Origin of the sequence: Clostridium sp. YIM B02569, from assembly GCF_022320765.1 — a bacterium.
Classification (GTDB): Bacteria; Bacillota; Clostridia; order Clostridiales; family Clostridiaceae; genus Clostridium; species Clostridium beijerinckii.
The window spans coordinates 57,672-115,342 of record NZ_JAKJJX010000016.1 but is presented as its reverse complement, the minus strand read 5'-3'; the positions used below and the strand labels follow the sequence as shown (position 1 = coordinate 115,342).

The 57,671-nt window shown below is 29.6% G+C and carries 50 protein-coding genes (2 of these 50 cut by a window edge); 8 read left to right on the top strand and 42 right to left on the bottom strand.

The features are described 5' to 3' along the window. A protein-coding gene (locus L3B96_RS15725; protein ID WP_017209626.1) for a D-alanyl-D-alanine carboxypeptidase family protein crosses the window boundary here: on the bottom strand, nt 1-568 show its 5' portion. 287 nt of this gene lie to the left of the window's left edge; only the first 568 of its 855 coding nucleotides appear in the window; its start codon is at nt 566-568; its stop codon lies off the left edge, out of view. A 141-nt stretch (nt 569-709) separates the two neighbouring features. Between L3B96_RS15725 and L3B96_RS15720 the strand changes: the two genes are divergently transcribed. Together L3B96_RS15720 and ytfJ are read left to right on the top strand one after the other, a co-directional pair. Next, on the top strand, nt 710-1,252 hold the full coding sequence (locus L3B96_RS15720; RefSeq protein WP_023975058.1) for a DUF2953 domain-containing protein: 543 nt from the start codon (nt 710-712) through the stop codon (nt 1,250-1,252). A gap of 23 nt (nt 1,253-1,275) precedes the next feature. Continuing rightward, entirely contained in the window at nt 1,276-1,746 is a 471-nt protein-coding gene (gene ytfJ / locus L3B96_RS15715) for a GerW family sporulation protein (protein ID WP_011969200.1), read from the top strand. A 166-nt stretch (nt 1,747-1,912) separates the two neighbouring features. Here ytfJ and scpB read toward each other — a convergent pair whose 3' ends face one another. The 4 genes from scpB to L3B96_RS15695 all read right to left on the bottom strand — a co-directional run bounded on the left by scpB (nt 1,913) and on the right by L3B96_RS15695 (nt 7,214). Beyond that, nucleotides 1,913-2,503 carry an SMC-Scp complex subunit ScpB gene (gene scpB / locus L3B96_RS15710; RefSeq protein WP_026015690.1) on the bottom strand — a complete coding sequence of 197 codons (591 nt, stop codon included), beginning with the start codon at nt 2,501-2,503 and terminating at the stop codon, nt 1,913-1,915. Continuing rightward, nucleotides 2,496-3,242 carry a segregation/condensation protein A gene (locus tag L3B96_RS15705; protein ID WP_038457416.1) on the bottom strand — a complete coding sequence of 249 codons (747 nt, stop codon included), beginning with the start codon at nt 3,240-3,242 and terminating at the stop codon, nt 2,496-2,498. The genes scpB and L3B96_RS15705 overlap by 8 nt, the downstream gene beginning before the upstream one ends. A gap of 415 nt (nt 3,243-3,657) precedes the next feature. Beyond that, nucleotides 3,658-4,848: a D-alanyl-D-alanine carboxypeptidase family protein gene (locus L3B96_RS15700; RefSeq protein ID WP_017209630.1), complete on the bottom strand. Its 1,191-nt coding sequence runs from the start codon at nt 4,846-4,848 to the stop codon at nt 3,658-3,660. Nucleotides 4,849-5,024: 176 nt separating this feature from the next. Continuing rightward, the gene (locus L3B96_RS15695) at nt 5,025-7,214 is read right to left on the bottom strand and encodes a DNA topoisomerase III (protein WP_023975063.1); all 2,190 of its coding nucleotides are present in this window, start codon (nt 7,212-7,214) and stop codon (nt 5,025-5,027) included. A gap of 582 nt (nt 7,215-7,796) precedes the next feature. Between L3B96_RS15695 and L3B96_RS15690 the strand changes: the two genes are divergently transcribed. Next, nucleotides 7,797-8,288 carry a hypothetical protein gene (locus L3B96_RS15690; RefSeq protein ID WP_238948034.1) on the top strand — a complete coding sequence of 164 codons (492 nt, stop codon included), beginning with the start codon at nt 7,797-7,799 and terminating at the stop codon, nt 8,286-8,288. Between the two features lie 126 nt (nt 8,289-8,414). Then, nucleotides 8,415-8,570, top strand: a complete 156-nt coding sequence (locus L3B96_RS15685) for a hypothetical protein (RefSeq protein ID WP_011969194.1) — start codon at nt 8,415-8,417, stop codon at nt 8,568-8,570. A gap of 159 nt (nt 8,571-8,729) precedes the next feature. Here the strand turns inward: L3B96_RS15685 and L3B96_RS15680 are convergent, their stop codons facing one another. The 3 genes from L3B96_RS15680 to glyA form a co-directional block, all read right to left on the bottom strand. Further along, nucleotides 8,730-8,978, bottom strand: coding sequence for a hypothetical protein (locus L3B96_RS15680; protein ID WP_065417994.1), 249 nt, complete (start codon nt 8,976-8,978; stop codon nt 8,730-8,732). Between the two features lie 126 nt (nt 8,979-9,104). Beyond that, the gene (locus L3B96_RS15675) at nt 9,105-9,620 is read right to left on the bottom strand and encodes an isochorismatase family cysteine hydrolase (protein WP_011969192.1); all 516 of its coding nucleotides are present in this window, start codon (nt 9,618-9,620) and stop codon (nt 9,105-9,107) included. A gap of 220 nt (nt 9,621-9,840) precedes the next feature. After that, entirely contained in the window at nt 9,841-11,076 is a 1,236-nt protein-coding gene (glyA, locus tag L3B96_RS15670; RefSeq protein ID WP_238948033.1) for a serine hydroxymethyltransferase, read from the bottom strand. A 347-nt stretch (nt 11,077-11,423) separates the two neighbouring features. On the opposite strand from glyA, the gene L3B96_RS15665 reads away from it, so the two are divergent. Together L3B96_RS15665 and L3B96_RS15660 are read left to right on the top strand one after the other, a co-directional pair. Then, nucleotides 11,424-12,182, top strand: a complete 759-nt coding sequence (locus tag L3B96_RS15665; protein ID WP_238948032.1) for a threonine/serine exporter family protein — start codon at nt 11,424-11,426, stop codon at nt 12,180-12,182. Nucleotides 12,183-12,246: 64 nt separating this feature from the next. Next, nucleotides 12,247-12,696, top strand: a complete 450-nt coding sequence (locus L3B96_RS15660; protein ID WP_011969189.1) for a threonine/serine exporter family protein — start codon at nt 12,247-12,249, stop codon at nt 12,694-12,696. A 10-nt stretch (nt 12,697-12,706) separates the two neighbouring features. Here L3B96_RS15660 and L3B96_RS15655 read toward each other — a convergent pair whose 3' ends face one another. Both L3B96_RS15655 and L3B96_RS15650 read right to left on the bottom strand, forming a co-directional pair. Continuing rightward, complete coding sequence (locus tag L3B96_RS15655; RefSeq protein WP_017209637.1) at nt 12,707-13,264, bottom strand: hypothetical protein; 558 nt, start codon at nt 13,262-13,264, stop codon at nt 12,707-12,709. Nucleotides 13,265-13,340: 76 nt separating this feature from the next. After that, nucleotides 13,341-14,000 (bottom strand): DUF6483 family protein, encoded by a 660-nt coding sequence (locus L3B96_RS15650; protein WP_238948031.1) that lies wholly within the window; start codon nt 13,998-14,000, stop codon nt 13,341-13,343. Between the two features lie 225 nt (nt 14,001-14,225). Here L3B96_RS15650 and L3B96_RS15645 point away from each other — a divergent pair, with 225 nt between their 5' ends. Continuing rightward, complete coding sequence (locus L3B96_RS15645; protein WP_017209639.1) at nt 14,226-14,768, top strand: DUF4489 domain-containing protein; 543 nt, start codon at nt 14,226-14,228, stop codon at nt 14,766-14,768. Between the two features lie 56 nt (nt 14,769-14,824). On the opposite strand, the gene gshAB is transcribed toward L3B96_RS15645, so the two are convergent. The 15 genes from gshAB to sufC form a co-directional block, all read right to left on the bottom strand. Then, nucleotides 14,825-17,173 (bottom strand): bifunctional glutamate--cysteine ligase GshA/glutathione synthetase GshB, encoded by a 2,349-nt coding sequence (gshAB, locus tag L3B96_RS15640; protein ID WP_238948030.1) that lies wholly within the window; start codon nt 17,171-17,173, stop codon nt 14,825-14,827. A gap of 45 nt (nt 17,174-17,218) precedes the next feature. After that, nucleotides 17,219-18,532 carry an MATE family efflux transporter gene (locus L3B96_RS15635; RefSeq protein WP_238948029.1) on the bottom strand — a complete coding sequence of 438 codons (1,314 nt, stop codon included), beginning with the start codon at nt 18,530-18,532 and terminating at the stop codon, nt 17,219-17,221. 96 nt (nt 18,533-18,628) lie between these two features. Beyond that, a complete protein-coding gene (locus L3B96_RS15630) occupies nt 18,629-18,952 on the bottom strand; it encodes a metalloregulator ArsR/SmtB family transcription factor (RefSeq protein ID WP_011969183.1) in 324 nt (107 codons plus the stop codon). A 476-nt stretch (nt 18,953-19,428) separates the two neighbouring features. After that, on the bottom strand, nt 19,429-20,295 hold the full coding sequence (locus tag L3B96_RS15625) for an SDR family oxidoreductase (protein ID WP_238948028.1): 867 nt from the start codon (nt 20,293-20,295) through the stop codon (nt 19,429-19,431). Between the two features lie 143 nt (nt 20,296-20,438). After that, nucleotides 20,439-21,290 carry a DegV family protein gene (locus tag L3B96_RS15620; RefSeq protein WP_011969181.1) on the bottom strand — a complete coding sequence of 284 codons (852 nt, stop codon included), beginning with the start codon at nt 21,288-21,290 and terminating at the stop codon, nt 20,439-20,441. Between the two features lie 171 nt (nt 21,291-21,461). Next, complete coding sequence (locus tag L3B96_RS15615; RefSeq protein ID WP_238948027.1) at nt 21,462-22,106, bottom strand: pentapeptide repeat-containing protein; 645 nt, start codon at nt 22,104-22,106, stop codon at nt 21,462-21,464. A gap of 168 nt (nt 22,107-22,274) precedes the next feature. Further along, nucleotides 22,275-22,895, bottom strand: a complete 621-nt coding sequence (locus L3B96_RS15610) for a superoxide dismutase (protein WP_017209643.1) — start codon at nt 22,893-22,895, stop codon at nt 22,275-22,277. 133 nt (nt 22,896-23,028) lie between these two features. After that, nucleotides 23,029-25,035, bottom strand: coding sequence for a FapA family protein (locus L3B96_RS15605; RefSeq protein WP_238948026.1), 2,007 nt, complete (start codon nt 25,033-25,035; stop codon nt 23,029-23,031). A gap of 219 nt (nt 25,036-25,254) precedes the next feature. Further along, a complete protein-coding gene (locus L3B96_RS15600) occupies nt 25,255-26,991 on the bottom strand; it encodes a S8 family peptidase (protein WP_017209645.1) in 1,737 nt (578 codons plus the stop codon). 266 nt (nt 26,992-27,257) lie between these two features. Further along, complete coding sequence (nifJ, locus tag L3B96_RS15595; RefSeq protein WP_238948025.1) at nt 27,258-30,773, bottom strand: pyruvate:ferredoxin (flavodoxin) oxidoreductase; 3,516 nt, start codon at nt 30,771-30,773, stop codon at nt 27,258-27,260. A 393-nt stretch (nt 30,774-31,166) separates the two neighbouring features. Next, nucleotides 31,167-31,592 (bottom strand): Fe-S cluster assembly sulfur transfer protein SufU, encoded by a 426-nt coding sequence (gene sufU, locus L3B96_RS15590; protein ID WP_011969175.1) that lies wholly within the window; start codon nt 31,590-31,592, stop codon nt 31,167-31,169. A 5-nt stretch (nt 31,593-31,597) separates the two neighbouring features. Beyond that, entirely contained in the window at nt 31,598-32,827 is a 1,230-nt protein-coding gene (locus tag L3B96_RS15585; protein ID WP_238900339.1) for a cysteine desulfurase, read from the bottom strand. Continuing rightward, nucleotides 32,820-33,917, bottom strand: coding sequence for a Fe-S cluster assembly protein SufD (gene sufD, locus L3B96_RS15580; protein WP_238948024.1), 1,098 nt, complete (start codon nt 33,915-33,917; stop codon nt 32,820-32,822). The genes L3B96_RS15585 and sufD overlap by 8 nt, the downstream gene beginning before the upstream one ends. A gap of 9 nt (nt 33,918-33,926) precedes the next feature. After that, nucleotides 33,927-35,336 (bottom strand): Fe-S cluster assembly protein SufB, encoded by a 1,410-nt coding sequence (gene sufB / locus L3B96_RS15575; protein ID WP_065416574.1) that lies wholly within the window; start codon nt 35,334-35,336, stop codon nt 33,927-33,929. 15 nt (nt 35,337-35,351) lie between these two features. After that, nucleotides 35,352-36,104 (bottom strand): Fe-S cluster assembly ATPase SufC, encoded by a 753-nt coding sequence (gene sufC, locus L3B96_RS15570; protein WP_238948023.1) that lies wholly within the window; start codon nt 36,102-36,104, stop codon nt 35,352-35,354. 245 nt (nt 36,105-36,349) lie between these two features. Between sufC and L3B96_RS15565 the strand changes: the two genes are divergently transcribed. Continuing rightward, complete coding sequence (locus L3B96_RS15565) at nt 36,350-36,742, top strand: Rrf2 family transcriptional regulator (RefSeq protein WP_065416573.1); 393 nt, start codon at nt 36,350-36,352, stop codon at nt 36,740-36,742. Nucleotides 36,743-36,984: 242 nt separating this feature from the next. Here the strand turns inward: L3B96_RS15565 and L3B96_RS15560 are convergent, their stop codons facing one another. From L3B96_RS15560 to L3B96_RS15480, 17 genes are all read right to left on the bottom strand, one after another. Continuing rightward, on the bottom strand, nt 36,985-37,536 hold the full coding sequence (locus tag L3B96_RS15560) for a hemerythrin domain-containing protein (protein ID WP_238900341.1): 552 nt from the start codon (nt 37,534-37,536) through the stop codon (nt 36,985-36,987). 133 nt (nt 37,537-37,669) lie between these two features. Then, on the bottom strand, nt 37,670-38,308 hold the full coding sequence (locus tag L3B96_RS15555) for a hypothetical protein (RefSeq protein ID WP_238948022.1): 639 nt from the start codon (nt 38,306-38,308) through the stop codon (nt 37,670-37,672). Nucleotides 38,309-38,648: 340 nt separating this feature from the next. Next, nucleotides 38,649-40,571, bottom strand: coding sequence for a fructose-specific PTS transporter subunit EIIC (locus L3B96_RS15550; protein ID WP_077829514.1), 1,923 nt, complete (start codon nt 40,569-40,571; stop codon nt 38,649-38,651). A gap of 124 nt (nt 40,572-40,695) precedes the next feature. Further along, nucleotides 40,696-41,598 (bottom strand): 1-phosphofructokinase, encoded by a 903-nt coding sequence (pfkB, locus tag L3B96_RS15545; protein WP_017209655.1) that lies wholly within the window; start codon nt 41,596-41,598, stop codon nt 40,696-40,698. Continuing rightward, complete coding sequence (locus L3B96_RS15540) at nt 41,591-42,343, bottom strand: DeoR/GlpR family DNA-binding transcription regulator (protein ID WP_017209656.1); 753 nt, start codon at nt 42,341-42,343, stop codon at nt 41,591-41,593. The genes pfkB and L3B96_RS15540 overlap by 8 nt, the downstream gene beginning before the upstream one ends. 118 nt (nt 42,344-42,461) lie before the next feature. Beyond that, nucleotides 42,462-43,328, bottom strand: coding sequence for a pyridoxamine kinase (locus tag L3B96_RS15535; protein WP_041895876.1), 867 nt, complete (start codon nt 43,326-43,328; stop codon nt 42,462-42,464). Nucleotides 43,329-43,579: 251 nt separating this feature from the next. Next, the gene (locus L3B96_RS15530) at nt 43,580-44,071 is read right to left on the bottom strand and encodes a mannose/fructose/sorbose PTS transporter subunit IIB (protein WP_011969163.1); all 492 of its coding nucleotides are present in this window, start codon (nt 44,069-44,071) and stop codon (nt 43,580-43,582) included. A gap of 501 nt (nt 44,072-44,572) precedes the next feature. Next, nucleotides 44,573-46,060 carry an altronate dehydratase family protein gene (locus L3B96_RS15525; RefSeq protein WP_238948021.1) on the bottom strand — a complete coding sequence of 496 codons (1,488 nt, stop codon included), beginning with the start codon at nt 46,058-46,060 and terminating at the stop codon, nt 44,573-44,575. A gap of 92 nt (nt 46,061-46,152) precedes the next feature. Further along, a complete protein-coding gene (locus L3B96_RS15520; protein WP_238948020.1) occupies nt 46,153-47,601 on the bottom strand; it encodes a tagaturonate reductase in 1,449 nt (482 codons plus the stop codon). 332 nt (nt 47,602-47,933) lie between these two features. Then, on the bottom strand, nt 47,934-48,884 hold the full coding sequence (locus L3B96_RS15515; RefSeq protein ID WP_011969160.1) for a sugar kinase: 951 nt from the start codon (nt 48,882-48,884) through the stop codon (nt 47,934-47,936). 1 nt (nt 48,885) lies between these two features. Continuing rightward, nucleotides 48,886-49,533, bottom strand: coding sequence for a bifunctional 4-hydroxy-2-oxoglutarate aldolase/2-dehydro-3-deoxy-phosphogluconate aldolase (locus L3B96_RS15510; RefSeq protein WP_011969159.1), 648 nt, complete (start codon nt 49,531-49,533; stop codon nt 48,886-48,888). A 668-nt stretch (nt 49,534-50,201) separates the two neighbouring features. Beyond that, complete coding sequence (locus L3B96_RS15505; protein ID WP_238948019.1) at nt 50,202-51,608, bottom strand: glycoside-pentoside-hexuronide (GPH):cation symporter; 1,407 nt, start codon at nt 51,606-51,608, stop codon at nt 50,202-50,204. A gap of 52 nt (nt 51,609-51,660) precedes the next feature. Further along, complete coding sequence (locus tag L3B96_RS15500) at nt 51,661-52,083, bottom strand: HIT family protein (RefSeq protein WP_077856904.1); 423 nt, start codon at nt 52,081-52,083, stop codon at nt 51,661-51,663. 85 nt (nt 52,084-52,168) lie between these two features. After that, nucleotides 52,169-53,617 (bottom strand): tagaturonate reductase, encoded by a 1,449-nt coding sequence (locus L3B96_RS15495; protein WP_238948018.1) that lies wholly within the window; start codon nt 53,615-53,617, stop codon nt 52,169-52,171. A gap of 88 nt (nt 53,618-53,705) precedes the next feature. After that, entirely contained in the window at nt 53,706-55,106 is a 1,401-nt protein-coding gene (gene uxaC / locus L3B96_RS15490; RefSeq protein WP_017210040.1) for a glucuronate isomerase, read from the bottom strand. Between the two features lie 195 nt (nt 55,107-55,301). Then, on the bottom strand, nt 55,302-56,300 hold the full coding sequence (locus L3B96_RS15485) for a LacI family DNA-binding transcriptional regulator (RefSeq protein WP_238948017.1): 999 nt from the start codon (nt 56,298-56,300) through the stop codon (nt 55,302-55,304). A 176-nt stretch (nt 56,301-56,476) separates the two neighbouring features. Further along, nucleotides 56,477-57,671: the 3' portion of an NAD(P)-dependent oxidoreductase gene (locus L3B96_RS15480; protein ID WP_238948016.1), read on the bottom strand. The gene runs 47 nt beyond the window's last position; 1,195 of the gene's 1,242 nt are visible here — the last part of the coding sequence; the start codon falls outside the window, past its right edge — the gene reads right to left on this strand; its stop codon occupies nt 56,477-56,479.

Sequence of the window (57,671 nt, the reverse complement as noted above, 5' to 3'; positions counted from 1 at the left end):
TAAATAGATCATAATCCATGCCCTTAGCAGTAAGTATCGCTAAATCATATGCTGAAGAATAGTGTTTACTACTATCCAATCCATGAGGAGACTCAAAATGTGAATCTAATATTCCTATGCCCCTAGCATAATGATTCATTATTTCCGCAAATCCTTCTATTGATCCCCCTAATTCCTCGGCAATAGCTATTGCCGCATCATTTCCCGACTTAAACATTAATCCAAAAACTAACTCCCTCAAAGTAATTTCTTCGTTTTCTTTATATCCAACTGTAGACCCTCTTATACTAGCTGCTTTTTTACTTATTACTACTTTTTTATCTAGATTACCTTGTTCAATAGCTATTAAAGAAGTAAGTATCTTTGTTGTACTTGCCATTGGAACTATTTCATAAGCATTTTGTTCAAATAAAACTGCATGACTTTCCTTATCCAATGCAATCGCAGATCTAGCATTTACCCTTAAATTATTACCTTTACCTTTGGCATTTGCATCTATACATATTATTTGAGTACATATAAGAATTAGTGCTATCAATGAAGTGCATTTACTAGTACCTTTTCGCATAATTAATCACCTTCTAAACTTACTATTTGGTTCTAGTTTACCTTTAAAATTAATTTTTAAACCTAATTTTGATAATTTTCTAGGTTTATTTTTTTATTATTAGTCAATAATTATGGAGTAGATGTAGTTTGGAGGAATTTTATGAAATTATTTTATGTCTTTTTAGTGGTCTTATTAATATTTTTTATTCCTATTCCCATTAAATTTAGTATTTACTATTCTACCGTAGATTATTATATAAAATTATATGGATTTAATCTTATCTCTAAAAATAAGAAAAGAATAACACGTATAAAAAAACTCAAAAATTCACCTTTAATTAAAAGTAAGCATAAATTTTTTTCAAAAATTAATAGTAAAATAAATTTCAAGCATCTGATTTCTACTTTAAATAATTTAAAATATAAGCCACTGTTAAAAATAAATTTATCTATGGAATACTCACTAAACGATGCTGCGAGAACTGCAATTTTCTATGGAGTCATATATAATACAACATCATTAACTTACATTCTCCTTAATTACCTTTTTAATATAAAGAAATTTAATTTTAAAATAACTCCTGTATTTGATGATAATTTTTTACTAAAAATTGAAACTTCAAGTATAATTTTCTTATCACTTGCAAACATTATATATATAATAATTAATTTATTAAAAAATAACGATAAACAAGGGAGGTGACCCCTTAATAAAGGGGATTTATTATGTCAAGTGAACAACATGTAGAAAACTTAATGAAAAGTACCATGGAAAATCTTAAGGATATGATTGATGTAAACACAGTAATAGGGAAAGCCATAGAAACAAAAGATGGAGCTTATATCGTTCCTGTTTCAAGATTAAGCTTTGGATTTGCTTCTGGTGGAAGTGAATGTCTAAATTTAAAGCAAAATATCACAAGCACAACATTTCCTTTTGGAGGCGGCTCCGGAGCAGGGGTTTCTGTTAAACCTGTAGCATTCCTAGTTGTTAAACAAGATGGTGTTAGAATGCTACCTGTAGATCAAGATACTACATATGATAGAATTGTGGATACAGTTCCTCAAATCTTAGATATTGCAAAAAGTTTAGTAAAAGATATATGTGGAAAGAATAAAAAATCTGCTACTGTCAATACTACTACTGTTGATAATAATTCCGAAGAATGTTATTGCAGTGATAGCGATAATATTTAAATTGCTCCTAATTTTTAATTCAAGAGAGAAATAGTTATTTAATAATACACTATTTCTCTCTTAAATTTAATAAAATAAATATAAAATATCTAAAAATAGATCTTATTGTTTTTCAAAATTTCAAGTATTAATATATTTATAAATTCCGATGATATATCCTTAAATTTTATTCCTGTCCATGATCTTCCTGAACATCTTCTTGCCCAAATAAATCTAGAGAAGGAAGTTCTTTTAAATCTTTCAATTCAAATTGTCTTAAAAATTCATCTGTTGTTCCATATAAGATTGGTCTACCAGGCACTTCTAGTCTGCCAACCTCTTTTATAAGATCTTTTTCTAAAAGCCTTTGGAGAGCACTCTCTGATTTAACTCCTCTAATTTCATCAATATCAATTCTTGTTATAGGCTGCTTATAAGCAATTATGGCTAAACTCTCTATAGATGCTTGTGATAAAGATTGTCTTTTGTTTTTCTTCAAAAGCTTCTGTATATAATCAGAGTTTTCAGCTTTCGTAACTAACTGGTAACTTCCTTTAATACATATTATTTTTATTCCTCTATTATCATTTTCATATTCTTCCATCATTTCATGTATGATAATTTCAATAAGTTTATTTTTTTCTTCAAGATGGTTAACCAAATCCTGCAAACTTAATGGTTCACCACTAGCAAATAGTAAAGATTCTATTGCTGATTTTAAAGAATTTTTTTTCTTGTCATCTATAAATGGAATTTGAATCCCTTTATCATTACTCATCATCTGTTCTCCTTTCAATCAATATATTGCTAAAATTTTCGCTTTGATATACTTTGATCATCCTCTGTTTAATCATCTCTAGCAATGCCAAAAATGTCACAACACACTCTAATTTGCATTCACAATTTTCGATAATCTTGTGAAAGCTGCTTACCTTCTCTGTTTTTAACTTGTCCATAATATATTCTAACTTATCTTCTATTTTATATTTATCCACATATATTTTTTTCTGAATTATGTTATTTCTATTTTGCTTATTATTATATATCTCAAGTAAATTATTATATATATTAAACAATTCTATAAGACTTATATTTTTTAATAAATCTTTTTTATCAGTATCATCTCTTTTTTCTTCTATTACCTCTGGTTTCTTTCCATATATCTCGCCAGCACTAGTATATCTGTCTTTTAAAAATACTGAAACCCCTTTTATTTTCTTATAAAGAATAAGTTTTTCTAAAAGCTTTTTCTCATCATCTTCTTCATCATCTTCTTGTTTTTTAAGCTTCGGCAACAAATTCTTAGATTTAATTTCTATTAAGGTAGCCGCTACTACAATAAACTCAGAAGTTATTTCTAAATCCATCTTTTTCATTTCATTAATATAATTCAGATACTGATTAGTTATTTCATATATTTTTACATTATATATACTCATTTGATTCTTTCTTATTAAATGCAATAGAAGATCAAACGGGCCTTCAAAATCATTAATTTTAATCTTTGGAAGTTCCATATATATCTTTTTTACCTCCATTATGAATTATACTTAAATTATAACTTTAAATCTAAATAATAAGTACTATAATATATAATAACAAGTTATAACATCTAAAACAAGAATCATTAATATATATGTTGCAATTCACAATTACGGCTAAAATTCTTGCAATATTTTTAGAATTATAATGAAGAATTATTTTTGCAATATATATATTTTGAATAACAAATTTACATTTGAAATTTTCTTAAGTTAAATGTTTCACTTAAGAACAATATATAAGAGCTAATTAAAAATATGTATATTATAAAAATATAAAACAAGCATAGCTAAATAAATTTAATTAAATTTATTGTTTAGCTATGCTTGAATTATTTCTTATTTATAGTTTTACAAGAAAAATATAAAATTCATAATGTTTTTTATCGGGCTATACACCTTTTTCGAATAAGTTTTTAATATTATATTTTATATTGTCAATTATATTGCCTTTCTTGACATCTCTATCGCAATATATATCTACCTCTCCTACTTTTTCGCTACCCAAATAAACTTCACATTTTCCAACTATATCTCCTGCTTTGTATTCTTTTCTTAGCTCATCTATAACAATTTTTTTCTCTAAATCCTTATTGTCTCCCTTAGGAATTATAACATTTAAGTCATCTTTAGCCATTGCCATAAAGAACTTATCTGTTTGTTCATCCATATATACTTTATCTATTTCTTCATCTTTAGATACAAGCTTTTTCCCTTCATACTTTGAAAATCCATAATTAAGTAAAACACCCGCATCACGATTTCTTATTTTATAAGTTGGGGCTCCCATTATTACAGATAGCATTCTTACTCCATTTCTTGTTGCTGTAGCGCTAATGCAGTATTTAGCTTCATCCGTAAATCCAGTTTTTAATCCATCACAACCTTCAAAAAATCTAACTAATTTATTGTGGTTTACTAGTTCTATTGGAGATTTTCTTCCTTCTGATATATTATCCATATAAGTTCCTGTGTATTTTAAAACCTTTGGATGTTTCAATAACTCTTTTGACATTATTGCTATATCTTTTGCAGTAGACATATGTCCATCTGCTGGCAATCCATTACAATTTTTGAATGTCGTATTAACCATTCCAAGTTCTTGCGCTCTTTTGTTCATCATATTAACAAATTCTTGCTCTGTACCTCCAAGATATTCTGCAAGTGCAACGGCTGCATCATTTCCAGAAGCTATCGCTACACCTTTCAAAAGTTCTTCAACAGTTCTTATTTCTCCAGTGTCTAAAAGCATTGTACTTCCGCCCATTTTCTTAGCATTTTCACTACAAGTTACTTTATCATCTAATTTAATTTTTCCGCTATCTACGCCCTCCATTGTTATCAACATAGTCATAATTTTTGTTACAGATGCTGGTGCAAATTTTTCATCTGCATTCTTTTCATAAAGTATTTTACCGCTCATTGGTTCCATTAATAAAGCTGATCTTGCTTCAATATTAGTTCCATCTGATTTTACTTTTTCATCCGTATCTACAGCTTTGGCTAAGTTAATTGGTAAAAGTAATAAAGTAAAAATAAATATCAAAGTAAAAGATATAATTCTTTTTGCATTATTTTTCATAGTTACTGCCTCCTTTCAAAATTAGTGTTACCATAAGAAGAAATAATATAACAAGTAATTCTATTTTTCTTAACAATATGACAATATTTTTAACTTATGCATAACTACCGAAATAAAGGGTATAAATATATTTAATAAAAAACTTCTAGTAACTTTAAGCTACTAGAAGTTTTTTACTATTTATCAAATTTTATATCACCTAATAATGCAGCAAAAGGATTATCGTTAAATTCTTCTGCTTCTTTCTTCATTTTCTTCATATAATTATTCACTTCTCTTTTATCAATCTTTCCATTTTTCTCAAATCTCTTCTTAAATTGAGAGGCTTTTTCTCTAAAATTGCAGTTACTGCCAGGGCATACGTATATTGCTCCCTCACCATTTCCTCTTAGTTCCAATTTCTTCTTGCACTCTGGACATCTAGCATTTGTCACTCTAGCTACACTTTCCCTATATCCACATTCTCTATCTTGGCAGACATTCATTACTCCATTTTTACCTTTAACCTCTAATAGATACTTGCCACAATTAGGACACTTCTTTCCAGTTTTATTATCATGAACAAACTTATTATTTGTACCTTTAACATCTTCCACTAAAGCAACTGAATAGTTTTTCATTTCTTTTATAAATGAATGATCATCTCTTTTTCCTTTTGATATTTCATCTAATTGGCTTTCCCATTTAGCCGTTAAAAGTGGTGATTTTAAATCCTTTGGCACAAGTTCCATTAGTTGCTTTCCTTTTGACGTAGGAATTATTTCCTTGCCCTTTTTTTCTATAACAAATGAATTAAATAATTTTTCAATAATATCTGCTCTTGTAGCAACTGTACCAAGCCCACCTGTTTCACCTAAAGTTTTAGCAGCTTCCTTGGAAACATTAATATATTTATGAGGACTTTCCATTGCTGATAAAAGGGTAGCTTCTGTAAACCTAGCTGGTGGTTTTGTTTCACCTTTCTTTATATTAACACTCTCTACTCTAATACTGTCCCCAATAGACACTGTAGGAAGAACTTGCTCTTTTATTTCTTCTTCATCACTATCTTCTTCTAATCTATCATAAAGCTTTTTCCATCCTTTAGCTTTAATAACTTTTCCTTTAGCTACAAGCTTTTCCCCCTGAACCTCTGCCTCTATTGTAGTTTGAATATATTCAAAGGGTGGAAGCATAACGCTTAAAAATCTTTTAACCACTAAATCATAAATTTTTCTTTCTTCAGATGATAAAAGTGCTAAATTAGGCTTTTGTTCTGTTGGAATAATAGCATGGTGATCACTTACTTTTGAATTATCTACGAAACTCTTATTGCCAATTATTTTTCCTTTAAGTAGTTCTTCTGCTACAATTCTATATTCTCCAATAGAAATTGCTTTTAATCTATCAGGAATAGTAGCCACAATATCAGTAGTAATATATCTTGAATCTGTTCTTGGATAAGTTAATATTTTATAATTTTCATAAAGCCTCTGCATTATGTTTAATGTCTGTTTTGCAGAATATCCCCATATTTTATTTGCATCTCTTTGAAGTTCTGTTAAATCATAAAGAGCTGGAGAAAACTTTTTCTTATTGGCTTCATTTATATTTACTATTTTCCCCTCTGAATTTTTTAGTTTTGAAGCTACCTTATTAGCAAATTCTTCATCAAATATTCTCGAATTATTGTCCTTATTTACCCATGCTAAGTTAAATCCCCTAGTTTTTCCTTCCAAAGTATAATAAGTTTTTGGTTTAAAATTTCTTATTTCATCTTCTCTTAACACAATCATAGATAATGTTGGAGATTGAACTCTTCCTGCTGATAATTGTGCATTATATTTACATGTCAAAGCTCTTGTCACATTAAGTCCTACAAGCCAATCAGCTTCTGCTCTACATACTGCTGCTTTATAAAGATTTTCATAAGCTGCACCTGGTTTTAAATTTCTAAATCCATCTAAGATTGCTTTTTCTGTTTGAGATGAGATCCATAATCTTTTAAGCGGCTTTTTCACCCCTGATTTCTCCAAAATCCACCTAGCAACTAATTCACCTTCTCTTCCAGCATCTGTAGCAATTACAATATCGCTAACATCATTTCTCAATAATTGTTTTTTTACCTCATTATATTGTCTACCTGTTTTTTTTAACACCGTAAGTTTCATATGTTTAGGAAGCATTGGGAGTGTTTCCATTTTCCACTCTTTATATTTATTATCATATCCTTCAGGATCCATAAGCCCAACTAAATGCCCCATTGCCCAAGTCACTATATATTTACTACCTTCTATATATGAACCTTTATTTTGGTTACACTTAAGAACTTTTGCCAAATCTCTCCCCACTGATGGTTTTTCTGCTAATACTAATGTTTTACTCATTTTTTCTCCTTGTCGATAAAAAATTCAATAATAAAAATTTATTTCTTATAATTGTTTATTTTCTATACTTAATTTTATTTTAGTAAAATATATATTTCTCAAATTAATCATATTTATTTTACAAATTTTAAGACGTCTTATCGTTTATTTAATTATTCTAGTATATGATTATCAGTATGATTTTTAATTACTTTACCATTATACAACGTTTTTCTTGATAATCCTATTATTTTGAATCAACTATTCTCAGCTTAATCATTTTTAAAATCACTAATTCTTTACACCCACCATTATTTTTTAATAATTAACTTGAATTTATAATTACCCCTACTATTATATATGCTTAATGACCATTTTTCACTGTACTATTATCATATAAATATAAATCATATCTAGCAAGTCTACTAATACTACCATAACCTTTATTAAATAATTAGTTAATTATTTAACTAATTATTTGTTTTAAAATAAAAACTCAATTCTATTCACACATATTTATGTATATATTTAAATATACTAACTTAATTTTATTATAAATTTATATAATAATAACTTTAATGTTCATTAATAAAGGAGGTTTTTATGGGAACTCAAAGATGGATTGCCAATGTAGATAATATAAATTATACTATAGAATATTCTAAAAATTTTTTAAGAAAGACTCTACTAGTAAATAACATTCCTGTAAAACTTCAAAGCTCTAAAACTTTTGGAGTTACACGCGAGACTACATTTAAACTAGGAAGTAAAACCGCTATTCTGGTAAGTATAGATAATAACTGCGATATTGCTATTAATGGTACATACTTAGATTCAGGAGAAAAATATGTCCAAGTAAAATACATGCCTGGCTGGAATTTTATATTTTTAGGCTTAATTTTACTTATCTTTATACTCTCTTACAATAGTATATGCTCTGCACTTTTTACTTTAGCAGGTTTTTATTTTCTTATAAGAGTAAGTATAGAGGCATCTTTAAATACAAGGCAGAGACTTCTAATTTGCTCATTTATAACATTCTCCATGCATTTGTTTTTTTGGGGTGTTTTATTTGTATTAATTTCTATTTTGTAATATTTTCTTGCAAAAGGATTATAAAATAAAATATTATTTTTTATAATATCTATACTAAATTTACCACAATTAATTTTTCTTAATGTAGACATACTATATATATAATAAATTAAAGGAGATGATTTTGTGGACAATAATAATAATAAAGATTATTCAGAAAGTAATTTTTTAAGAAATGGTAACAAAACTCAAAATCAATATGCGAAAAGTAGTTACAATACAACAATAAAAAAACCTGGAAGAAATGAAAGTGGTATTGAAGCTGAAAAAAGAGGATTTTAATTTCCGAGCCAAATTAACATATTAATAATAAATTTCCCCTAAAAATCTATTATGCTTTTTAATCTAAAATAGAAGAAGTTTCATATAGTTAAATCCTTACAACTATAAGAAACTTCTTTTATTCAATAAGTACTTGAAAATATATAATTCTAATTTAAATCATTTATAAACATTATACTCATCTAATAATCCTAAGATTCTTTTTACCGCATGCTTTGCATCTTTAGGTAATCTTTCCATAGCTTGTTCCCTTTGACTTTCATCACTAATTTGAGCTATTTGAATAACTCTTTGCTGAAGTCCTGGCACCTTGTTTAATTCAGATACAGCTTTATTAAATTTATTAGCAAAGTCAGGATCTTGTTGCATTCTTTGTTGAACATTCATGATTAATTGATAAGGATTCATTAATTTTTCCTCCCATAAAACCTTCTTTCTTCATAATATATATTATTCTGAAATACTTTAAATGTTCATGAGAAATTTTTAAATAAAATATTTATAAAAACTTAATCTTAATTTTATTAGTTTTTTTCATATATAAGCTACTCCAATTGACTTTAATTTGTTCGTTATTCTACGATATTTTTCATTATTAATAATTCCTATGCTATTGCTGGGGATGATAACATTAAGTCCAATCTTAACCGCACTTCTTGCAGTCTTAAAAATACATTCATTATTATCAACTCCAACCAACTCTATTTTACTCACTTCATTCTTTTTCATGAATTTCACTAAATTACTATTTCTAAAAGCACTTGCAAATTGTTTTTCAAAATAATTTTGCGATACTATCTTAATCCTCTTATCCAATTTGGCCCCTTTAGTTCCTACAAGACCGTATCCAAAAAACTTCTTATAAAAAAAATTATTAGGAAGTACACTAGCAATATAAATTACTATATCTTTATTTCTCTGATAAAATATAATTTTCTTATTTATATTATTAATAAGATTATCTACATCTTCAAAATTAAATCTCTCTTTATTACGCTGTTCACCAATAAAATCTTCTTGAGCATCAATAATTAAAAGTGCTTTTTTCATCTATCTCCTCATCTTCCACATAAATCATATTATATTTTCAAAATCTCTTATGTAAATTCTAAACCTCACTTTATTTTATTATTATCTTAAGTATTTAATTACTTATTTAAGTATAAATAATAGCGACAATAAAAATAATAATTTCTATTTACTCTTTAGAATTCTAGATAAATATAACAAGAGGCTTCATATAAATGAAGCCTCACTATGTCCTTATTACTTAATTGTATAGTGGATGTTTATCGCATAAAGTTTCTATTCTAGTTTTAAGAGCTGATAAATCTCCATCTCTATTCTCTATTGCCTCTGATATAACCGCTGCAATTTCAGCCATATCATCCTTTACAAAACCTCTAGTTGTTATCGCTGCTGTACCAATTCTGATTCCTGAAGTTACAAATGGACTTCTTGTTTCATTAGGTACTGTGTTTTTATTAACAGTTATTCCAACGGAATCTAATAAAGCCTCCGCTTCTTTTCCTGTTATGTCTTTGTTATTTAAATCAACTAAGAATACATGGTTATCTGTTCCACCTGATACAATTTTAAAACCTCTAGCTATTAATTGTTCTGCAAGTTCTTTACAGTTTTCAACTACATTTTCTCCATATGTTTTAAAACTTGGATCTAATGCTTCTTTAAAACACACAGCCTTAGCAGCTATAATATGCTCTAAAGGACCTCCTTGTATTCCTGGAAATATGTTTTTATTTAATACTTGAGCATATTTCTCTTTACAAAGTATTAACCCACCTCTTGGACCTCTTAAAGTCTTATGAGTTGTTGTTGTTACAAAATCAGAATATGGCACTGGTGATGGATGAACACCTGCAGCAACAAGTCCTGCGATATGAGCCATATCTACCATTAGTAATGCACCAACTTCATCAGCTATTTCTCTAAACTTTGGAAAGTCTAAAATTCTTGCATATGCGCTTGCACCAGCAACTATAAGCTTTGGTTTATGTTCAATAGCAAGCTTTCTTACATTTTCATAGTCAATCATCTCAGTTTCTTTATCAACTCCATAAGATACAAAGTTAAACAATTTTCCTGAAAAGTTAACTGGAGAACCATGAGTTAAATGCCCACCATGGCTTAAATCCATACCCAATACAGTATCTCCTGGTTCTAATACTGCAAAATATACAGCCATATTAGCTTGTGAACCTGAATGAGGTTGAACATTAGCATGCTCTGCTCCAAATAATTCCTTAGCTCTATCAATTGCAATTTGTTCTATTTCATCTACAACGTGACATCCTCCATAATATCTCTTATTCGGATATCCCTCAGCATATTTATTAGTTAAATAAGAGCCCATAGTTTCCATAACAGCCGGACTTACAATATTTTCTGAAGCTATTAATTCTATTCCTTTTTGTTGTCTAACTAGCTCTTTCTCAATTAAATCATAAATTTCTTTATCTTCTCTTTGTATATTTTCAAAATTCATCTTAATAAATCACCCCAATATATTTTTGTTCCCTAACGGGCACGAGAAACCACTTTAACATAGTATAAAATATGTACAAGAGTTTCACTTATATTCAAATTATATGTTTTCTTACTAAAATTATCAACTATTTTTTATATTTTTATATTGCCTTTAGTAGAATTTGTTATATTTTATATTATCTTATAGATTCAGTCTACTATATTAATATGCTTAACTTCCAATGATTTTATCCTCTGATAACATATAATCTTTCATTATTAAATATTATATAACTTACTCCTATAAGAATTATTTATTATGTGCTATAATTCATTTGTTATAAAAAATATATTGGAGAAAAAATTATGGACTTAAATAAATTACTCAAAGTATCTACATTGGCTGGAAAAATAATGCTAGAAAGTGGTGCCGAAACTTATAGAGTCGAAGAAACCATTAGTAGAATATGTACTGCCTTTGGTGCTCATACAGTTGATAGTTTTGTAATACCGACAGGGATAATTGTAACAGTCACTTATTATGATGAGGTTGCTACCCTTGTTCAAAGAATTATTTCTAGGGGTGTTGATTTACATAAAGTAGATTTAGTCAATGATCTTTCTAGAAAAATACAAACAGAAACTATTGATATAAATGAATTTAATAAAGAACTTACAAACATATCGAATAGCCATAGGTACTCTAACTTAACCACTTTATTGTGGTCTGCTCTTAGCGCAGGATGCTTTAGTATTATGTTTGGTGGAAATCTTAAAGACTTTATTTCTGCAAGCATAATTGGTGCAGTAATAAAAATCATTGTTGTTATATGCCAAAAATTAAATATAAACGAATTTTTCACTAATTCCTTAAGTGGAGGATTGTGTGCATTTTTAGCTATAGCATTCATGAAATTAAATTTATCTAATAATTTAGATAAAACTATTATAGGTTCTATTATGCTTCTTGTTCCTGGGCTGACAATTACTAATGCAATTAGAGATACTATAGCTGGTGACTTTTTATCTGGTATAACAAAAGCCTCTGAAGCATTTTTAGTTGCGGTTTCTATAGCTGTTGGCACTGGTGCAGTTTTAAGCCTATTTATAAATAACTTAGGTTAATTCTAATCCAAATAATAAGCTAATAGAATATATTTCATTTTTATTATAATATTTAGGAGGTTTTATGCTAACACAAATTGCAGTCTCATTTTTAGCATCCTTAGGCTTTGGAATAATTTTTAATATAAAAGGAAAGAATTTAATATTTGCATCTATAGGTGGTGCTATAAGTTGGTTTTCTTATCTTTATTTAAAAGAAAATTATATAGGTGATATCTTATCATTGTTTATATCCTCAATACTATTTAGCATATATTCAGAAATTTGTGCAAGGCTTTTAAAAACACCTGTAACAACTTTGGTAATTTGTGCACTTATTCCACTAGTTCCTGGTTCTGGAATGTACTATACAATGTACGAAACAATAAGTGGCAATATAAGCCGTGCAGTAGAATTAGGGTTAAATACATTAGCTAGTGCTGGAACATTAGCATTAGGGGTAATATTTGTATCTACTATAACAAAACAGGTAACAAATTTAAAAAAAGTTAAAGAAAAATTACTAGAAAAATAAATTAACTGGATTATTTTTCTAGTAATTTTTTAATCTCTTTTATTTCTTCTCTTAAATCATTTAATGATAATTCCAAATGGTTTATCTTACTATCCATGTCCTCTTCTGAATTTTTCTTCTTAATATCATTTGTTGATTTATTAGGTTTATTTTTGCTTGAGTTAGTATTTTGCGAACTACTACAAAACGGATTACTTACATTATAACTTTTAGGATTAAAGTATCTTCCTGGTCCTCCTTGGAAATATTGCTGCTGGGCATTATATGTCTCTATTACTTGGCCAACTAATTGCAGCCAATTTCCTAATGCATTTTGAACATTGAACGGAAGCCTTCCTGATAATATATTTCCCAATATCTCTCCTATAAGAATAAATAGCTGTGGATCTACATCTTGAAATCCGTTTGGAATATCTCTACATTCTGAATTTTCAAACTCATCCTCTGTTTTATCTCCATTGTCATTTTTACCACAACTACTATATCCACAAGCTCTCGCTAGATTCTCAAAATCATTCCATCCCTTAAACTCCATAGTTTCCTCTAAATTGTAATTACTTTTTATCATTATATTATTTATTTTTAGCAATGTTCCTATAATACCAACAGCAAGTTATTTCTACTTACTTCATTTAAGTAAAGATTTATAAACCAAGTCTTCTTTCAAGCTCAAAAATTCCATCTTTAACTTCCTCTATAGGAAGATTACCTTCTGCTAATTCATCGTAATCTTTTTCTTTAAGTCTGTTGTAAAATTTAATTCCTTCTAAAATAATGCTACCATCATTATCAGTCTTTCTAAGAATATAAAATAAGGTATCCTCTGCTCTATCAAACTTATTAGTCAGTTCATATATTCTAAATATTTTCTTGTCTAAATCTAATGAAAGTTCATAATTAATTAATTCATCTGCTACTTCTGTTGCTTCATAAAGATATTTCTCATTTATCTCATCATCTTCAATATAAGCCTTATAAAAACCTTCTAGTGACTTTTCATAATATTGAATTTTAGCGCTTTCATTATTTTCCTTATCGCTAATAAGTCCTTGAAGTTTCATAAGACTTCCAAATGCTATAAATTTTTCTGCATTATAATGCGTTTCTTTACCTATAAAACTTTCTATGCTGCTGAAAGAAAATATGTCTATAGTTCCTATATCGATTCCTACGAGAGCCTTAAGTTTTTTGTTTATTTTTTCTTTAGCTTCTCCTATATCACCCTTTACTATATCCTTTCTTACTTCTTCATTTGTTAATGTTAAATTATTCTCTATCTCTTTCATATAATCATTCTTTATCATTGAGTCGCACCTCATCTTTTAAATTATTAGTTAAATTTGTATATTCCTAAAATATAAATACCTTTGCATTTAATTATTATACTCATAAAAATTTATAAAATATTAGATTTTCTAATACATCACATTTTTATACATTTCTCATACAATATAATATAAAAAGAATCTCTTACAACTAAATTATACGGAGAAAAACTTGATAAACTTATGATAGTATGGAGGTAATTTATGAATATTATTTGTGAAAATGAACATGATTATGATTGCTACGATACTCGTCCTAGCTGCACTTATTCTGACAATCGTCCTAGTTGCAGATGTTACAATCGTGCCCCAGAGCCTGGTAGAGCTTTACTAAATGTTGGTTCTGGTGGAGTTGGACCATTGCCTATAATTTCAACACCATTATCTAGACCTATACCTGTAGCTAGTGTTTCTCTAGATACTACTAACATGTGTAATCCTAAAGTGCTTTTAACATTTACTAGCATAATTTCTTTACCTGTAGATATTTTAGTAAATTTAAATTTCACATTAATAAAAACAGTTGGTGATGGAGCTCCTCAACCAATAGGTGGAACATTTACTTTCGCTGAAACAGTTAGTGTCTTAGAATCTGAATCATTTAGTTTTCAATTTTGTGATTGCAATCCAGCTTATGCTAATACGACTTATACAGTTCAACTTGAGCCAACTAGCTTAATTTCTGTAACAGCTGGATTAACTATAACTAATGCAGTATTATCAGCTTTAGCTGTTGAATCTCTATAATTATAGCTAATTATATTAAAGGGAGCTCTTTTGAGAGCTTCCTTTATTTTTATATTTTAAACGAAATTTAATACCCTTAATATTTCTACACCAATTTCTCTTTCCGTACCTTTATAAGGATAGCAATGAATATGAATTGCAGGATTAAAATTTAGTTCGATTATTGAGTAATTAGAATTTTCGTCGTTAAAATTTTCAAGCATCATGTCAACTCCACAAATTCTTGCGTTTACAGCATCCGCTGCATTTACAGCTATTATTTTAAACTTTTCAGGAATACTATCAGTATAATCTATACTATCTCCTCCAGTGCTTATGTTTGAATTCTCTCTTAGATAAACAATTTCGTCTTCTTCAGGGATATAATTAAAATCTTTATTTTGTTGCTTTAAAAATAATTCTGCACTTTCATCTAAAATTATCTTTTCAAGTGGTGTTACATAGTGATGACCTCTTAACGGATCCTGATTCTTTATTTCCACTAGTTCCTTAATAGAACTGACTCCATCCCCTTTAACATTAGCAGGAACTCTATGAAGTATTCCTGCAACTTTACCGTCTATAACTAAAAAACGATATTCTTTTCCCTTAACAAATTCTTCTATGAGAACTGTATTATCATATTTAAATGCGAGTTCAAAAGCCTTTTTAATACTCTCTTCATCAGCGCCTTCTTTAAATATACTTATACCTATCCCAAAATTTGTTGATTTTGGTTTAATAACAACTGGCTTTTTAGTAAATTCTTTTATTATATTAAAAGACTCATCTATTGAATTTACCTCAATTCCTTTTGGAACTTTAATCCCACTATCAGAAAGAACCTTTTTAGTCACACTCTTATTTTCCATAATTAAAGCAGTTATATAACTATCTTTTGATGTTTTTGTTGCTTGCTTAATATATTCTACTTTATTATTCTTTCTAAGTGATATGAAATTTTCGGATTTATCCAAAACTTCAACTTCTACTCCTCTTTTAATGGCTTCTTTCATTAATATTTGAGTAGATAGCTCTAATTCTTCATATCCTTCCAATTTAAATCTGTTTTTATAAGAATCTTCTTTATATTTCTGTGCTATATCTAAATGAGCATTGATATATCCTTCTTCTTTTACTTTTTTTTCAATTTTGTAAGCATATGTTAGTTGATTATTCTTAATTTTTTCGATCATCAAGTCAATAATTCTTTCTTTGCCAAGATTCAATTTATCATTAATATCTCTTATATTATTTAATATTTCTACTCCCCAATGCTCCTTGGAAATAAGCTCTCCATCTTTCTTTAATAAAACATCTTTTTGTCCTAGTTTTGAAATTATATTTTGGTTTTCTGTTCCCTCTTCCTGCCATCTATCATAGTCAGTTTCTTCATTAATTAGTAAAAACAAATTAAATATTTGAAGAAAATAAAGATCATCTAAGCTTATTCCTCCTTTTTCAAAAGGATTAATATCAATACTTCTATATTCTAGATATTGGATTCCATCTTTACTAAGTGAATTAAAGAAATCACTTGGATCTTTTGGTTTAAGCCTTACACAGCTATATAATTCTTTATGACTTCCTATAAGCTTATCGCTTACAAAGCTCCTTAAACTTTCAATATGCTCATCAACAGAATTATAATTAGGATATAGATCTATTTTATTCTTATACCCACATTCACTATTTCTATAAGACAAAGCCCCTTCATTTGAAAAACTATCATGTGCAATTTCTTTAGATGAATTCATACAAGGTCCCATATAGCTTTTGTCAACAACTCCACTTGCTCCTAAAAGATATATAATAATCCACCTATACCTCAAGTAATTTCTTGTAACCTTTAAGTATAAGTTATTTTTAAACTCCTTGTATCCCAATTTCTGATTTTCATTAAATATTCCGCTAAAAATCTTATGAGTGTTCTGTCTTTCATATAAACAGTATAACTTTCTCAAGAAATCATCATCAAAGGAAAAATTATAATGGATACCGCATATAAGCTGTTTTTTACCTCCATATTTTTTTATTAAATTTTCTCTGTAACGTCTAGCTTCTCTACCTTTTTCATTGTCACCATATTCTGCAATTCTAATTTTATCATCGGTAGGTACTATTCCCGGCATAGACTGTGGCCATAAATATTCATCCTCAATTTCCATTGCAGCAATATCATATAGCACTCTAGAAAAATTATATGTTTCTTCTATATTTTTAAATGGTGGTGTTATAACTTCTATTTGACTTTCAGCAAAATCCGTAGTTATATATTTGTTTTCCACTTTCTCACCAAACACTGCTGGATGCCTTTTAACTGATAACTCCCCTTTATTATTTACTCTTAAACTTTCTCTTTCTATACCATAATTACCTTTTAATAATTCAAAAGGTGTAAATAATTCTTTAAGTTCATTTAACATTGACTGCCTCCCCATATAAATTTTATCTATATATTTTATTAATTCCTATTTATATTTTCTTTTCACCTCAATTATATATAATATATAAGCTACACTTCCTTTTAGAATACTCGATATAGAAATACTTATCCAAATGCCATTTAAACCAAATGGTTTTATTAAAGCTAAGGCCATTGGTATTCGTAGTGCTGTAAATACAACGCTTATAATTGAAGATATTTTAGGTTTTCCTATACCTGTAAATAATCCATTAGATACAGTTTCTGTAGTACTAAATAATTGAGAAAATGCTACTACTTGTAAGTACATGTTAGCTATTGCAATTGTTTGCTGATCTTTAACAAATAATTTAACAAATGGTGTACTAAAAAACATGAATATAAATGCCATAAGAATAGAATATACAATTCCTATCCTAAGTGCAGTGTTATACCCTTCTTTGATTCTTTTATATTTTTTAGCCCCAAAATTTTGACCTGTAAATGCAGCTATCGCACCATGAAGACCACCAATAACCATATATGTAATAGATTCAATTTGAAGTCCTATTTTTTGAGCAGCTATTGCATCTGATCCAAATATGGCTATTATTTTTGCAAGGAATATGTTTATTACAGTAAATAGAATTCTTTGTATAGCCATAGGAAATCCTAAAATTATTATTTCCTTTATCTTATTATAATCAATTTTTACACTAAAATTATACCTAAGTGTTCCCGATGATCTAAATAAATATAACAAAAACATTATAATATTAGCAATCATTGTTGCAATTGCTGCTCCTTCAACTCCTAGTTTTACAGCATAAATAAAAATTGGGTCTAATATTATATTTGCAACTACTCCTACAACGTTTATGTTAAATGCTAATTTATTATTTCCAAAGCTCCCCAATATCCTTGCATATAAAAGATTAAAAAATGCAAAAATTATTGTAGGCCCACTGAAAATTAAAAATTCATATGCATCTTTTTCAACTGCAATATTATTTATATTTAAAAAATTCACAAGTGCTCTTCCTAATATAATAAGTATAGACCCAAAAATAAACGACATTACTGCATTAATTAAAAGGCCCGCATTAATATACTCTTTTACCTCATTCTCTTCCTTTTTACCTATAGAATGTGCGACTTTTATTCCTGTTCCTATAACTACTAATGAGTTTATAGAATATCCAAGGCCTACGAAAAAACTCGCTGATCCAACACTCGCTACAGCATTACTTCCAAGTCCGCCAACCCACAGCATATCAACCAGATTATATGTAAATTGTAGCAATGAACTTCCCATTATTGGTACTGATAATGTTGTTAGAACATTCAATGTTTTTCCTTTAGTTAAATCAATCTGTCTCATTTCATCTCCGTTTTTATAAATTTTTATTATTTTTAATAAGTACATTATATTTAGTATATTATAAAGATTAACAAAATCGTACTTTCATATTAACTTTTAATTAGAATCTTCATTTTTCTTATCAATTTGTACGCAATCCTCATTTTCTGTAATTAGATTAAGTAAAAACAGCACTAATCTGTTACAATTACTTGTGTTTAACTTGTACAAGTTCCAAATTCCATCTTTTCTTGCTTTAACCAACCCACAATCTATTAATACCTTCATATGATGCGATAAAGTAGGTTGTGTAAATTCAAAGCTCTCTAATATCTCACACGCACATTTTTCTCCACAAGATAATAAGTCTATTATTTTTAGCCTATTAGGATCTGAAAGTGCCTTTAAAATTCTTCCATTCTTATCATATTTCTTACACACATTTAACTCCTTTTTCAATATTAGCCATTTTACTAATCTATGTATATAGTATAGATATTCATCTATGTGTAGTCAAGATTTTTTATTTTAATTTGCCTTTTAAACCGCCATCACATATATACCTATCTATTTGATGCCATAACTCTAGCTACTGTCTTATGTTGATAAATAGTATATTTTAATCTATGGTTTCCGCAAACATAAATGCTAGTATTATTCTTTTAGCATTTCTCATTAATATATTTTACTTTCTATAGAAACATCACTTAAATCAAAAGAGCCAAGATTTTATTCCTGACTCTAGATTTTCTAATCAACATTTTATGATGTTACAAAGTATAATTTTAATCTATGTAAATCATATAATAAATTTTACTACTAGTTTCGCAGCTTTAAAAGTAAGCTTCCCATATAAATTTCTTAATATAATTTATGTAAAATTGTTCTTCAAAAACATTATACAAATATTTGTTTATCTACGCATTTACTATTTCTCCACCATTAACATGGATTACTTGCCCTGTGATATATGAAGCACATTGTGAAGCTAAAAATACGTATGCTCCAGCACACTCTACTGGCTGTCCTGCTCTTCCCAATGGTGTATCCGATCCAAATTTCTCAACCTTTTTTTCATCAAAGCTTGCTGGAATTAATGGTGTCCAGATTGGCCCAGGTGCAACAGCATTTACTCTTATATTAGTTTTCCCTTTTGCTAATGCGGTAGATAAAGATCTTGTTAATGTAACTATAGCACCTTTAGTCATTGAATAATCAATTAATGTTTCATTTCCCTTATATGCAGTTATTGAAGCAGTATTTATTATGCATCCACCTGCTTTCAAATGATTTAATGCTGCCCTTGTCATATAAAATGTTCCATATACGTTTGTCTTAAATGTCTTATCAAATTGCTCGTCACTTATTTGCTTGAAATCTGCACTTTCATATTGAACTGCTGCATTATTAACTAATATATCTATTTTTCCATATTCTTTAATAGTTTTTTCTAAAACATTATTACAAAAATTAGGATCACTTATATCACCTTTAATTAAGGTACATCTTCTGCCTATATTATCTATTATTTTTTTTGTTTCTTCTGCATCTTTATTTTCATTATAATAAGCAATCACTATGTCAGCACCTTGATTTGCATATGCTATAGCAACAGCCTTTCCGATTCCACTATCGCCTCCAGTAATTACTGCAATCTTGTCCTTTAATATATCTCCTTTTTTATTATAACTTGGATCATCATATATTGGAGCTGGATTCATTTCATACTCCAGTCCTGGCTGTTCCTTTTGTTCTTGTTTTGGAAAAGATGTTGGAAAATCCATTTTAATTCCTCCTGTTTTTCTTTATTTTTATAAATACTAGTTTTTCCTATATACTAAAAAATATTTATATGCAAAAATTAAACTTCTAGTAAGTTAGAAATTTAATTTCACTTAACTTACTAGAAGTTTATTTATAATACCTCTTATTCATCTATTCTCTCAATTGCGAGTCCTACAAGTCCTGGTCCTGTATTTACCCCAAGCGCTGGACCAATTGTTCCAGCTATTGTACACTCAACTACATTGGGTAAATCTTTTATCAAACAGTATAGGTTTTGTACCTTATCAAAACCATTTCCATCTAAAATCCAGGCTTTATATTTACCTTTTTCTAAATACATTTTAAATATACTGGTTAATTTAGATACAGCTTGCTTTGAACCTCTAACTTTAGCTGCAGTTCTATATGTTCCATCTTCTGCTACGGTTATTATTGGCTTAAGATTCAAAAACTCCCCTATTGTTCCTGCCACTTTGCCAATCCTTCCTCCTTTTTGAAGATATTCTAAAGTATCTATTGTAAAAAATAAATCTATCTTCTCTCTGTATGTAGGTAGAATTTCAATTATTTCATTAAATGTTTTACCTTCTCTAATTAACCTTGAAGTTTCCAAAACCATTGCACCTTCTGCCATTGTTAATGTTCTAGAATCAAAAACAAAAGTTTTCAGCTCCTTGAACTCCTCACAAATTAGTCTTACTGCATTATATGTTCCTGAAAATGCAGATGAAATAGTTATTATTATTGCATGCGTAAATCCCTCACTAACAACATCTTTCAGAACGCTTGTTATTTTTTCAATACTCGGTAACGATGTTTTAGGAATTTCTGTTTTTAATCTTTCATACATAAATTGGGGAGTTATATCAATTCTATCCTCATATTCCTTATCTGCATATATAATTTTAAATGGCAAAAGCCTTATTTGGTTTGCTTCTAATAACTCGATGCTTATATCCGATGCACTATCAGTAATTAATGCTATCTTTTCCACTTATTGTTCCTCCTAAATTAATTTTACATTACAATCATTATATCACTCTCTATACGTTTATCAATATTTCCAAAACATTTCGAAACTAATACCCTAACTTTTAAAAAATCTAATCTTTAAAGTCGAAAAATAAATCACCTATAGACAATTTTACTTTAACGGAAATAATACTTATTTAACTATTACACCAAGAAATCTTGCTAGCTCAACTGCCTGCATAGGAGATACAATAGCATCTTTTAGCTCTTTTCCAGTTAACGATATGTCCGATATATTATTTTCTCTAAAATCTACTTTTTTAAGAGGAGTATTAGTAAACTCAGAGTTAGCTAAATCACATCCATTAAATGCAACATACGTAAAGCTACATTCCAAAAACATACTACTTTGCATATCACATTCCTGAAATTTTACATTCTTGACCTTTGAATATCCAAAGTTTGAGTATCTGCTAACTGTATCTTTAAAAAGAACCTCTTGTATACTACTATCACTAAAATCAGATCCTAAAAGCTTGCAATTATTAAATTCTACTCTATGTATACTTCCATTTGAAAAATCAATATTTGATAAATCACAATTTTCAAATATTATATCTACTAAGTCTACATTTCTTAAACAACACTCCCTAAGCACAACATTTTCAAACCTACATCCGCTAATTTCTACCCTTTCTTCATTCATATATTCTAGACAACTATTCCTAACTAAAGTATTTGTTAAATATTTTTCATTTATGAGTTTCTCTTTAACATTTATATTTTCTTCTAATAAACTCTTTAATCTTGGTCCTGATATTTTTTTTAATTCCGTCATATGTATTCTCCTTACCCCAAAATTAATTTTAAATTTTCCTTTATTATAATTCTTATTTTACGAATTGTGTATAATAATTTACTATATACCATCTTGATTTTATTTTAGTACATATATAAAAGAGAACTTTAACTAAAGTAAAGCTCTCTTTATTGACGGAAATTAAAATCAAACCAAATTATCATTCTTATACAATTCCTCAACTCGCGCCCAGTCAATTAAATTCCATATGTTTTTAACGTAATCTCCACGTAAATTTTTATATTTCAGATAATACGAGTGCTCCCAAACATCTATTGTTAGTATTGGAGTAAATCCGAAACTTAGAGGTGTATCCTGATTTGAACTATTTGCAACTTTCAGCTTACCACGTTTATCTTTAACTAGCCAGCCATAGCCTGATCCAAATTTATTTATTGCAGTTTCGCTAACAAGCTTCTTTAACATTTCTAGTGAACCAAAAGTACTAACTATTTCGTTAAGTAGTTTCCCTTCAGGTTCCTTTTTAGGATAAGGGAAAAGAATTGAAAAATATAAATTGTGATTTAATACACCTCCACCTTGATTTATAACATCGCGATAAATTTTTTTAGGTATTTTATTTGGATTTGAAAGTATTTGCTCTAAGGTTTTTCCCTCTGTAAATTTCTCATATCCCTTAAGCACATTATTTAGTTTATCAACATATCCTTGAAGATGTTTAGTATAGTGTATTTTTACAGTTTCTTCATCAATGTATGGTTCTAGTGAATTATACGAATACGTTAATTCAATTTTTTCATATCTCATATTTTTCCTCCAAACTTTAGAGAAGAAAATTCATTTTATATTATAGTATGTTTTAATTGAATAAATGTTCACCTAAATAATCAAAGTAAAAATTTGAAATCCTATCAACACACATGAGAAAATCTATAATTCTTTACAGTACAAACTTCTCAATTATTATTTCTCCTTCTTTATTGACATATGCCTTAATATCTTTACTTGAGGCATCTAATGTTTTTAATCTTTCTCCAAAGCAAAAAACTGTATTGCTATATGCAATTTTTGCAGTTATAATTCCTCCTTGCAACACTTCCAATTTGGTTGTTACCCCCGAAGGACTCCCAACTATTCCAAGTTTAATATTTCCTCTTGCTGATATAACGCCCCCTCTGGCTACTGAATCATCACGTAAAAAAATAATATCATTTAGTGCTGTTAAATTAGAAACATATTGTCCTTTATCTTTTATAATAATATTTCCTGTAGATTTTATTAAAGAATCCTGACAATAGCCTATATATATGTCTGCTGGAATTATCATATTATCTTCTAACAGTTCTATTTCATTGGTTATTAACTCTTCAAGATTTCTTAAATCCTCTATTGATTCTATTTTTGATAAGTTTAATCCCATCATTTTACTTCTTATAAAACTTACTAAATCATTATTATCACTATCTTCACAAATACTATGAGTTATTATATTTAAAGACAATTTAGGTATAGATTTATACCTGTTTTCTATAAGAATTTTAACCAATTCAGAAATTTTTTTAGAGTTATTGCTAGACTCATTTAACTTTTCAACCGCACTTATAAGTTTTGATATGATATCTTTATATTCATTTAACTTTTCCAAATACATTTTCTTTTCCATATCTACTTGTCCAGTAAGAACAGTTGATTTAATCACGCTTCCTTTGATATTAATTTCTCCTCCTGCCACTATGGTAGATATGTCAACATTTTTTTCGATAGTTAAAGAATTTCCCGATTTAACTTTCATTCCCTCTTTAACATTACCTTTAATATAAACGTCTCCAACAAAAAATATATTCCCGGATTTTATATCTACATCTTGAATATTATATAAACTATTTACACTCAAAATTCCATTTTTAGATGATGGCCTGCCAGTTTTAGTGGCAATTATACTATTTCCTTCAACTTTACATCCATCGCCTATTTTTATAGGTCTACTTTTCACAGTTTTTTTCTTTAATACTTCACCACATATATTTTTACCATCTTGCCCATTTTTACCTGGAATTATTTCTGCCAGAACTTGTCCTTCAGTTATACTAGATATAGAATATACATTCCTATAATCTATCTTTTCATTTGAGTTTTCATTCACTATCCTCTTTTCTCCAATATCAAATAACACTTTAATTTCATTTGGCGTGTCATCAATAGCACCAATACCTTCAGCTATTAACGTCTCTTCTCCATTTCCTAATGCGCATGCTTCTATAAGATTTTTATATATTATTCCATCAGTTATCTTGTTTTGCCTTAATATTTCCTTTATTTCTGTTAATGTATATTTTTTAGGATAATCTTCCTCTACCTTCATCGCCTTAAGAATCAAATCTTTAGCCATTGGCTTATCCCTAAGTTTATATACGTATGCTGGTTTATATTCTACCTTTATATATCCTTTCATTTTATCCACTGAAATATTCACTGATATTTTCTTTACTTGTTCTATTTTCTCCCCTATATAATCTATCTTATCAGATTGAGTTATTTCATATGGTCCTTTTTCACTACATAGTTCTCCATTAATAAAAAGTTTGATTTTTTCACAAGGTTTAATTGTTATCTGTTCTTTATCTACTTTGCTTAAACCTTCTATTACTACTACATTACCATTTTCTACTTTAACTCCATTTTCATCATTGTTAATTACATTATCCTCATTAGTTACAACTCTTTTCTTAGCAACATCTTTCGTGAAATCTTCCGTATAATTTAGATTATTATTAGAACTTGAGGAATATAAATCAACATCCATAACTTCTATTTCAACTTTTTTATTGATAAATGAATGATTGTCCTTAATTATTTTATAGTTTAGGTCTTCCTCTGCAACATTTAATTCTTTTGAAGCATTATTTAAACATTCATCTAAATATTTTCCAACATAAGTCCTATTCATATTCCTCATCTCCTTAACTTGACATTATTCCTTAACTAATTATAACATTAATCGATTACATTTAATACTTATTTATACATATTGTTAGCTTTTCTTATATAAATTGCCACTAATCTAATAAAGAATAACAATATTTTTCTTTAATAAAATAAAAGACTTACTCAATTAAGAATAAGTCTCTAAAAAGATAATTAAAATATTGCTTTAATTACTCTTTCTCTATGTCATATTTTCAAAAATCCTTGGTACATTCAATATGCCATAACCCCAATATGGATTTGGAGTAATATCTCCACTTCTCGCCATTGCTCCTTTTGCAAGATATGCTTTAATAGTTTGTGCATACATATTAGGTTCATTTCCATTTACAATCCCCCATTGAAATAGCATAGCACAAACTCCAGATACGACAGCCGCTGATACACTAGTTCCGCTTACTACTGCCGTTGTGTTATTCGGGGCAACCGTTAGTGCATTTATTCCACCTGCTGCAACATCTATTCTATCAGTGTAGGATTCTAAAAAGGCCATACCAGAAAAATCAACAATATTGTTATTATTTTGATTATATGCCGCTACAGTTATAGCGTATATTGAGTTTCCTGGATTTGTTATAGTTCCAAATGGATCTGAAAAACTAAATCTCGTATCTCCAACTGTTAGCCCCTTTTGTGGTATCCAAGCATTAAATCTTCCATTAGAAATATAATTCGCCTGTATTCTGATTCTCCATATACCAGGCTGCAAATTATAAAATCTTATCCTTATCAACTCATCTCCAGTTACTTCTTCTGGAAAATAAAAATTAACTCTAATTGAGGTCTTCTCAAAAATAAAAGTATGATTTATGGTGTAATTAATTATTAAACTCAATATCCCAGAACTTTCCCCTGATGGTGAAACTATTTCAACCGTCATTATGTTAGGCAAATCAGCCCATATTTGCACCCATATATTTTTTTGTTCAGGTGACGCTTCTAACTCCGCAACCCCAGCACCAGGTGATTGCACTCCAACAATCTGAGTTACTGAACCAGATGTGTGGCCGCCAGCATCCCTCTGATTTCCAGTACCAGTAACTACCGCTATTCCTCCATTGCTTGATATTGCATCTATAAAGTCTTCCAGTATCCCTTCTCCCTTATGATTTCCTAAACTACTTCCAAGAGGAAAATATATAACCATTGGTTTGTTGGTAGTTAAAGCATATTCATACACATATTGCAATGCTGCAAAAATAGCAGTTATATTAAACACAGGAACTATTACGTCTGGAAACTGGACCTCATACGAAAAATCTCTTATAAGTTTTACTACTACAAAATTACAGTCTGGTGCAACACCCCTTAAATTCGGATTCTTTCCACTAGCTCCAATTATTCCAGCCATATTCGTCCCATGTCCAATTTCATCTCTGCTTGGAACTATATCATCTGGAGATCCTCCCTCCCTACTTGCTCTTATAGCATCATTTATTTTATTTCTATCAAATAATACCCCAAACGGTACAGATTCCGAACCGTTTTCGGCATTACTTATCAATGTTTGATCCCAAATATTTTCAATTCTTGTTTCTCCATTAGCATCCATAAACTCTTCGCTAAGATAATCAATACCCGAATCGATAATTGCTACATTTACACCTTTTCCTGTTAAATTCAATTGAGATCCGGTTTGTAAAAAGCTAGCTTGAGACGCATCTACTGGTGAAATATCTTGTAAAGTATAAAATTCTGCAGGAATAACATATACAATTGATGAAATATATGGTTCATTTCCCATATTGATTTCAACATCTTTTTTAACAGATACAACGGCATATCTATCATTGATTACTGTAACATAGTAATCTGGTATTTTAGAAATCTCAGCTTCAATATCTCCTTGATACTGTACAACATAATTATCATAATTAATATCATGAAAAATTCTTTCCATCAATATATTTTTTTTCATTTAAACTCCTCCATGTATCTCTTCGGAATCCTTATGAACGACTTCTATATATAATATTTTAATGTGTACAATATTCAGTTCTTTTAATTTATACACACTTAACTCCTTTATACTATTTATATTTAATAATATTTACATATATAATAAATTATTCGTAAAGAATATTTATAAAAAAAATAACATATCAACTTCTGATTAAGAAGTTAGTATGTTATTTTCTATTAAATTTAAATTACAACCTTTTGTATTTATTACTTTTTATAAAATTATTGTTGATTTGCCAATCTTTTATAAATTTCTAATCTTTCTTTCGCTTCAGATTCTGTTTTCTCAAACAATTTTTCTGACTCCTCTGGAAATGCTTTAGCAAGGGATGCATATCTTACTTCACCCATTAAGAAGTCTTTAAAATCTTCTTTTGGATCTTTAGAATCTAATATAAATGGATTCTTTTCTCCCTTTAATGCTGGATTATATCTATAAAGATGCCAATATCCACAATCAACTGCCTTCTTTTCTTCCTCTTGAGTATTTGACATTCCTACTTTTATTCCATGATTAATGCATGTAGAATATGCTATTATCAATGAAGGACCATCATATGCTTCTGCTTCTGTTATAGCTTTAATAGTTTGATTCTTATCTGCTCCCATACAAACTTGGGCTACATAAACATATCCATATGTCATTGCCATTCTTCCTAAATCTTTCTTCTTCGTCCTCTTCCCAGATGCAGCAAATTTTGCAATTGCTGCTGTTGGAGTTGATTTTGATGACTGACCACCAGTATTTGAGTAAATTTCTGTATCGAATACTAATATATTTACATTTTCATTCATTGCTATCACTTGATCTAGACCTCCATAGCCTATATCATAAGCCCAACCATCTCCTCCAAATATCCACTGTGACCTTTTTACGAAATATTCTTTATCCTTTAATATCTCTTTAGCAATTTCACTATTTTCTTTTTCAAGAACTTCAACTAACCTTTCTGCCCTTTCTCTTGTTCCATCCCCAATATCCTTATTATCTAACCATTCTTTAAGAACAGTTTCAGTTTCCTCTGACATATTACTTTCAAGGGCGATATCAACATTATTCGCTATTCTTTCTCTTATTGTTTTAACACCTAAATACATTCCATATCCGAACTCAGCATTATCTTCAAACAATGAATTTGCCCATGCTGGTCCATGACCATGTTCATTAATTGTATATGCCATTTCATATGACCCTGCTGCCCAAATTGATGAGCACCCTGTGGCATTTGCAATCATCATTCTATCACCAAATAATTGTGTAACAAGCCTTGCATATGGAGTTTCACCGCAACCTGCACATGCTCCATTAAACTCAAGTAATGGTCTTTCAAATTGGCTTCCTTTAAGAGTGTATTTATTTAGCGGATTTTTAGGTTTAACTCTTTCCATATAATAATTCCAAGCTTCAATTTGCTCGTGTTGACTATCTTGTGATTTCATTACTAATGCTTTACTTGGTGCTGGACATACTTGTGCGCAATTACCACATCCAGTACAATCAAGCGGAGTAACACCAATTGAGAAATATACCTTTTCATTACTTTTTATTCCTTTTGCATCTAATACTTTTAGGCCTTCGGGAGCCTTTTCTTTTTCATCTTCATTTAGCAAGAATGCTCTAATTGTAGCGTGTGGACATATATATGAACATTGTGTACATTGAATGCAGTTTTCTGGTATCCACTCAGGCACATTTACAGCTATTCCTCTCTTTTCATAAGACGTTGTTCCAGACATAAAAGTACCATCTTGTATTCCTGCTTTTACGAAATGGGACACTGGCATTGAATCGCCCTCTAACCTATTCATTGGCCTAGTAATTTCTTTAATGAATTCTGGAAAATTCTCATCAAGCTCAAGTTTATCGTCTAAATCAGTATTCCAACTATAAGGAACCTTAATTTTAGTTATTCCTTCTAACCCTGCATCTATTGCTGCGTGATTCATATTAACAATTTTTTCGCCTTTATTACCATATGATTTAACAACTGCTTCTTTTAAAAATTTAATAGCATCTTCAACTGGAATTATGTTTGCTATTTTAAAGAATGCAGCTTGCATTATCATGTTTATTCTTCCTCCAAGGCCAACATCTTGAGCGATTCTAACTGCATTTATTATATAAAATTCTATATGATTTTGAGCAATATACCTTTTTATAGATGCTGGTAATCTCTCATCCAATTCTTCGGGCGTCCAAATTGTATTTAATATAAATTTACCATTCTTTTTTAACCCTCTAATTACATGATATTTATACACATAAGATTGATTATGACACGCAACAAAATCCGGTCTATCAATTGGATATCTAGATTTAATTGGCTTATCACCAAATCTTAAATGCGAAACTGTAAGTCCTCCTGATTTTCTAGAATCGTAATCAAAGTATCCTTGAGCATACATATCTGTATTATCTCCGATAATCTTAATTGCACTTTTATTCGCACCAACTGTACCATCTGATCCTAAACCCCAGAATTTGCATGATGTAATTCCATCAGGAGTGGCATCTATATGTTCAAATGTTCTTAAAGATGTATTTGTAACATCATCAATTATTCCAATTGTAAAGTTATTTTTTGGTACATCTAAAAATAGGTTATCATAGACCGCAGCAATATGAGCTGGTGTTGGATCTTTTGATCCAAGTCCAAATCTTCCACCAACAACAATCGGAGCATTATCCATTCCGAAAAATGCTCTTGATACATCTAGATAAAGTGGCTCTCCAACTGACCCTGGTTCTTTCGTTCTATCTAAAACTGCAATTTTTCTTACAGTCTTTGGAATAGCCTTCAATAGTTTATCCACTGAAAACGGCCTATATAACCTCACTTTTACAAGCCCTACTCTTTGTTTATTATTATTTAGAAAATCTACAGTTTCTTCTATAACATCATTTACTGCCCCCATAGAAATTATAATTCTATCAGCATCATGTGCTCCATAATAATCAAAACAATGATATGATCTACCTGTAAGCCTAGTAATCTCAGTCATATATTGTTCAACAATTTCCGGAACATCATCATAATATTTATTTACAGCTTCGCGCATTTGAAAGTAAATATCTTGATTCTGAGCAGTTCCTCTTATAACAGGATGATTTGGATTTAAAGCTCTTTTTCTAAATTCATCAAGCGCCTTATAATCTAGTACCTTAACAAGTTCATCTGGTTCAATTACCTCTATTTTTTGAATTTCATGAGATGTTCTGAATCCATCAAAAAAATTCATAAAAGGTATTCGTGATTTTATAGTAGCTAAATGCGCCACTCCACTTAAATCCATTACTTCTTGAACAGATCCTTCTGCAAGCATTGCAAACCCGGTTTGCCTTGCTGCCATAACATCTTGATGATCTCCAAATATACTCAGTGCTGATGTTGCAATTGCTCTAGCAGCTACATGTATGACACATGGCAGCAATTCTCCTGCTATTTTGTACATATTAGGAATCATTAATAGTAATCCTTGGGATGCTGTATATGTTGTTGTTAATGCACCTGCTTGAAGCGAACCATGCAGTGCACCAGCTGCTCCTGCTTCTGACTGCATTTCAACAACTTTTAACGGTTGCCCAAAAATATTTTTTTTCCCTTGTGCAACCCATTCATCCACATGTTCTGCCATTGGTGATGATGGAGTTATCGGAAAAATCACTGCTGCTTCCGAAAATCCATATGACATATATGCAGCAGCTGTGTTACCATCCATAGTTTTCATTTTTCTCATTGTATTTACCTCATTTTCTCTTTGTTTCTATATTGTTAATTATTAATTCTATCTTCATTTATAGTATTACTAAAAAATTTTGATAGTATGTATTTTTCAATGAAGTAATTCCATGTTTTTCAAATGATAATATGATTTTAGATTAAATAAACAAAAGTTATAATATTCTCACTTATTCGTATGTTTCCAACGGAAATACATGAGAGTATTATAACTTTTAAAATGTTCAAATTTATATTTTTCACATACCACAACTTTCATATTAATAAAAAAATAGGCACTAGCTTTTTCTATATTTATATACGAATTTAAAGTTTTTACTTGACTGAAAATAACATTTTACATTTCGTTTGATTTTAAATAAGGTCTAGTTTCTATACTATCTAATAATAATTATTTTTCCAAAGCTTCCTTCAAAGTATGCCATGCTAAAACTGCACATTTAACTCTTGCTGGCATGTTTGAAATATTTTTAAAGGCCATAGCATCTTCTAACGCATATAATTCTTCATCATCTTTAATTTCTCTTTTAATCATTCCAATAAAAGTTTCTGTAAGCTTTAATGCTTCTTCGATATTTTTACCCTTTATCAAATCTATCATAATTGATGTAGATGCTTGAGATATTGCACATCCTTGCCCAGTGAAAGCTAAATCTTCAATAACACCATTGTTTAATTTAAGTTCTAAAGTAATTTCATCTCCACAGCTAGGATTATGACCCTTTTCCTTAATATCTGGATTATCTAAGTTTCTCTTATTATGCTTAGAAGTGCTGTGCTCCATAATAAGTTCTGTATAAATAGCATTTAAATCCATCTAAATTACCTCCATTTTAAAAACATTTCATATGTTTTCTTTGTTGCTTCTATTAACTTATCTACATCTTCTTTTGTATTATAAAAGTAGAAACTAGCTCTGCAGGTTGCATTTATACCCATATATCTCATTAATGGCTGAGCACAATGATTGCCTGATCTTATTGCAACACCATGAGAATCAAAAACTGAAGCAACATCATGAGGATGAACGCCCTCTATGTCAAAAGAAATAATTCCACCTCTATTGCTTAAATCCTTAGGCCCATATAGCTTTACATAAGGCAGTTCTTGGAATTTTTCAAGTGCATAACTTGTAAGTTCTCTTTCCATTTCATCTATTTTATCTATTCCTATATTTTCTAGATAATCAATAGCTGCTGCAAGCCCTACAGCACCCTCAACGTTTTGAGTACCACCTTCAAACTTAGATGGCAATTCTGCAAAGGTTGCTTCCTGCTCATAAACATATTCAATCATATCTCCACCAACTATATATGGTGGCATGCTTTCCAAAAGCTCCTTCTTGCCGTAAACTACGCCAATTCCCATTGGGCCTAAAAGTTTGTGTCCTGAAAATACTAAAAAATCTGCATCTAAGTCTCTTACACTTACCTTCATATGTGGTACACTTTGTGATCCATCTACAATTACTTTAGCACCTTTTGAATGAGCATACTCTATAATCTCTTTTACTGGATTTATAGTACCAAGTGCATTTGATACCTGTGTTATGCTCACTAGTTTAGTTCTTTCAGTAATCTTCTCTTTAATTTCTTCTTCTGGAATTTCTCCGTTTTCATTTACGTACATATATTTTAATGTTGCTTTTTTGGCTCTAGCTACAATCTGCCATGGAATAAGGTTTGAATGATGCTCTGCAATTGAAATAACAATTTCATCGCCTTCATTAATGTTGTTCATTCCATAAGAGGATGCTATAAGATTAAATCCTTCTGTTGCATTTTTAGTAAAAATAACTTCTTTTGAAAATTCTGCATCAATAAAATTTCTAATCTTTTCTCTTGAATCATCATAGGCTTGAGTTGCATCAATACTTAACTTATAAGCACCTCTATGAGGATTTGCATTACTTACTTTATAGTAGTTTTCAATAGCCTCTAAAACTTGAACAGGCTTTTGAGTTGTAGCACCGCTATCTAAATAAACTAATCTTTCTCCATTTTCGTTTGCCCTCAAAACAGGGAAATCTTTCAAAAAATCTATATTATTCATTTTTAAGTCCCCTGTCTACTTCTTGTAATATTTCTTCTATAACGTCATTATCACCAATTGAATCTATTATTGGATTAAATGCAGCTCTAACAATAACAATCTTAGCTTCATCATAACTTAATCCTCTGGACATCAAATAAAATAACTTGTTTTCATCAATTCTTCCTGAAGATGCTGCATGTTCTCCTGAAACATCATCTTCTGCACATAATAGCACTGGCATTGCTTTAGCTCTAGCCTCTTTTGAAAGGAGCATACAATATTCATCTTCTGCACCAACACTTTTAGATGCACCAGTTTTAAAATCCAAAGTTCCTTTGAAAGACTTTCTAGCTTTTCCTTGAAGTGCTCCTTTAACATTTATATTAGAATTACTTCTTTGACCTTTGTGAGTAATAATGTAATTAATGTCTATAAGTTTATCTTTATTTCCTAAATAAATAGAATTTATATTGGCAGCTGATTTATCACCTATTAAATCTCCATGATAATTGTAAATACTATATTGTCCTCCAAGGTCTACTGATATAAAATCAACCTTTCCATCTTCTTCAATATCTGAAACATTAGAATCGAAATGAACGGTATTTTCATTTAAAAAATTCACTTTAGTTAGTTTAATTTCACTATTCTTCTTTGAATATATAGTACAAATTCCATTATGATAACCAATTGAATCATCCAAAGATTTATACTTTACTATAATAGAAGCTTTAGAATTTTCTTCTCCAACAATTATTAAATTATCTACTAAAGAGCTGTTATCTTTATCCATATTAAATTCTATAATTATTGGTTCTTCAGTTTTTATATTTCTACCTATTGTTATTACATAACCTTGGTTGAAACCTTCTTTACCTTGGTTTATTAAATCTTCACTGACTCCATATTGAAACTCTCTATATAAAGTTAATATTTTATCATTTTCTAACTTTTGAATATCAACGCCTTCTAAGCCCTTGATTTCTACGTTATCGAACTTTTTAATTTCTCCAATATTTAATTCTCCAAGGCTTATATCATTAATATTAACCCAGCTTTTAGTTCTTATTGGAGTTTTATTTAAATTATTAAATTGTATAGCCTTCATTTCTCTCACCTACCCTATGCTTCCTTCTAATTCTATGTTGATTAAATTGTTCATTTCTACTGCATATTCTAATGGTAATTCTTTTGATATAGGTTCCACAAACCCTCTTACTATCATAGATTTAGCTTCATCTTCACTTATTCCTCTAGTCATAAGGTAGAAAATAGAATCATCACTTATCTTACCTATTTTTGCTTCATGACCAATTTCAACATCATCATTTAATAAATCAATTACTGGAATAGTGTCTGATTTTGATTTATTATCTAACATTAGAGATTCACAGGATACCATAGATTTTGAATTATAGGCGTTTGAATTTACCTTTAACACTCCTCTATAAGTAGCTTTTCCACCGTTTCTTGAAATTGATTTTGAGTTTATAGTAGAAGAAGTGTTTGGTGCGGCATGTATAACCTTTGCTCCAGTATCTAAGTTTTGTCCCTTACCTGCAAAAGATACACCTGTAAATTCTGCTCTTGCTCCTTCACCTTTTAGTATACTCATAGGATATAGCATCGATATTTGTGAACCAAAAGAACCTGATACCCATTCTATTGTTCCATTCTTTTCAACAATTGCTCTCTTAGTGTTTAAGTTAAGCATGTTCTTTGACCAGTTTTCTATTGTACTATATCTTAGTGTTGCGCCTTCTTTTACATAGAGCTCAACACAGCCTGCATGTAAATTTGTAACGCTATACTTTGGAGCTGAGCAGCCTTCAATAAAATGAAGCTTTGCTCCTTCATCTACAATAATTAGTGTATGTTCAAATTGTCCTGCTCCAGGTGAATTTAATCTGAAATAAGATTGTAGCGGTATGTCTACATTAACCCCTTTAGGAACATACACAAAAGATCCTCCTGACCAAACAGCTCCATGAAGTGCAACAAATTTATGATCATTAGGTGTAACACACTTCATAAAATATTCTTTAACTAAATCCTCATGTTCTCTTAATGCTGTTTCCATATCAGTATAAATTACGCCTTGTTTTACTAAATCTTCTTTTATACTGTGGTAAACTACTTCTGAGTCATACTGTGCTCCAACTCCAGCAAGTGATTTCTTTTCAGCTTCTGGAATTCCTAGTAAATCAAAAGTTTTCTTTATATCCTCAGGCACTTCATCCCAAGAACCAACTAAGCTGCTCTTTGGCCTTACATAGGTTACAATGTTATCCATATCTAACTCATCCAAGGATGGTCCCCATGTTGGTAATTTCAATTTATTATATATTTCTAAAGATCTTAATCTAAAATCTCTCATCCATTTGGCTTCATTTTTTTCTTCTGAAATAGTTTCAATTATATCTTTTGTTAAGCCTTTTTCAGATTTAAAACTAAAGCTGTCTTCATTTTTAACATCATAGATTCCTCTATCCATTTCATCTATATAAGTCTTCTTTTTGTTTTCCATCTTATTTCACCACCTTTATATAGCTACATTTTCTTTAAAAGATTCATAACCCTTTTCTTCAATTTCATTAGCTAAACTTCCATCTCCGGTTTTAACTATTCTTCCATCTACTAATACATGAACATAATCAGGTTTTAAATTTTCTAATATTTTTGTATTATGAGTAATAATTAAAACTCCATTGTTTTCATTTGAGAACATTTTAATACCTTTAGAAACAATTCTTATAGCGTCAACATCGAGTCCAGAATCTGATTCATCTAAAATTGCCAACTTTGGCTTTAAAGTTAACATTTGCAGTATTTCATTTTTCTTCTTTTCTCCACCTGAAAATCCTACATTTAAATATCTGCTTGCATAGCTTTCATCTATTTTTAATTCCTTCATATTGTTCTTTAAATCTAAGTCAAACTTAAAATGTTTTAGCACATTTCCATCTGTAGTTCTCTTAGCATACTTTAAGAAATTCTCTACAGTAATTCCTGGAATTTCTTCTGGGTATTGGAATGATAAAAATAAACCTTTTTTAGCTCTTTCATCAGTCTTTAATTCATTTATGTTTTCACCTTCGAATTCTATATCTCCACTCAATCTTTTATATTTAGGATTATTTAAAAGGGCATTGGCTAGAGTAGATTTACCAGCTCCATTTGGTCCCATTATTACGTGAACTTCACCTTTATTTATTTCAAGATTTAATCCTTTTAAAATCTCTTTATCATCTGCTTCAATTCTTAAATCACACACTTTTAACAAACTCTTATCCATAACAATTCTCCTATCTAACTAATATTTAATTAACTATGTTTTTCACAGAACACCTGTCTAAACTCCATAAATGTAATTCTTATATATAATTTCTTTATATGTATAAATTTTAAAGTGCATTTTAAATACACCTTAATATTAGCACAGGTTTTTTTAATGTGCAATACAAATGCACATTTTATTTTTAACCAATTTACTTTTTTTTATTATAAGGTATAATGAAACTAAAGAAGGGATGTGAAAATTTGAACTTATCTAAGTTTTCAGATTATGCTTTTAGAATTTTAATATATTTAGCTAAGAATCAAGATAAAATATGCACTGTGGAAGAATTGGCATCTAACCTTGAAATATCTGAACATCATTTAAAGAAAATCGTTCATAGGCTAGGTAAAACTGAATATGTAATATCAACTAAAGGAAGAAATGGTGGCTTAAAACTTGGGTTGGAGCCTAAAGACATAAACCTTGGAAAAATATTAATAATTACAGAGGAAAGTATATCTGTATCTGAATGTTTTTCAAGTGCAAAACATACTTGTTCCACTTCAAAATGTAAATTAAAAGCAATATTATCATCATCTATTAATTCTTTTGTTGATGAATTTAGCAAATATACTTTAGAGGATATTTTATAGCAAGATAAAGTTCTTATACTTTATCTTGCTATAATTTTTTATTCAAATTCTATCATTAGAAAAATATTTTTTTGTCTAAAGCCTTATCACAAAAACCATATACTTATAAAAAATCAAGAAAGTAATTAGGCTGTACTGATTTCTAAATTACATAAATCAGTATTTTTTATGCACCCATTAAATGTATACTTATATATAAAAATAAAGGTGTTACAGTCGCTTCCCACTATAACACCATTTACTTATGAATTGTATTTTTTCTCCAATTCTTCTAATATTAAAATATTATCTTTTTTTATGTGATTATTTACTTCTTCAAAGTCAATACATTCCTTATTTATACCTGTTAATGTGCCTGCATTTAATTCTCTTTTGGCAAATGTATATACAACTTTATCTTCTTTATCAATATGTCTCTCTAATAAATGCGTATAGGAGATAGCATTAGAAATTACGTCTAAAATAGCTTCTTCATCCCCATTTTTTAGATTTTTAAGTGCAGCTTGAAGTTCACTTATGTGTAGTCTTCCAAGATCATGCTCCACAAGCATACCATGCTTAACTATTTTTTCAGCAGTTGGGCCTATTTCTTCAACCATTCTATTAAAAAGCATTACTTCTTCTTTTTTATGATGATGAGAATCAGCAAAGTTTCTAATAAAACCTATCATAGAATTAAAATCATCATAACTTATTTTTTCACCTTTGTATAATCTAAAACAAGCTTTTCTTACAACGACCAACATTCTTTTTATATACTTATGTTCTTCCATCATTAAATCTATAGCATCCATATCTTTTCCTCCTATTACATATTTTCATTACAAATAATAGTGATAAATTTAATCATCGTATAACCAAAAATATAGCTGGGTACTCTATTATTCTTAAATTATTAACCCATAAAAATTCTTAATTCTAAGGATCTTATTTTCTTCTTATCACCATTATATTATCGCCTTGTTCCACATACTCAAAATTAGAATTGATTGCATTTACAAATTCTTTAACCCATAAACTTCTTAACTTGTAGAAATAATCGACGTCACCTTCTTCTTTATTCCAAATATCACTATGAACGCATACTCTTCTCTTCCATTCAACCATATCTTCTTCTGCTTTAATTACTTCATTGACTCTATCACATGGCATTCCATCTAAAATATAATCATTGATACTGTCAAAAATTTCACCTGCATTTGTAAGTTCCATTCCTTTTTCTTTAACTTCGCTGGCAGCTTTAATCCCTTGGCTAGAATAAATCTCTTCTAATTTTGTAGTGACACCTTTATTATTATTTACAAGTTTTGTTGTCCACGCAGCCATTCTTCCCTCTGCTGAATGAATTTTTCCTTGTAACCATCCATGGATATTACTTGTGTCTATCATTTCTTCTAGTGGAAGATTCGGAGTTGGCTCACCATACTTTTCATTAATTTCTTTACGTAACTCTTCTACATTCAAACCATCTTCTTTTGCAAGGTTTATTATCTCACCTTCTAATTTTTCAAACCATAAAATCTTATTAAATAACCAATAATGTATCTTTCCTAAAAATAAACTCATATTTTTTCTCCTCCTATAGCAAAAGTATTTAACTAGAAAATAAAACCTTTATTATTTTTAAACTTAAAACAATTTAAAAATCCATACTTATTTACTTCAAATACTTATTTATATTATGTTTTATTTGTAAATTTATAATACCATATTATTTTATATTTTTACGTAACATATGATACAAATCCATAAAAAAGATATATAAGAAAATCCTATATTTTATCCTTTTTTATAGAAATATTTTTCATTTTATTTTAGAAGTCAATAAAAGAAGCAGTGGCTGTTTTTAACTTCCACTGCTTCCTATACCCTTATATTAACTTACCCTCTTATTTTCCCATAAATCTTATTTTTGTACTGGTTTCTTTATTATTCCTAATATTATTGCCCCAACTACTGCACCAATGATTATTGATGCTAAGTATTGAAGTGGATTAGTTACTATTGCAATAACAAATATTCCACCGTGAGGTGCTCTTAATGCACATCCAAATGCCATTGAAAGAGCTCCAGCAACTGCTGAACCAATTATACAAGATGGCAGTACTCTTATTGGATCTGCTGCTGCAAAAGGAATCGCACCTTCTGAAATAAATGATAATCCCATTATATAGTTTACAAGACCTGCTTGCCTATCTTTTTCAGTAAATTTATTTCTAAATACTGTAGTACATATTGCAATTGCAAGTGGTGGAACCATACCACCAGCCATAACAGCTGCCATTATATCAAAGTTTCCACTAGCAAGTGATGCTGTACCAAAAAGATAAGCTGCTTTGTTAACTGGACCACCCATATCAACTGACATCATACCACCTAAAACAATACCTAAAAGAATCTTACTTGTACCACCCATTGAGTTAAGTGCACCAGTGATACCTGTATTTATTGATCCCATTATTGGGTTTATGAATAACATTATAACACCGATTAAAAATGTTCCTAGTAAAGGATATAAAAATACTGGTTTTATACCTTCTAAACTGTTTGGTAAACCTGCAAATAACTTCTTAAGACCAACAACTAAATATCCAGCAATGAAACCTGCAAGTAATGCCCCTAAGAAACCACCAGAAACTGCTGGAACCTTTGGATCAAAAGCGCTTGCAAAAGTAATACCGGCACTAGCTAAAGCACCACCAACAAAACCTACTGAAAGAGCTGGTCTATCTCCAATACTCATTGCAATAAATCCAGCAAGAACTGGTAACATAAATCCAAATGCAGTACCACCAATCTTCATCAATACGGCTGCAATAGGTGTACCTGAACCAAAACCACTTGGATTAGCCGGATTGAATGTATCAAATAAGAATGCTAATGCTATTAATATACCACCACCAATTACAAACGGTAACATATGTGATACACCATTCATAAGATGCTTATAAATTTGGCGTCCAACTGATTCGTTTGAAACATCTTCGCTGCTATCGGCACCTCCAGCATGATGATATATTGGAGCATTTCCACTTATAGCTTCCTCAATCAATTGTGCTGACTTGTGTATTCCATCTGCAACCTTGGTTTTAATTACTCTCTTACCATCAAATCTAGCCATTTCTACATTTTTATCAGCTGCTATAATTATACATTCTGCATTTGCTATTTCTTCTTTTGTTAAAACGTTTTTAGCGCCGCCAGAACCATTTGTCTCAACTTTTATTGAGACCCCCATATCTTTCCCCTTACTTTCAAGACTTTCAGCTGCCATGTAAGTATGTGCAATTCCTGTTGGGCATGCAGTTACTGCTAATACTCTATAACCACTTTTATTCATCTCTATTTCCCCCTTTACCTCTTCAGGAAACTTTTCCATTTCCTTCTTATCTATTAACCTTAAAAACTCCTCTTTATCAGAACAGTCGATTAAGCTTGTTCTAAATGCTTCATCCATTAATATAGTAGATAATCTTGCCAATACTTCTAAGTGTAAATTATCATTATTATCTGGTACAGCAATCATGAAGAAAAGATGTGCTGGTTGACCATCTAATGAATCATAATCAACACCCTTTTTACAAATTGCAGCTGCAAGAGATGCTTTCTTTACTGCACTCGTTTTTCCATGTGGAATCGCTATTCCATCCCCTATCCCAGTTGTACTTAATTCTTCCCTGGCTAATATTGCTTTTTTATATTCTTCCTTATTATTTAAATTTCCTGTTTTATCCATTAAATCAACTAATTCATTTATACATTGTTCTTTTGTATTTGGATTAAAATTTAAGTTTATGCCTTGTTTGTGTAATAAATCTACAATCCTCATTGTTAGCCTCCTAAAATTTAAATATATTTTTATTCTTTTGTAAAAATCATAATACTAGTTAAACTACTCTTGTCAAAACTTTAAAATATAATAAGATTCAACTCATACTAGCATAAATTCACTATTAAATTTGCTTTAATAATTCATATACTTGTTCTTTAGTTGCCAATTCTTCTGAGAAAGCACTTGCACTTCCTGTAGCAATTCCCATTTTGAACGCTTCTTCTATATTTTTATTTTTCAAATATCCACATAAGAAACCAGCCACCATTGAATCTCCAGCCCCAACTGAATTTTTAAGTATTCCTTTTGGAACAGCTCTTTTTATCGGATCTCCATTTTCAGGTAGTAGAATTGCTCCATCACCTGCCATTGAAATAAGAACATTTTTTGCTCCCATTTCTTGAAGTTTTCTACCATATTTAATTATGTCTTCATCATCTTTTAATTCTACATTAAACATTTCTGCAAGTTCATGATGATTTGGTTTTATCAAAAACGGTTTATATTTTAATACCTTTAATAGCAAATCTTTTGTTGCATCAACTATGAACTCTACACCCTTATCCAATAAGCTGTTCATAATGCTTTCATATATATTATCTGGCACACTATTTGGTATACTCCCTGATAATATTAAATAATCGCCTTTTGTTAGATGTGAAAGTTTTTCATGTAAGAGGTTTAACTCTTCATCAGTTATTGCTGGTCCAGATCCATTAATTTCTGTTTCTCCATCACTTTTAAGTTTCACGTTTATTCTAGAAAATCCACTTTTTAATTTTATAAAATCACAGTTTACGCCATGGCTTTGTATTTGTCTTAGAATTTCATCTCCAGTAAATCCAGCAACATATCCAAGAGCTGTATTAGCTACCCCTAGATTTTTAAGAACTATGGATACGTTAATTCCTTTACCACCCGCATAAATATTTTCTTCTTCAGTTCTATTTAATGAATCAACCTTAAATGAATCAACTTTAACAATATAATCTAAAGAAGGATTAAGAGTTATTGTATTAATCATTTTTTACCACCTCTATTACATTAGTATCATAACTAATATTATTATCAATTTTTGTTGTTATTAATGTTGAATCTGCTATTGCTCCGAAAGTTATAAAACTAACTTTTTCTAATTTAGATTGATCTGCCAATACATATGATTCTCTGCACATTTTCATTGCTTGAGCTTTAACCATTGCTTCATTCATATCTGGAGTTGTATAACCGCTCTCGTTGCTTACGCCATTTACTCCAAAGAAACCTTTTGAGAAATTATATTTTTTCAAATCTTCTACAACAGTACTTCCTACTATTGCTTCAGTTATAGCTTTAACTTCGCCTCCAACAATAAAAGTCTTAAAACCTCTTTCCAAAAGCTTTTTTGCATGAACTATTCCATTAGTTACAACTATTATTTCGTTGGCTTCAATAAAATCTATTAAGATCTCAGTTGTTGTTCCAGCATCCAAGTAGAGTATATCCCCATCTTCAATTAATGCAGCAGCATGCTTTGCTATTTCAGATTTTTCATCTACATTCAAAGATTGTCTAACATTAACTTTATAATCGTGCTTGGATGTACTCTCACCTATTGCAATTGCACCTCCATGAATTTTCTTCAAAAGCCCCTCACTATCAAGTGTATTTAGATCTCTTCTAACTGTAGATTCCGAAGCATCCAGTAATTTTACTAAATCAGTAACAGATACTATTCCTTTTACCTTCAACTCCTGAAGAATGATATTAAACCTTTCTTCTGTAAACATTATCATCACTCCTCTGATATAATAATAACTTATATTTCAATAAAAATCAACCATTTTATTTCAAAAAAAATCACTTTTTTCATGTTTATTGATTTTTATTGATTGTTTTTATTCATATTTAAATATTTTGTTCTTCTGTTGACCGTTTCAAGTTATTTAACTTATACAATATTGGTTCTAAAAGTAATCCTTCTCTTGCCGGGTAATCATAAGAACTGCTTTCTTTAATACAATCTTCAACGAATTTGCATGATTCTTCAACGCTCTTTTCTAATGAGTTACCATCCATAATTAATCCAATCAAAACTGATGTAAAAACATCTCCAGTTCCTGGATAAGATCTTTCTATCCTATCCCTAATTATTAATTTGAAAGAATCGTTTTCTCCATTATATACAGCTATCCCAATCTTCTTTTTATTTGCGACAGGTGCACTTGTGATTATTACATTATCACATCCAAAACTATATAATTTCCTAGAAAGCGCTAATAGTTTCTCTTCATTCACTTCCTCTACAATCTTTTCATCACATAAAATACATGCTTCCGTAAAGTTAGGTGTAATGATATGCGAATATCTTATTATCCTTTTTAAACTATCTGAATATTCCTTACTAAAATTACTATAATAAGAACCGTTATCAGCAAAAATAGGATCGAGCACTACTAATGATTTATTCTTGTTTACAGATTCTAATAAAAGTAAAGTTTCTTCGATATTATTAGTACTTCCTAAATATCCAACAAATATGCTTTCAAAATTTATGTTCAATTCAATATAGTGTTGAACCGCCTTACTTATATATCCATCCAATCTTTCTATGTTTGGACTAAAACCTCCAGTATGACTTGTTAATATCATAGTAGGTATCGGACAAACCTCTACCCCCAAAGTTGATAGAATAGGAATTACGTTGGTTAAAGCAGCTTTTCCTATTCCGCATAAATCATGTAAAACAGCTGCTCTTTTTATAGGCTTTATCATAGATTTCTCCTCTCTAAAACATTTTTACATTTAGTTTTTTAATTCTTCATCATATTCAATAGAAATACAACTTCTTTGTAAAAAATTATAGTATTAATACCTGAATCAGGCAAATTAATTACCATATAATTGTATTATATTTGAACTTTTACTGTTGTTTTTTATCATAGTTGTGTAATAATTTTAACTTTTAACAAAAAAATGCTATATCCCTATCTATAAAAGGTTATATAGCACTTCGCTGTTATTCTCTATAAGAATTTCAATTCTTTTAACCTGTCAATTAAATTAATCTTATTATCTTTCGCTACCTGCCTTATCTCTAGTTCAATGCCTTTCTCGTAAAGTTTCTTGAAACATTCTATATCTTGATTATTTACGGATATAGCACCAGTGATTTGTTTTTTTCCATCCTTATAGCACATTCCTCCAACATTTACAGATTTAATATCAACTCCACCTTCAATCATTCGAAGCACATCTGCTGGATTAGTAAACAAAAATAAAGTTTTAAAATTTTTATATTTAGGATCCTTATAAGCTTTGATAGCGGTTTCTATTGGTATTACATAAGCTTTAATTCCTTTTAATGCTACTTGAAGTAACAACTGTTTTCTCAAATCATCTTTAGCAACTTCATCACTACACGCCATAATTCTGTTACACCCACTTGCTTTTGACCATATGGTTGCAATCTGTCCATGTATTAATCTGTCATCAATTCTTACAAAGCTAATTTCCATGATTTCAAAACCCCTTCAAATTTTATACTATAAAATATTTTATATTAATTCTATATTTATCATGTACATTTAAACGCAGCTATCCCCAACGCTACATTTCATTTTTAAAATTTGTAATTATAATATCACAAAATGTATTCATTTTCAATCACAACAATTCACTTTCCTTCAAACAAAATCGTGATAATCCCAATTAAAGCTCAAAATAAGATTTTCTTTATATTATTATTTATTAAAAAATTAAGCTATAATCATTTACTCTTATTTATGTTATGTTGAAATTGAGTTTCCTCATCCTGGCCTTAATTAATTATTTAACTTGCTAGAATTTTAAATATAGATTTATCTTTGAAGGATTTATACTTAAATTACTCAATTAAATTCATTATATTCAGTAAAATACAAATTATAATTTTTATAACAAAAATAGCATATTAAAGTAATTTTAATATGCTAAATTGTTTATATTTTTTACTCAAGTATACTTTCTTATGCTGAATTTTATAAAGTAACACCTTGTTTTAAAATAGCTAACTCTTTAAATTTATTAATTTCATTATTTACATATTTTCCATTAGCCACTTCAACCACATATTTTATAAATTCTTCTGTTACTTCACTCAAAGTCTTATCTTCAACTAAAATTCCTGCATTAAAGTCCATCCAATGTGGCTTTAAATTGTATAATGGAGTATTTGTTGATATCTTCATTGTTGGAACAAATGTACCAAACGGTGTTCCTCTACCTGTTGTAAATAAAACCATATGACAACCAGCTGCCGCTAAAGCTGAGGCTGCAACTAAATCATTTCCTGGTCCACTTAAAAGATTTAATCCATTAGTATTTAAAGTTTCACCATATTTTAATACACCTACAACTGTTGAATCTCCTGATTTTTGTGTACAGCCTAAAGATTTATCCTCTAATGTTGTAATTCCACCAGCTTTATTTCCTGGAGAAGGATTTTCATATATAGGCTGATTATAAGCCATGAAATATTCTTTGAAATCATTTATTAAATGTACAGTTTTATCAAAAGTTTCATTATCTTTAGCTCTATTCATAAGAATTGTTTCAGCACCAAACATCTCAGGAACTTCTGTAAGTATTGTTGTTCCACCTTGTGCAACTAAGAAATCTGAAAAACTACCTACAAGAGGATTTGCAGTTATTCCTGAGAATCCATCTGAACCACCGCACTTCAATCCAACTTTTAAATTTGATAAAGATACTGATTCTCTCTTATCATCTTTCATATTTTCATAAAGCTCACGTAATATCTTTGCACCCTCTTCTATTTCGTTAGAAACTTCCTGTGATACTAGAAATTTAATTCTAGTTGAATCATATTCTCCCAATGACTCAATAAATTCAGCCATTGTATTATTTTCGCAACCAAGTCCAAGTACTAACACGCCTCCAGCATTAGGATGCTTTACTAAATTTCCAAGCATAGTTCTTGTATTTGCATGATCATCTCCCAATTGAGAACATCCATAATTATGTTTAAAAATTTCAACACTATCGATCCCAACAGGTTTTACATCTTCTTTGAATTTTTCGATTATTCTTTCACCAATTCCATTAACGCACCCAACAGTTGGCACTATCCAAAGTTCATTTCTTATACCGACATTACCATTTGCTCTTTTATATCCATCAAAAGTAAGATTTCTATTTTCTATAGAAACTTGTTTTAGCTGTTGATTAAAATTATATTCCATAATTCCATCTAAATTTGTTTTAATATTATGTGTGTGAATCCATTCTCCTATTGATATATCTTTAATAGCATGTCCTATTGGATATCCATACTTTATTACATTGTCGTTAACCTTAAAGTCTGATATAGCTACTTTGTGGCCTCTCTTTATATCTTCTTTTATCTCTATTTTTTTATTTTCAACTTCTATAATTTCACTTTTAGACAAATCTCTAAGTGCTACTACAACATTGTCTTTTTCATTTATTTTTATAATTTCTTTCATTGCTCTCTACCTACTTCCATTAAATTATTGTTCACAACTTTAAATTTAACAGCCATATGAATATTCTATAATAATAATTTATAATCTTATTTCTAAATAACTTCTTTTATAGCTTCCTTCATTCCTACTTTTTCAATTATTTCTAAATATCTTGAAACTTCATCAGCTAGATTAGGAATTTCATTCAAATTGCTTCCCCAATTCTTTTCATATGCAAGAACAGAAGTTACAATTTTGTTTAGGCCTTCTTTTGTTCCATCATATTTTTCCCATAATTCCTTAAATAATTCTAATATATCCTTATCATCAGCTAGTTGAATATCTTCGTCTCCTCTTTTTCCTTTGTAGAATTCTATTAAAGATGCAAGGGAGAATACTAATTTCTTAGGAAGTGTACCCTTTCTCTTTAGATATTTAGTCAAACTTGGTAAATCTCTTGTTTTGTATTTAGATAATGAATTTAATGCTATGCTCATTAGATAGTGCTTTACATATGGATTTTGGAATCTTTCTATAATCGCATCTGCAAATTCCACTAATTCTTCGTGAGGCAAATCTAAAGTTTCTATAATTTCATCATATATTACATCATGGACGTATCTTCCTATAACCTCATGATCAACAGCTTCCCCTACAGTTTCTAAACCATAAAGGTATGCTACTGGAACCATTGCTGTATGAGGCCCATTTAAAATTCTAACTTTTCTTGTTCTATATGGTGTCATATCATCTACAACTTTTACATTAAGTCCAGCTTTTTCTATTGGTAATTCATCTTTTATAGACTGAGGTCCTTCAATTACCCATAGGTGGAATATTTCCCCTACATCTACTAAATTATCATCATATCCAAGTTCTTCTCTAACTTCATCAATTGTATCTCTTGGATATCCTGGAACTATTCTATCAACTAAACTACAGCAAAAAGTATTAGCATCATTTATCCAATCCACAAAATCTTGTCCTAAATTCCACATTTCTGCATATCTTAATACTATTTCTTTAAGTTTTTCACCATTTCTATCAATAAGCTCACATGGAATTATAATAAAACCTTTACTATTGTCACCATTAAACACCATAAATCTACGGAATAAAAATGCGGTTAACTTACCTGGAAAACTTTTTTGACATCCTTCATTTAACTTATCATTCTCATCAAAAGCAATTCCTGCCTCTGTTGTATTCGACACTATGAACCTTAATTCTGGATTTTCTGCAACTTTTAAATATTCATTATAATCTGTATATGGATTAATTCCTCTACTTATACTATTGATTATTTTATGTGTTTTTATAGCTCTTTTTCCTTGAACTCCTTGAAGATAAAGTGTAAACAAGCCATCTTGTTCATTTAGCATATTAACTAGTCCACCTTCTTGAGGCTGAACGACTACGACACTTCCATTGAAACCTGCTTCTTCATTCATTTTGTCAATTTGCCAATCAACAAATGCTCTTAGGAAATTTCCTTCCCCAAATTGTAGCACTTTTTCAGGGTAAGTCTTAAATTCTTTATATATTTTCTTATTTAATTTCATTAGTTATTCCTCCTAAGTTTTTTCATTAAAAATATCTTAAACTAATTTCAATGGACAATTAACAATGCAAATGCTATCATTTTAATATTTCATATCTCTTCAATTACCAATATCAACTTTGATATATACATTGTTAAAGATAAGTAAAAGTTTATTTTAAATATTATTTGAAGTTTATAATTTAGAGATAGAATACACTTAAAATTTAATTATCAAAATAATCCTCTTTACTTATCCTTAAATGTAATTAAAATTTTATATGAAGAAAATACTTTTAATAGCGCTAACATTTTCAATTGTTAGAAATATAGTAATATCTATTTCAGAAAATTCTATCTTTCAACACCTTGTCTCTTTCCTATGAATTCCATCAGTTGATCATAATATGGATAACCTTCCATATCTCCCTGTACCAATGTTGCCATAGCTCCAACACCGTTAGCATATTGCCCAATTTCGTTTAGTGATAATTTTTCTAAATATCCAGCTAAAAATCCAGCTGCAAAACCATCGCCCGCCCCAGCTGTATCTTGAATTAAATCTGATACATTATACCCTGCGACCTTGACTCCTTCTTTTTTGTCTTTTATATAGCAACCTTCTGACCCTAATTTTACTGCGACTATTTTCGCTTCCTTATTTAAGAAAAAATCTGCCACATCATCTTTATTAGTTAATCCTAATAAAAGTTCCGCTTCATCTAATCCAGGCATTACAATATCTGCCTTACTAGCAATATCCACCAAAATCTTTCTAGCTTCATCAACCGTCCACAATTTAAGCCTGATATTAGGATCGAATGATACTAATATCTTGTTTTCTTTAGCTATTTCTATTGCTCTGTATACTGCTCTTCTACAACTTTCCGATAAAGCTGGCGTTATACCTGTAATATGAAGAATTTTAGCTTGCTTAATATATTCTTCATCAATATCCTCTGGCGATAAGCTACTAGCAGCAGAATTCTTTCTATAATAATATACATTCGGATTGCTTCGTTGATAACGTTCCTTAAAAAGCAATCCTGTAGGCCTTTCTTTATCAATTATTACTCTTGATGTATCTACTCCCTCTGCTTTTATAGAACTTATAACAAATCTTCCGAATTCATCATCCGAAACTTTTGAGAACCAGCCCGCACTATGATTTAATTTTGCCAGGGCAGTAGCGACATTTGATTCGGCACCACCGAGTGACTTGGAAAAAGTATGAACATGTCTCAAAGGGCCATTAATATTAGGACTAAATACGACCATTGATTCTCCAAAAGTTAAAACATCCATTTTAGATTCTCTCCTTCGCTTTTCTGTATGCATCCATAAATTCTTTAGCAGTCCTTTGAACTAGATCATAATCGCCTGTTTTTGCACCTTTAGTTAAATCTCCTCCTGTTCCTACTACGAAGGCTCCTGCTTCTATCCACTCATGTAAGTTAGCTATACTAACACCACCTGTTGGCATAAAGTCTCCTTGAGGGAGCGGCCCCTTAAATGATTTAATTACTGATGGCCCATATAGATTGGCTGGGAATATTTTAACCACATCAACTCCATACTCAAAAGCTGTAATAGCATCCTTAACGGTCATTACTCCTGGCATAACCAGAATCTTATACCTATTACAAAGCTTTAAAGTATCAATATCTAAACTTGGGCTTACAATAAATTGTGCCCCTGCTAAAATACAAGCTCTTGCCGTTTCACTGTCTAATACAGTTCCCGCCCCAACAATTACATCGGTATCCTTATATTTTTCAGCAACTTCTTTAATAACTTCAACTGGATTTGGAACAGTCATTGTAAGTTCCATCACTTTTATTCCGCCTTTTGAAACAGCATCTACAATTTTAAGAGCTTCTTCTTTTGAGTCTCCCCTCACAACTGCGACAACACCTGCTTCTTTTATATTTTTCAAAACTTCTTCTCTTCTCATATTACACCTCAAATTCTTTCTTAATTAATATCTTCATAATGAATATATATACAGGTTTTAGATAATAAAATTATTCTTTAGAATATCCATTAGTTTAAAATTCATAGTCTTTCAAACTAATTTTTCAGAATATATATTATAATTTCAAACATTTATTTTTTAACAAATCTATTTTGTGCTATCACTATTAATTAAATACACAGTTCTTAAAATGGTTAACTTAAAATATGATTAATAAATTATAGTATGAAAATTATAGGTTTGAAGAATTCTATATTATTTATTTTCGTATTTTTAAGAACTGTGTTATATATTAAATAAGTTTATAGCTTATTTATATATCAAAACATTTTTTCTTTGATTATCACATCTAAAATATTTATAAATATTTTAATTTAATAAATAACTTTCGTTCACGTTAACAATTAGAGGTCGAACAATTGTTAACGTGAACAATTTTAGTTAAAAATTATTTAAGTTATATTTACATTATAGTATCAAATAAAAAAATATGCAATACTTTTTTGTGAACGTTAACAGTTTTTTACAAGTATATCTTTTTTTATTTACTCAATATATAAAGATAAAACACTATCAACTCTCAAAATACAAAGCTGATAGCGCCTTATTCTTCTTAGCTAAACAATAATGATTTATTTATAACATTATTATTCTAAAATTCCTTTTTCCCATTTTCCTTCTTGTAAGTCTTGAGCAACTTTTCTGTACTTGTCATCTGGTAGATTATGTAATATACCTACTACAAGAGCAGCTAAAGCTAAAGCTACTGCTGGATACAATGTCATTGCTCCCTTAATTCCTAGTAATGTTTCTGCGCTTTGTTGTGCGTTTGCAACATACCCAGTCATACCTAATACTGCTGCACTAACAAGGGCTGCCATAGATTGTGCAATTTTTCTTGAAAAGTTAAATGCAGCATAAGTTACACCTTCTTTTCTTATTCCAGTATGCCAATGTCCATAGTCAATTGCATCCGTTACGAATGCCCAAGTAACTCCATTTGGAATAGCTAAAGCTACATATCCTATTGTAACAAGAACTGTGAAAGTAGTAGCATTTGTTGGTATTATAAAGTTTAATCCATTAGCAACAATTCCAATCAATAGTCCTGCAATCGCAGTTTTCTTTTTACCAAAATGTTTTACTAAGAATGGAATAGCGAATATACCTATTACAGAACATCCAATCATTATACCATTAACTTTTGGTTGAAGTGCAATATCTCCTAAGTTATATTGGCAGAAGAAAATCATCATTTGATTATTAGTATTCATAGCTGATATTGTAAATAATTGCATAAGAATTAAACATAATAATGGTCTATTTGTAAATACAACCTTGAAATAATCTTTAGCAGATGCCTTTTCTGATTTACCTTCTCTATTAATTACAACATGTTCTTTTGTGTTTGCAAAACAGATAAAGAATGAAATGATCCCTATAACAGCCATAACTGCAGCTGCAACTGGATAACCAACTTTTTTATCACTAAACATCATAAGAATAGGTACAAAAGCTACTCCAGTTATTAATTGTGCTCCTAATGAACCAGCCTGTCTAAATGTAGCCAGCTGACTTCTATCCTCTACATCTCTTGTCATAACTGATGCCAATGATCCATAAGGAACATTAGTGAATGAGTATACAAGACCCCAAATCATATATGTTGCATAACCATATATAATTTTAGATGAAAGTGGCATCTCAGGCATAGTAAAGGTAACAATTGTAAGTAGTGCAAGAATTATACTTGAAATCATCATTACAGGTCTAAACTTTCCTGATTTACCTGCTTTTCTGCTATCTATCAGCGATCCTGCTAATGGATCCATGAATGCATCGAATATCTTTGTAAATGCAAATATACCACCAACTGCTCCAGCACTAATTCCACATGTATCTATAAAAAACTTTGTAAGATATGATTGACCTAAGTCAAACATGAATCCATTACCAAAATCTCCAAAACCATAAGAAATTTTTTCTCTTAAACTTAATTTAACGTTTCCATTATTAGCATTAGTTGATGCGTTTTTGTCAACAGAATTTAACATTCTTTTTCCTCCGTATCTTTAATTTAGTTAATTTTTATTCATTAATTCAATACTATAAATTATCTTTTATTTTACAAATTAGGTTTTGGTATTCATCATCGCTTAAATATACTTTTTGTGGATTCATCTCAAAAGTTTTCCCCCAAGATGGACCTCCTTCATATTTAGGTACAATATGAAGATGAAGATGTTTCATCGTATCAGCAAATGCTCCATAATTTACTTTATCAGGGTTAAACGCTTTATGGATTGCTTTAGCTACCTTTCTAGCATCATTTATGAAAGCTGCTGCTTCCTCTTCAGTCAAATCCCCTATTTCACTTTTATGTTCCTTATAAACAACGTTACATCTTCCACTATAAGTTTGTTCCTTAAACAAATATACTGTTGATACATCCAAATCACAAATCTTAATCATTAAAGAATCTAAATCTTGATTCTTTGAACAATAAAAACAATTTTCATCAAAACTCATTTATTTACCTCCTTATTATTCATATTTTATATATATTTATTTATCATGCAATTAAGAAAATTTAATTGCATGATAATAAATTTCATTATAGGACTTCTTTGACAGCGTCTTTCATTCCTACTTTTTCAATTATTTCTAGGTATCTTGAAACTTCATCAGTTAAATTAGGAATTTCATTTAAATTGCTTCCCCAATTCTTTTCATATGCAAGAACAGAAGTTACAATTTTGTTTAGCCCTTCTTTTGTCCCATCATGTTTTCCCCATAATTCCTTAAATAATTCTAATATATCTTCATCATCTGCTAATTGAATATCTTCTTCTCCTCTTTTTCCTTTATAGAATTCTATTAAGGATGCAAGTGAGAATACTAATTTCTTAGGAAGCGCACCTTTTCTCTTTAGATATTCAGTCAAACTTGGTAAATCTCTTGTTTTGTATTTAGATAATGAATTTAATGCTATACTCATCAAATAGTGCTTTACATATGGATTTTGGAATCTTTCTATAATCGCATCTGCAAATTCAACTAATTCTTCGTGAGGTAAATCTAAAGTTTCTATGATTTCATCATATATTACATCATGGACATATTTTCCTATAACCTCATGATCAACAGATTCTCCTACAGTTTCTAATCCATAAAGATATGCTACTGGAACCATTGCTGTATGAGGGCCATTTAAAATTCTAACTTTTCTTGTTCTATATGGTGTCATATCATCTACAACTTTTACATTAAGTCCAGCTTTTTCTATTGGTAATTCATCTTTTATAGACTGAGGGCCTTCTATTACCCATAAGTGGAATATTTCACCTACATCTACAAGATTATCATCATATCCAAGCTCTTCTCTAACTTCATCAATTGTATCTCTTGGATATCCTGGAACTATTCTATCAACTAAACTACAGCAAAAAGTATTAGCATTGTTTATCCAATCAATAAAGTCTTGTCCTAAGTTCCATACTTCTGCATACTTTAATACTATTTCTTTAAGTTTCTCACCATTTCTATCAATAAGCTCACATGGGATTATAATAAATCCTTTACTATTATCGCCTTTAAATGTATTAAATCTATGATATAAAAATGCAGTTAACTTACCTGGATAACTTTTTTGACATCCTCCATTTAAAGTATCGTTTTCATCAAATGCAATTCCTGCTTCTGTTGTATTTGATACTATAAATCTTAAATCTGGATTTTCTGCAACTTTTAAATATTCATTATAGTCTCTGTAAGGATTAATTCCCCTACTTATACTATTGATTACTTTATGAGTTTTTGATGCTTGCCCATTTTGGACCCCTTGTAAATATAAAGTGTATAAACAATCTTGATCATTAAGCATATCCACAAGACCATTCTCTAATGGCTGAACGACTACAACACTTCCGTTGAAATCTGCTTCATCATTCATTTTGTCTATTTGCCAATCAACAAAAGCTCTCAAAAAATTACCTTCGCCAAATTGCAATACTTTTTCTGGATATGTTTTAAATTCTTTATATAATTTCTTATTTAATTTCACAGCTATTCCTCCTAAATCTTCACTTCATCTGCATCTTTGTATTTATTGTATGAAAATAAGCATCTCACTTATTTTCATACATAAAAGATTACATATTAAAGTATTTGTCTGCGTTATTATAACTAATGTCAGCTACAATTTGTCCTAAATGTTCAATGTCGTTAGGTAACTCGCCATTTTCTACCCATTCTCCAATTACGTTGCAAAGTATTCTTCTAAAATATTCATGTCTTGTGTAAGATAAAAAGCTTCTAGAGTCTGTTAACATTCCAACAAATGTGCTTAGCATACCTAAATTAGCTAAAGTTCTAATTTGATCTTGCATACCAATCTTATGATCATTAAACCACCAAGCTGATCCAAATTGTATTTTGCCCTTAATTCCGTCTCCTTGGAAGCATCCAAGTAATGTTCCTATTGTAGAATTATCATTTGGATTTAAACTATATATAATAGTCTTAGGTAAAGCTTTTTCACTATTTAATGCATCTAATAACCTTGACAGTGGAATTGCAACTTCTGTATCATTAAGTGAATCAAATCCTGTATCAGGTCCCAATTTTTCGAACATTACTTTGTTATTATCTCTAACGCAATTCATGTGAAATTGCATTACCCATCCTAGATCGTGATATAATTTTCCAAAGAACTTTAATATATATACTCTTAATTTATTTTCATCTTCAAAAGATACTTGTCCATTTTTAAGTACGTTTGCAAAAATTTCTCTAACTTCTTCTAACGAAGCATTTCCTACTGGAACAAAATCCAATGCATTATCTGACACTCTACATCCAGCTTCATGAAAATATTCCACTCTCTTTTTTAATGCTTCTAAATATTCATCAAAGTTTGAAATTTTAGAACCAACTACTTCTTCTAGTTTGTTAAACCAATCTTTAAATGTTTCTTTATTAACACCTAGAGCTTTATCAGGTCTAAAAGCTGGTAATACTTTCACATCAAAGCTTTTATCTTCTTTTATTGCTAAATGATATTCTAATGAATCTATAGGATCATCTGTTGTACATATCACTTTTACATTTGATTTCTTTATAAGATTTCTTACTGTAAAATCATCGCTATTTAACAGCTTATTAACTTTTTCCCAAATAGCAGGTGCACTTTTTTCATTTAAAACTTCATCTATTCCAAAGAATCTCTTAAGTTCTAAGTGTGTCCAATGATAAAGTGGATTTCCGATAGCAAATGATATAGTCTTTGCCCAAGCTAAGAACTTTTCATAATCACTTCCATCTCCTGTTATATATTTTTCATCTATGCCCAAAGTTCTCATCTGTCTCCATTTATAATGATCACCATAAAGCCATACTTGAGTTATATTTTCAAACTTTTTGTCTTCTAATATTTCCTTCGGATTAATGTGGCAATGATAATCAATAATTGGCATTTTTTCTGAATAATTATGATATAATTTTTCAGATACTTCGTTGCTTAATAAAAAATTTTCATCCATAAACTTTTTCATATCAAAATCCTCTTTTCTTTTTTGTTCACGTGAACAGAAATACGTGCAAATTCCTGTTCACGTGAACATTTTCTTGTATCTACTTGATAACTTTATTATAATATCATATTTCAAATAACGCAACACTTTTTTGTGAACGTTAACAACTTTTTTTAATAATTAGTGAATTTAAGCACTAATTATTAAAATCCATTATTAAAGCTTTTTTACTGATTTCCTTACTACAAGCTGAGATTGTATATAAACTTTTTCTTTATCTACTTCTTTATTCTTTATAAGATTTAATAAGTTTCTTCCACCATATTCGCTCATCGCCAAAGAATCCTTCCTTACACTTGTCAATGGCGGAGTTACATAGTTACAAAAGTTGCTATCATCAAACCCTATAATTGAGATATCTTCTGGAACTTTTAGTCCAGCTTCAAATATTGCTTTCATAGCACCCACCCCAATATCATCATTAGCGCAAAATACTGCTGTTGGAACACTCTCTAATTTAAGTAACTTTTTCATATTCTCATATCCACTTTTCAGATCGTATCTACCACTTAAAATATATTCCTCATTAATTGGAATATTATTATCCTCTAACGCTCTTATATATCCTCTTTTTCTATATACTGTTGATTCAAATTCCTTATTTCCTTGCAATAATGCTATTTTTCTATGATCGTTCTCTATAAAATAAGTAACTGCATCATAAACCCCTTTTGTATCATCTGACATTATGTTTACTAATCCTTCATTTTCAATGTATCTATTTATAACTACAGTTGGGATATTTTTTTCTAGAATAGTTTGTATAAATTCATCGTCATTTTTACTTTGACTTACAACAATTATTCCATCAAAATTTCTGTTATCAATTAAATGGGAGTATTGATAATCATCTATACCTCTTACAACTAAATTATATTCTTTATCTATGACATTATTGACTCCTCTTATAATTTCGTGAAAGAATGTATCTGATGTTCCTTCGCTAATCGATGAAAAAAATACACCTATAACGTATGATTTTAATAAAACAAGACTCTTAGCACTATAATTTGGTACATAATTCAATTCTTTTGCTAAAGCTATAATTTTAACCTTGGTTTCTTCATTAATATACGGACTATTATTAAGCGCTCTAGACACTGTTGTATGAGAAACATTAGCTAATTTTGCAATATCCTTTATAGTGACACTCATATTTTCTTTACACTCCTTATTAAGTAAACTTTTTTCACCATATACGATAATCACAGTATATAAAAAAGCTTAATCTACTTCTAATAATATTTTAATAATTAAAATTCATTTTTGCAACATATACGATTTTAATTGTTTTTCCTTAATTTATCAATGTTATATTTAATTTTTATTATTTAGTTGTTTTCACAGTAATCTTCAATGGTTTGAGCAACTATTTTGGCTTGCACTACTGCTTCTACTACAGTTTTAGCACCAGTAACAACATCACCTGACGCGAATGTACCTTTTTTAGTTGTATTTCCTTTATCATCTGTTATTAATAATCCCCATTTATTGGTATCTAATTTTGTTGTATTTGAAACTATATTAGTTCTAGGGGTTTGACTTACAGCTACAATTATTGAATCACATTTGAAAAATTCTTCTTTTTCTTCAATAAGTTTGTTTTGAACTTTTCCATCTGACTCTACTACATTCTCAGTATTAACTAACTTTACTCCCTCTTCTGTTATTTCTAATGGCGATTTAAATAATTCAAAATTAATTTTATCTTCCTTAGCTTCTTTTATCTCCTGCTTTGTTGCAGACATTTGATCAAAACCTTTTCTATATATTATTGTAACATCCTCAACTCCATTTCTTTTTGCACTTCTTGCGGCATCCATGGCTACATTACCAGCTCCGATAACAGCTACTTTATTACCTAGCTTATAGTTCTCTGGTGATTTTAAATAATCAATAGCAAAATGTACATTTCCTAAAGTTTCACCTTTAATATTTAATGTTTTTGGATTCCATACTCCGGTACCAATAAACACTGCTTTATAACCATCTTCAAATAGTCTATCTAATGTTATTACAGGACCAATAAGAGTATTAGGCCTAACTTTTACACCAAGTTCTATTAATCTTTCTTCAATGGAATCTACTAATTTTTTTGGAAGTCTATATTCTGGTATTCCATACCTTAGTACTCCACCTATCTTCTCGTGCGCATCAAAAATAGTAATATTATATCCTTTCCTAGCTAGTATAAATGCAATAGTAATTCCTGCTGGACCACCACCAATTATAGCAATTCTGTCTTTCTTTTTAGAAACAGCTTTAAACCTAGTTTCTTCTATGTATCTTTGAGATATTTCCCGCTCTATATCATGAAATCGTATCGATTCTCCTTTAATCCCTCTTATACAATTTCCTTTGCATTGGTCTTCATGAATACATACTAATGAACATACTGCTGAAAGCGGATTATTTTCAAATAATATTTCTCCTGCTTCTTCAATTTTTCCTTCCTTATACATATTTATAATATCAGGTATAGGTGTTTCTACTGGGCAATTAGACTTACAAGCTGGTTTCTTACAT

Excerpts from the sequence above, each read along its gene's own strand:
- L3B96_RS15720 (WP_023975058.1), top strand. The coding sequence starts at position 710 with ATGAAATTATTTTATGTCTTTTTAGTGGTCTTATTAATATTTTTTATT.
- ytfJ (WP_011969200.1), top strand. The coding sequence starts at position 1,276 with ATGTCAAGTGAACAACATGTAGAAAACTTAATGAAAAGTACCATGGAA.
- scpB (WP_026015690.1), bottom strand. The coding sequence starts at position 2,503 with ATGAGTAATGATAAAGGGATTCAAATTCCATTTATAGATGACAAGAAA.
- L3B96_RS15705 (WP_038457416.1), bottom strand. The coding sequence starts at position 3,242 with ATGGAACTTCCAAAGATTAAAATTAATGATTTTGAAGGCCCGTTTGAT.
- L3B96_RS15700 (WP_017209630.1), bottom strand. The coding sequence starts at position 4,848 with ATGAAAAATAATGCAAAAAGAATTATATCTTTTACTTTGATATTTATT.
- L3B96_RS15695 (WP_023975063.1), bottom strand. The coding sequence starts at position 7,214 with ATGAGTAAAACATTAGTATTAGCAGAAAAACCATCAGTGGGGAGAGAT.
- L3B96_RS15690 (WP_238948034.1), top strand. The coding sequence starts at position 7,797 with ATGGGAACTCAAAGATGGATTGCCAATGTAGATAATATAAATTATACT.
- L3B96_RS15680 (WP_065417994.1), bottom strand. The coding sequence starts at position 8,978 with ATGAATCCTTATCAATTAATCATGAATGTTCAACAAAGAATGCAACAA.
- L3B96_RS15675 (WP_011969192.1), bottom strand. The coding sequence starts at position 9,620 with ATGAAAAAAGCACTTTTAATTATTGATGCTCAAGAAGATTTTATTGGT.
- glyA (WP_238948033.1), bottom strand. The coding sequence starts at position 11,076 with ATGAATTTTGAAAATATACAAAGAGAAGATAAAGAAATTTATGATTTA.
- L3B96_RS15665 (WP_238948032.1), top strand. The coding sequence starts at position 11,424 with ATGGACTTAAATAAATTACTCAAAGTATCTACATTGGCTGGAAAAATA.
- L3B96_RS15660 (WP_011969189.1), top strand. The coding sequence starts at position 12,247 with ATGCTAACACAAATTGCAGTCTCATTTTTAGCATCCTTAGGCTTTGGA.
- L3B96_RS15655 (WP_017209637.1), bottom strand. The coding sequence starts at position 13,264 with ATGATAAAAAGTAATTACAATTTAGAGGAAACTATGGAGTTTAAGGGA.
- L3B96_RS15650 (WP_238948031.1), bottom strand. The coding sequence starts at position 14,000 with ATGATAAAGAATGATTATATGAAAGAGATAGAGAATAATTTAACATTA.
- L3B96_RS15645 (WP_017209639.1), top strand. The coding sequence starts at position 14,226 with ATGAATATTATTTGTGAAAATGAACATGATTATGATTGCTACGATACT.
- gshAB (WP_238948030.1), bottom strand. The coding sequence starts at position 17,173 with ATGTTAAATGAACTTAAAGAATTATTTACACCTTTTGAATTATTAAAA.
- L3B96_RS15635 (WP_238948029.1), bottom strand. The coding sequence starts at position 18,532 with ATGAGACAGATTGATTTAACTAAAGGAAAAACATTGAATGTTCTAACA.
- L3B96_RS15625 (WP_238948028.1), bottom strand. The coding sequence starts at position 20,295 with ATGGATTTTCCAACATCTTTTCCAAAACAAGAACAAAAGGAACAGCCA.
- L3B96_RS15615 (WP_238948027.1), bottom strand. The coding sequence starts at position 22,106 with ATGACGGAATTAAAAAAAATATCAGGACCAAGATTAAAGAGTTTATTA.
- L3B96_RS15610 (WP_017209643.1), bottom strand. The coding sequence starts at position 22,895 with ATGAGATATGAAAAAATTGAATTAACGTATTCGTATAATTCACTAGAA.
- L3B96_RS15605 (WP_238948026.1), bottom strand. The coding sequence starts at position 25,035 with ATGAATAGGACTTATGTTGGAAAATATTTAGATGAATGTTTAAATAAT.
- L3B96_RS15600 (WP_017209645.1), bottom strand. The coding sequence starts at position 26,991 with ATGAAAAAAAATATATTGATGGAAAGAATTTTTCATGATATTAATTAT.
- nifJ (WP_238948025.1), bottom strand. The coding sequence starts at position 30,773 with ATGAGAAAAATGAAAACTATGGATGGTAACACAGCTGCTGCATATATG.
- sufU (WP_011969175.1), bottom strand. The coding sequence starts at position 31,592 with ATGGATTTAAATGCTATTTATACAGAACTTATTATGGAGCACAGCACT.
- L3B96_RS15585 (WP_238900339.1), bottom strand. The coding sequence starts at position 32,827 with ATGAATAATATAGATTTTTTGAAAGATTTCCCTGTTTTGAGGGCAAAC.
- sufD (WP_238948024.1), bottom strand. The coding sequence starts at position 33,917 with ATGAAGGCTATACAATTTAATAATTTAAATAAAACTCCAATAAGAACT.
- sufB (WP_065416574.1), bottom strand. The coding sequence starts at position 35,336 with ATGGAAAACAAAAAGAAGACTTATATAGATGAAATGGATAGAGGAATC.
- sufC (WP_238948023.1), bottom strand. The coding sequence starts at position 36,104 with ATGGATAAGAGTTTGTTAAAAGTGTGTGATTTAAGAATTGAAGCAGAT.
- L3B96_RS15560 (WP_238900341.1), bottom strand. The coding sequence starts at position 37,536 with ATGGATGCTATAGATTTAATGATGGAAGAACATAAGTATATAAAAAGA.
- L3B96_RS15555 (WP_238948022.1), bottom strand. The coding sequence starts at position 38,308 with ATGAGTTTATTTTTAGGAAAGATACATTATTGGTTATTTAATAAGATT.
- L3B96_RS15550 (WP_077829514.1), bottom strand. The coding sequence starts at position 40,571 with ATGAGGATTGTAGATTTATTACACAAACAAGGCATAAACTTAAATTTT.
- pfkB (WP_017209655.1), bottom strand. The coding sequence starts at position 41,598 with ATGATTAATACAATAACTCTTAATCCTTCTTTAGATTATATTGTTAAA.
- L3B96_RS15540 (WP_017209656.1), bottom strand. The coding sequence starts at position 42,343 with ATGTTTACAGAAGAAAGGTTTAATATCATTCTTCAGGAGTTGAAGGTA.
- L3B96_RS15535 (WP_041895876.1), bottom strand. The coding sequence starts at position 43,328 with ATGATAAAGCCTATAAAAAGAGCAGCTGTTTTACATGATTTATGCGGA.
- L3B96_RS15530 (WP_011969163.1), bottom strand. The coding sequence starts at position 44,071 with ATGGAAATTAGCTTTGTAAGAATTGATGACAGATTAATACATGGACAG.
- L3B96_RS15525 (WP_238948021.1), bottom strand. The coding sequence starts at position 46,060 with ATGAAAGAAATTATAAAAATAAATGAAAAAGACAATGTTGTAGTAGCA.
- L3B96_RS15520 (WP_238948020.1), bottom strand. The coding sequence starts at position 47,601 with ATGAAATTAAATAAGAAAATATATAAAGAATTTAAGACTTACCCTGAA.
- L3B96_RS15515 (WP_011969160.1), bottom strand. The coding sequence starts at position 48,884 with ATGGATGTTTTAACTTTTGGAGAATCAATGGTCGTATTTAGTCCTAAT.
- L3B96_RS15510 (WP_011969159.1), bottom strand. The coding sequence starts at position 49,533 with ATGAGAAGAGAAGAAGTTTTGAAAAATATAAAAGAAGCAGGTGTTGTC.
- L3B96_RS15505 (WP_238948019.1), bottom strand. The coding sequence starts at position 51,608 with ATGTTAAATTCTGTTGACAAAAACGCATCAACTAATGCTAATAATGGA.
- L3B96_RS15500 (WP_077856904.1), bottom strand. The coding sequence starts at position 52,083 with ATGAGTTTTGATGAAAATTGTTTTTATTGTTCAAAGAATCAAGATTTA.
- uxaC (WP_017210040.1), bottom strand. The coding sequence starts at position 55,106 with ATGAAAAAGTTTATGGATGAAAATTTTTTATTAAGCAACGAAGTATCT.
- L3B96_RS15485 (WP_238948017.1), bottom strand. The coding sequence starts at position 56,300 with ATGAGTGTCACTATAAAGGATATTGCAAAATTAGCTAATGTTTCTCAT.